Source organism: Methylobacterium sp. W2, assembly GCF_020662345.1.
Taxonomy (GTDB): Bacteria; Pseudomonadota; Alphaproteobacteria; order Rhizobiales; family Beijerinckiaceae; genus Methylobacterium.
Genome location: NZ_VMOA01000045.1, coordinates 1 through 43,971 on the forward strand (window position 1 = coordinate 1; position 43,971 = coordinate 43,971).

General features: G+C 68.1%; 41 protein-coding genes. 18 read left to right on the forward strand and 23 right to left on the reverse strand.

Annotated features, from left to right (window positions below):
• From ftsZ to FPV16_RS20785, 16 genes are all read right to left on the reverse strand, one after another.
• Window positions 1-1,231: cell division protein FtsZ (gene ftsZ / locus FPV16_RS20710; RefSeq protein WP_227440249.1), on the reverse strand; the 1,231-nt coding region annotated here is incomplete at its 3' end.
• 102 nt (window positions 1,232-1,333) lie between these two features.
• On the reverse strand, window positions 1,334-2,656 hold the full coding sequence (ftsA, locus tag FPV16_RS20715; protein WP_227440250.1) for a cell division protein FtsA: 1,323 nt from the start codon (window positions 2,654-2,656) through the stop codon (window positions 1,334-1,336).
• A 72-nt stretch (window positions 2,657-2,728) separates the two neighbouring features.
• Entirely contained in the window at window positions 2,729-3,703 is a 975-nt protein-coding gene (locus tag FPV16_RS20720; RefSeq protein ID WP_227440251.1) for a cell division protein FtsQ/DivIB, read from the reverse strand.
• Entirely contained in the window at window positions 3,670-4,593 is a 924-nt protein-coding gene (locus FPV16_RS20725) for a D-alanine--D-alanine ligase (RefSeq protein WP_227440252.1), read from the reverse strand. The genes FPV16_RS20720 and FPV16_RS20725 overlap by 34 nt, the downstream gene beginning before the upstream one ends.
• A gap of 153 nt (window positions 4,594-4,746) precedes the next feature.
• Entirely contained in the window at window positions 4,747-5,103 is a 357-nt protein-coding gene (locus tag FPV16_RS20730) for a type II toxin-antitoxin system PemK/MazF family toxin (RefSeq protein WP_227440253.1), read from the reverse strand.
• A complete protein-coding gene (locus FPV16_RS20735) occupies window positions 5,090-5,323 on the reverse strand; it encodes an AbrB/MazE/SpoVT family DNA-binding domain-containing protein (protein ID WP_227440254.1) in 234 nt (77 codons plus the stop codon). The genes FPV16_RS20730 and FPV16_RS20735 overlap by 14 nt, the downstream gene beginning before the upstream one ends.
• Before the next feature lie 60 nt (window positions 5,324-5,383).
• Window positions 5,384-6,316, reverse strand: coding sequence for a UDP-N-acetylmuramate dehydrogenase (gene murB / locus FPV16_RS20740; RefSeq protein ID WP_227440255.1), 933 nt, complete (start codon window positions 6,314-6,316; stop codon window positions 5,384-5,386).
• Window positions 6,313-6,897: an endonuclease domain-containing protein gene (locus tag FPV16_RS26465; protein ID WP_413629329.1), complete on the reverse strand. Its 585-nt coding sequence runs from the start codon at window positions 6,895-6,897 to the stop codon at window positions 6,313-6,315. The genes murB and FPV16_RS26465 overlap by 4 nt, the downstream gene beginning before the upstream one ends.
• On the reverse strand, window positions 6,860-8,266 hold the full coding sequence (murC, locus tag FPV16_RS20750) for a UDP-N-acetylmuramate--L-alanine ligase (protein WP_227440257.1): 1,407 nt from the start codon (window positions 8,264-8,266) through the stop codon (window positions 6,860-6,862). The genes FPV16_RS26465 and murC overlap by 38 nt, the downstream gene beginning before the upstream one ends.
• 55 nt (window positions 8,267-8,321) lie before the next feature.
• Window positions 8,322-9,431 carry an undecaprenyldiphospho-muramoylpentapeptide beta-N-acetylglucosaminyltransferase gene (gene murG / locus FPV16_RS20755; RefSeq protein WP_227440258.1) on the reverse strand — a complete coding sequence of 370 codons (1,110 nt, stop codon included), beginning with the start codon at window positions 9,429-9,431 and terminating at the stop codon, window positions 8,322-8,324.
• Complete coding sequence (locus tag FPV16_RS20760) at window positions 9,428-10,594, reverse strand: FtsW/RodA/SpoVE family cell cycle protein (protein ID WP_227440259.1); 1,167 nt, start codon at window positions 10,592-10,594, stop codon at window positions 9,428-9,430. Before FPV16_RS20760 ends, murG begins: the two co-directional genes overlap by 4 nt.
• A gap of 184 nt (window positions 10,595-10,778) precedes the next feature.
• Window positions 10,779-11,000 carry a hypothetical protein gene (locus tag FPV16_RS20765; RefSeq protein ID WP_027170937.1) on the reverse strand — a complete coding sequence of 74 codons (222 nt, stop codon included), beginning with the start codon at window positions 10,998-11,000 and terminating at the stop codon, window positions 10,779-10,781.
• A gap of 123 nt (window positions 11,001-11,123) precedes the next feature.
• The gene (locus tag FPV16_RS20770; RefSeq protein WP_227440260.1) at window positions 11,124-11,354 is read right to left on the reverse strand and encodes a hypothetical protein; all 231 of its coding nucleotides are present in this window, start codon (window positions 11,352-11,354) and stop codon (window positions 11,124-11,126) included.
• A gap of 34 nt (window positions 11,355-11,388) precedes the next feature.
• A complete protein-coding gene (locus FPV16_RS20775) occupies window positions 11,389-11,625 on the reverse strand; it encodes a hypothetical protein (protein ID WP_227440261.1) in 237 nt (78 codons plus the stop codon).
• Between the two features lie 75 nt (window positions 11,626-11,700).
• The gene (locus FPV16_RS20780) at window positions 11,701-12,687 is read right to left on the reverse strand and encodes a CobW family GTP-binding protein (RefSeq protein WP_227440262.1); all 987 of its coding nucleotides are present in this window, start codon (window positions 12,685-12,687) and stop codon (window positions 11,701-11,703) included.
• A 92-nt stretch (window positions 12,688-12,779) separates the two neighbouring features.
• Window positions 12,780-13,355 carry a TetR/AcrR family transcriptional regulator gene (locus FPV16_RS20785; RefSeq protein WP_227440263.1) on the reverse strand — a complete coding sequence of 192 codons (576 nt, stop codon included), beginning with the start codon at window positions 13,353-13,355 and terminating at the stop codon, window positions 12,780-12,782.
• A gap of 190 nt (window positions 13,356-13,545) precedes the next feature.
• Here FPV16_RS20785 and FPV16_RS20790 point away from each other — a divergent pair, with 190 nt between their 5' ends.
• From FPV16_RS20790 to panB, 6 genes are all read left to right on the forward strand, one after another.
• Entirely contained in the window at window positions 13,546-14,493 is a 948-nt protein-coding gene (locus FPV16_RS20790; protein ID WP_227440264.1) for a quinoprotein relay system zinc metallohydrolase 2, read from the forward strand.
• Between the two features lie 35 nt (window positions 14,494-14,528).
• A complete protein-coding gene (locus FPV16_RS20795) occupies window positions 14,529-15,374 on the forward strand; it encodes a quinoprotein dehydrogenase-associated SoxYZ-like carrier (RefSeq protein WP_227440265.1) in 846 nt (281 codons plus the stop codon).
• 8 nt (window positions 15,375-15,382) lie between these two features.
• Window positions 15,383-15,994, forward strand: coding sequence for a rhodanese-like domain-containing protein (locus FPV16_RS20800; protein ID WP_413629330.1), 612 nt, complete (start codon window positions 15,383-15,385; stop codon window positions 15,992-15,994).
• A gap of 77 nt (window positions 15,995-16,071) precedes the next feature.
• The gene (locus FPV16_RS20805) at window positions 16,072-16,452 is read left to right on the forward strand and encodes a thioredoxin family protein (protein WP_227440267.1); all 381 of its coding nucleotides are present in this window, start codon (window positions 16,072-16,074) and stop codon (window positions 16,450-16,452) included.
• A 50-nt stretch (window positions 16,453-16,502) separates the two neighbouring features.
• Window positions 16,503-17,222 carry a cytochrome c biogenesis CcdA family protein gene (locus FPV16_RS20810; RefSeq protein ID WP_227440268.1) on the forward strand — a complete coding sequence of 240 codons (720 nt, stop codon included), beginning with the start codon at window positions 16,503-16,505 and terminating at the stop codon, window positions 17,220-17,222.
• A gap of 357 nt (window positions 17,223-17,579) precedes the next feature.
• Entirely contained in the window at window positions 17,580-18,404 is an 825-nt protein-coding gene (gene panB, locus FPV16_RS20815; protein WP_227440269.1) for a 3-methyl-2-oxobutanoate hydroxymethyltransferase, read from the forward strand.
• Between the two features lie 246 nt (window positions 18,405-18,650).
• Here the strand turns inward: panB and FPV16_RS20820 are convergent, their stop codons facing one another.
• Window positions 18,651-18,836 (reverse strand): hypothetical protein, encoded by a 186-nt coding sequence (locus FPV16_RS20820; RefSeq protein WP_227440270.1) that lies wholly within the window; start codon window positions 18,834-18,836, stop codon window positions 18,651-18,653.
• Window positions 18,837-18,929: 93 nt separating this feature from the next.
• Window positions 18,930-20,249, reverse strand: coding sequence for an oxalate/formate MFS antiporter (gene oxlT / locus FPV16_RS20825; RefSeq protein WP_227440271.1), 1,320 nt, complete (start codon window positions 20,247-20,249; stop codon window positions 18,930-18,932).
• Between the two features lie 549 nt (window positions 20,250-20,798).
• Between oxlT and FPV16_RS20830 the strand changes: the two genes are divergently transcribed.
• The 9 genes from FPV16_RS20830 to FPV16_RS20870 all read left to right on the forward strand — a co-directional run bounded on the left by FPV16_RS20830 (window position 20,799) and on the right by FPV16_RS20870 (window position 31,387).
• On the forward strand, window positions 20,799-23,057 hold the full coding sequence (locus FPV16_RS20830; RefSeq protein WP_227440272.1) for a TonB-dependent siderophore receptor: 2,259 nt from the start codon (window positions 20,799-20,801) through the stop codon (window positions 23,055-23,057).
• Window positions 23,058-23,215: 158 nt separating this feature from the next.
• Entirely contained in the window at window positions 23,216-24,775 is a 1,560-nt protein-coding gene (locus FPV16_RS20835) for a PepSY-associated TM helix domain-containing protein (RefSeq protein ID WP_227440273.1), read from the forward strand.
• A 158-nt stretch (window positions 24,776-24,933) separates the two neighbouring features.
• On the forward strand, window positions 24,934-25,992 hold the full coding sequence (ada, locus tag FPV16_RS20840) for a bifunctional DNA-binding transcriptional regulator/O6-methylguanine-DNA methyltransferase Ada (protein ID WP_227440288.1): 1,059 nt from the start codon (window positions 24,934-24,936) through the stop codon (window positions 25,990-25,992).
• Between the two features lie 102 nt (window positions 25,993-26,094).
• Window positions 26,095-26,370 carry a hypothetical protein gene (locus tag FPV16_RS20845; RefSeq protein WP_227440274.1) on the forward strand — a complete coding sequence of 92 codons (276 nt, stop codon included), beginning with the start codon at window positions 26,095-26,097 and terminating at the stop codon, window positions 26,368-26,370.
• A 238-nt stretch (window positions 26,371-26,608) separates the two neighbouring features.
• Window positions 26,609-27,751 (forward strand): acyl-CoA dehydrogenase family protein, encoded by a 1,143-nt coding sequence (locus tag FPV16_RS20850; protein ID WP_227440275.1) that lies wholly within the window; start codon window positions 26,609-26,611, stop codon window positions 27,749-27,751.
• Between the two features lie 37 nt (window positions 27,752-27,788).
• Window positions 27,789-28,892, forward strand: coding sequence for an LLM class flavin-dependent oxidoreductase (locus FPV16_RS20855; RefSeq protein WP_227440276.1), 1,104 nt, complete (start codon window positions 27,789-27,791; stop codon window positions 28,890-28,892).
• On the forward strand, window positions 28,892-29,833 hold the full coding sequence (locus FPV16_RS20860) for an ABC transporter substrate-binding protein (protein ID WP_227440277.1): 942 nt from the start codon (window positions 28,892-28,894) through the stop codon (window positions 29,831-29,833). Before FPV16_RS20855 ends, FPV16_RS20860 begins: the two co-directional genes overlap by 1 nt.
• Before the next feature lie 26 nt (window positions 29,834-29,859).
• A complete protein-coding gene (locus FPV16_RS20865) occupies window positions 29,860-30,399 on the forward strand; it encodes a cupin domain-containing protein (RefSeq protein WP_227440278.1) in 540 nt (179 codons plus the stop codon).
• Window positions 30,400-30,424: 25 nt separating this feature from the next.
• Window positions 30,425-31,387 carry an aliphatic sulfonate ABC transporter substrate-binding protein gene (locus FPV16_RS20870; RefSeq protein ID WP_227440279.1) on the forward strand — a complete coding sequence of 321 codons (963 nt, stop codon included), beginning with the start codon at window positions 30,425-30,427 and terminating at the stop codon, window positions 31,385-31,387.
• A gap of 93 nt (window positions 31,388-31,480) precedes the next feature.
• On the opposite strand, the gene FPV16_RS20875 is transcribed toward FPV16_RS20870, so the two are convergent.
• The 4 genes from FPV16_RS20875 to FPV16_RS20890 form a co-directional block, all read right to left on the reverse strand.
• On the reverse strand, window positions 31,481-33,682 hold the full coding sequence (locus FPV16_RS20875) for a TonB-dependent siderophore receptor (RefSeq protein ID WP_227440280.1): 2,202 nt from the start codon (window positions 33,680-33,682) through the stop codon (window positions 31,481-31,483).
• A 450-nt stretch (window positions 33,683-34,132) separates the two neighbouring features.
• Window positions 34,133-34,966 carry an S-formylglutathione hydrolase gene (gene fghA, locus FPV16_RS20880; protein ID WP_227440281.1) on the reverse strand — a complete coding sequence of 278 codons (834 nt, stop codon included), beginning with the start codon at window positions 34,964-34,966 and terminating at the stop codon, window positions 34,133-34,135.
• 273 nt (window positions 34,967-35,239) lie between these two features.
• On the reverse strand, window positions 35,240-36,376 hold the full coding sequence (locus FPV16_RS20885; RefSeq protein WP_227440282.1) for an S-(hydroxymethyl)glutathione dehydrogenase/class III alcohol dehydrogenase: 1,137 nt from the start codon (window positions 36,374-36,376) through the stop codon (window positions 35,240-35,242).
• A gap of 203 nt (window positions 36,377-36,579) precedes the next feature.
• Window positions 36,580-38,445: an ABC transporter ATP-binding protein gene (locus tag FPV16_RS20890; protein ID WP_227440283.1), complete on the reverse strand. Its 1,866-nt coding sequence runs from the start codon at window positions 38,443-38,445 to the stop codon at window positions 36,580-36,582.
• Window positions 38,446-38,664: 219 nt separating this feature from the next.
• Between FPV16_RS20890 and FPV16_RS20895 the strand changes: the two genes are divergently transcribed.
• Both FPV16_RS20895 and FPV16_RS20900 read left to right on the forward strand, forming a co-directional pair.
• Window positions 38,665-39,279, forward strand: a complete 615-nt coding sequence (locus FPV16_RS20895; RefSeq protein WP_227440284.1) for a ComEA family DNA-binding protein — start codon at window positions 38,665-38,667, stop codon at window positions 39,277-39,279.
• Between the two features lie 268 nt (window positions 39,280-39,547).
• The gene (locus FPV16_RS20900) at window positions 39,548-39,763 is read left to right on the forward strand and encodes a hypothetical protein (RefSeq protein WP_227440285.1); all 216 of its coding nucleotides are present in this window, start codon (window positions 39,548-39,550) and stop codon (window positions 39,761-39,763) included.
• 182 nt (window positions 39,764-39,945) lie between these two features.
• On the opposite strand, the gene FPV16_RS20905 is transcribed toward FPV16_RS20900, so the two are convergent.
• Entirely contained in the window at window positions 39,946-42,084 is a 2,139-nt protein-coding gene (locus FPV16_RS20905) for a TonB-dependent siderophore receptor (RefSeq protein WP_227440286.1), read from the reverse strand.
• 674 nt (window positions 42,085-42,758) lie between these two features.
• Here FPV16_RS20905 and FPV16_RS20915 point away from each other — a divergent pair.
• The coding region (locus FPV16_RS20915; RefSeq protein WP_227440287.1) for a caspase family protein at window positions 42,759-43,971 on the forward strand (1,213 nt) is incomplete at its 3' end.

Genomic DNA, 43,971 nt, shown 5'->3' on the forward strand with positions numbered 1-43,971 from the left:
AGGCTTCACCGTTCATGGCGTAGGCCAGCAGGGGCTCGGGGGCCATGGCCACCGGCTCGGATGCCGCCGGGCGCGGGGCCTGCGGCTGGATCTGCGCCTGGGGCGCGGCGGCAGGAGCGGTTAGCGGCTGCTCGGAGGCACGAAAGGTGGGGGCGGGCTGTGCCGCCCTGGCCCTCGCTTCCGCACGCAGGCGCTCGGCCACTTCAGCGATCCGCTGCTCGGTCTGGACGATCTCGGGGTTGTTCTGCGAATGCGCGGTGATCAGCGCCGGCTCGATGCCGGTGGCCACCACGGAGACGCGGATGATGCCGTCGAGGCTCTCGTCGAAGGTGGCGCCAAGGATGATGTTGGCGTCCGAATCCACTTCCTCGCGGATGCGGGTGGCGGCCTCGTCGAGCTCGTACAGGGTGAGGTCGTTGCCGCCGGTGATCGAGATCAAGAGGCCGCGCGCGCCCTTCATCGACACGTCGTCGAGGAGCGGGTTGGCGATGGCGGCTTCGGCGGCGCGGTTGGCGCGCTTCTCGCCGGAGGCCTCGCCGGTGCCCATCATCGCCTTGCCCATGCCGCGCATGATCGCGCGGACGTCGGCGAAGTCGAGGTTGATGAGGCCTTCCTTGACCATCAGGTCGGTGATGCAGGCGACGCCCGAATAGAGCACCTGATCGGCCATGGCGAAGGCGTCGGCGAAGGTGGTCTTCTCGTTGGCGACCCGGAACAGGTTCTGGTTCGGGATCACGATGAGGGTGTCGACGGCGGCCTGGAGCTCCTGGATGCCGGCCTCGGCGGTGCGCATGCGGCGCACGCCCTCGAACTGGAAGGGCTTCGTCACGACGCCGACGGTGAGGATGCCCATGTCGCGGGCGGCGCGGGCGATGACGGGAGCCGCACCGGTGCCGGTGCCGCCGCCCATGCCGGCGGTGATGAAGCACATGTGAGCGCCCGAGAGCTGGTCACGGATCTCGTCGATGACCTCGTCGGCGGCGGCCGAGCCGACCTCGGGGTGCGAGCCGGCGCCGAGCCCCTGCGTCACGCCGAGACCCATCTGGATCACGCGCTCGGCCTTGGAGGAGGTGAGCGCCTGGGCGTCCGTGTTCGCGACGACGAACTCGCAGCCCAGCAGGCCGGATTCGATCATGTTGTTGACGGCGTTGCCGCCGGCGCCGCCGACACCGAAGACGGTGATGCGGGGCTTGAGTTCGCGGATGTCAGGCGCCTGGAGAGAGATGGCCATGGTGTCGAGCCCTTCGTGCCGTTTTCGCGTTGCCGATGAGCGCCTCCGCAGAGGCGCCGATTGTGTCGTCGCCGCACCCCCTTTCGGGGGCGGGCCTCGTCCCTAGAAACTCTCCCGCAACCAGCGGTACACGCGGGGGATGTAGCCGTCGGTTCCGGTGCCCGCGAAGGCGCCCTGCCCCCGCGGCTCGAAATGCTCCGCATGCGCCACCTGCGGGTAGACCAGCAGGCCCACCGCGGCGGAGAAGGCGGGTCCCTTGGCGGCCTCCGGCAGGCCGCGGATGCCCAGCGGCCGGCCGATCCGCACCTGGCCCTGCATCACCCGGCGGGCGACTTCGGGCAGACCGACGAGCTGGCTCGCGCCTCCCGTCAGCACCACCCGGCGGCCGGCCTGGGCGGCAAAGCCCGCGTTGCGGAGACGATCGCGAACGAGTTCGACGATCTCCTCCACCCGCGGCTTGATGATCCGCACGAGCTGCGAACGCGGCACGTGGGTGGGGGCGTCGCCCTCGTCCTCGCCGACCCCGTGGACCGCGATCATGTCGCGCTCGTCGGAGGCGGTGGAGATCGCCGAGCCGTACAGGGTCTTGAGACGCTCGGCCGCCACCACCCGGGTGGAGAGGCCGCGGGCGATGTCCATGGTGACGTGGTGGCCGCCCACTGCCAGGGCGTCCACGTGGACGAGGTGGCCGCCCTCGAACACGCCGAAGCTGGTGGTGCCGCCGCCCATATCGACGACGCAGACGCCCATCTCGGCCTCGTCGTCGACGAGGGCGGAGAGCCCGGCGGCGTACGGGGTGGCGATCACCGCCTCGACGCCAAGATGGCAATGTTCCACCGCCAGCATCAGGTTGCGGGCTGCCGCCGCCTCGGCCGTGACCACGTGGAGATCGACGCCGAGGGATTCGCCGATCATCCCGGTCGGGTCGATGACCGCGCCCTGGCCGTCGATGGCGTAGCCGGTGGGAAGGGCGTGGAGCACGGTGCGTCCGGGGCTGACGCCATGGGCGCTCGCCGTCTCCAGGGCGCGCTCCACGTCGGCGCCCATGACGGTGCCGCTGCGGACGCCGACATGCGCCTCGAAATGCTGCGAGCCGAGGCGGCCGCCGGAAATGTTGACGATGACCGACTGGACCTCGACCTTGGCCATCCGCTCGGCGGCGTGGACCGCCTGGCGGATCGCACCCTCGGCGGCTTCGAGATCGACGATGGCACCGCCCTTGAGGCCGTGCGAGCGCTGATGCCCGATGCCGATGATGCGGGCGAAATGGGTCCGTCCGCGCAGGGTGGTGAGGGCCTCGGCCGGCTGGAGCTCGGCGATGAGGCAGACCACCTTGCTCGTGCCGATATCGAGCACCGAGAGGATGGTGCTCCGGCGCGCGGAGAGCGGTTTCATACGCGGCGTGAGGCCGTGTTGCGCGTGCATCGGATTACCGGGCGAAGGAGGCGGGAAGGGCGGGCTGGCGGGACGCGAGAGGCGCCGGACGGATCGTACGGCTCATGTCTCGGTCCCCTTGCCCTTCGGCTTCTTCTTCTGGGATTCGGCGCGCGTGGCGGCCGCCTCCTCCGTGAGCCGCACCACCACCCGGTCGGGCAGCCGCAGGTCCACGGCGATGATGTCCTTCTCGAGGATGCGGCTGTCGCGCTCGAGTTTGACGAGGCGGGCCAGGGCCTCGGCGGCCCCGGTCTCAGGAAGGCGGATGTCGACGCCGTCGAGCTTCAGGGTCCAGCGCCGGCCGGACACGTAGGTGCCGGCCTTGACCCGCTCGCCGAGTTCGCCCGCCGCCTCGATGAGGGCGAGGTAGTCCTTGAGGCGCTCGTTGGCCTCTTCGCCCACCACGAGGGGGAGCGCGGCGTAGCGATCGTCGCGCATCTCGTCGATGACGGTGCCGTCGGCGGCGATGACCGAGATCTCGCCGTTGCGCTGCCACAGGGCGGCGGGCTCGCGCTCGACCTGGTTGATGACGATCTCGTTCGGATAGACCTTGCGCACCGAGACGCTGGAAATCAGCGGCACGTCGAGGAGGCGCTGGCGCGCTTCGGCGACGTCGAGGAAGACCACGGAGGAATGGCCGTCGATGCCGGCCGCCTGCAGCACTTCCCGCTCGTAGAGACGGGAGATGCCCGAAATGGTGACGCGCTCGACGCCGAAACCGGCCAGACGGGCCAGGACGTCCGAGACGTGGCCGTTCTCCAGCACGAAGCGGTCGTAGCGGCCGCTGGCGACGAAGCCGGTCACCGACAGGGCGGCGAAGGTGACCGCGAGGGTCAGCGTGCCCGCATGCCGGGGGATGCGCCGCTCGATCGGCTGCCCGAGCCGCGAACGGCGCGAGCGCAGCATGGGTCGCACCAGTCGCGGCAGGCGCGCCGCCAGACCGGCGACGAGCGAGCCCGATCCGGGCGCGGGGGTTCCGTCGACGCCAGCCTGACCGGCGGCGTTCAACGACCCAGAGTAGCGTCCTCCACCATCCATCGGACGAGCTCACCGAAACTCAAGCCAGCGTAGGCTGCGATCTCCGGCACAAGGCTCGTCTTGGTCATCCCGGGCTGCGTGTTGACCTCCAGGACGACGAGGGCACCGGTTCCACCCGGTGTGTCGTCGTATCGAAGGTCCGCACGGCTGATGCCCCGGCATCCAAGTGCTTGATGCGCCGTTAACGACAACTCTTGGACACGCTGGTAAATTTTTGGTTTAATTTCTGCCGGGAGGACGTGGATCGACCCCCCCTCGGCGTACTTCGCATCGAAGTCGTACCACTCCCCCGAGGCGGGCTTGATCTCGATCACCCCGAGGGCCTTGTCCCCCATCACCGCGCAGGTGAGCTCGCGGCCCGCAACGTAAGTCTCTGCAAGGACTTGCTCCCCGTAGACCCACTCGTCCGAGGCGAGAATCTGGGGCGGATGGGAGCGCCCGTCCCGGACGATGATGACGCCCATGGAGGAGCCTTCGGCGATCGGTTTGATCACGTAGGGCGGAGTTAACGGGTGTGCCTTCGCGGCATCATGACGGTTAACGACACACCCCTCCGGAACGCTCACCCCGGCGGCCTTCATGATCGTTTTGGCACGTTCCTTATGCATCGCCAGGGCCGAGGCCAGGACGCCCGAATGGGTGTAGGGGATGCGCAGGATCTCCAGCAGCCCCTGGATCGTACCGTCCTCGCCGGCCGGGCCGTGCAGGGCGTTGAGGGCCACGTCGGGCCGCAGCTCCGTGAGCACGGTGGCGATGTCCGGCCCGACATCGACCTGTGTCACGCGAAAGCCCTCCCCTTCGAGGGCTTCCGCGCAGGCGCGGCCCGAATTCAGGGAGACCTGACGCTCGGAGGACCATCCGCCCATGAGGACGGCAACGTGCTGGGACATGGGCGGATCTCCGAAGGCGGACGAGGGTGAGAAAGAGGGCCGGACCATCGGACCGAACAGTGGACGCCACTCTTCGGGCGAGGCCGATGTCGAAGACGGGGCCGGCGAACCGCCCCGGAGCCGATGTCCGGGACGGTTCGCCGGTGAGTGAACTCAGTTCGGGCCGATCATCGCGCGGATGCTCGTGAAGGTCGCGTCGGCCGCATCGGCGTTGAGAACGCCGATCTGACGCAGGATGCGGGAGGGTTCGATACAGGCGATCTTGATCGGACGAATCACCGAAGCGGCCACCAGACCGGCCTGAGGCAGGTCGGCGATGGGGAGGTCGCCCGGCATGGCGGCATTACGGGCGCTGGTGATCATCGCGATCCAGACGAAGCCCGATTCGGCGACGGGGCCACCCGACACCACAACGGCCGGACGACGCTTCTCGGCGAGGCGATCGGAATAGGGAAAGGGCACCACCACGACGGCGCCGGGGGTAAAGGCGGAGCGGTCAGAGATCGGCATAATCCTCGTCATCCGCCCGGCCGGCCCATTCGGTGAAGGTCACGAACGGATCGTCTCCCTCCGACGGCGCCTTCTCGATGCGAACCCCGTCCTCCGTGAGGACATAGCGCAGCCTGTCGCCCGGCCCCACGGCCAGGCGCTCCCTCACTTCGACGGGAAGAACGGTCTGGCTCTTCACCGAGATCTTCGAGTAGGCGGCGCGAACGATGCGGCCCGGCATACGGCTCCGTCCTCCCTGAACAACGCCTTACATCTTACCATCTTACCGACGGGTGACCAATCAGGTCCGCGCCGCCGCCACGCCGATTCGCTTGATCTCCCAATGCAGCTCCACGCCGGACGTCTCGCGCACCCGGCGGCGGACCTCCTCGCCGAGCCCCTCGATATCGGCGGCGGTGGCACCGTCGCGGTTGATCAGGAAGTTGCAGTGCATCTCCGAGACCTGGGCGCCGCCCCTCGTCAGCCCACGGCAGCCGGCGGCGTCGACGAGCTGCCATGCCTTGCCGCCGGGCGGGTTCTTGAAGGTCGAGCCGCCGGTGCGGTCGCGAATCGGCTGGGCCGCCTCGCGGGCGGCGGTGACGCGGTCCATCTCGGCCTCGATGGCGTGGCGGTCGCCGGGACGACCCCGGAACAGCGCGCTCGTGAAGATCACGTCCTCGGGCGCCTCGCTGTGGCGGTAGGTGAAGCCCATCTCGGCATGGCTGAAGCGCCGCAGCGCGCCCGTGCGGTCGATCCCGCGCGCTTCCACCAGCACGTCGGTGGTCTCGCCGCCATGGGCGCCGGCATTCATGCGCAGAGCGCCGCCGATGGAGCCGGGAATGCCCCGGAAGAACGCCAATCCATCGAGGGAGGCTTCGGCCGCCGCCTTGGCGAGGCGCATGTCCGGCACCGCGGTCCCGGCCCGCAGGGTCTCGCCGTCGATCTCAACGGACCCGAAGGCCTTGCCGCCGAGCCGGATGGTGATTCCGGTAATGCCGCCGTCGCGGACGATCAGGTTCGAGCCGAGGCCGATCACCGTCACCGGAAGCTCGGGGTCGAGGGCGCCAAGGAGATGCGCCAGATCCTCCTCGTCGGCCGGCGTGAACAGCACCTGTGCCGGACCGCCGACGCGGAACCAGGTCAGGTCGGACAGCAGCGGATTGGCGATGAGCCGACCGCGCAAGGCGGGAGCGGCGGCGCGGATCTCAGGAGTGATGTCGGGAAAGGCGGTCATGGGGATTCTCCTCCTCTCCCCGCCTGCGGGGAGAGGGCTGTGCCGACCTCGTCGTCGGCACAGCGAGGCGGCAGCCGAGGGTGAGGGGGCGTCACCGGAGGAGACTCACCGGAAATCGCCCCCTCACCCTCGCCCTGTGGGCTCGTCGTGCCGACGACGAGGTCGTCGCGACCCTCTCCCCGCAAGCGGGGAGAGGGGGGCAATGCGGCCCGGATCGTGTCCATCACGCCAACGATGTTGTTCATGATCTCAGCATTCCAAAAGCGCAGGACGCGATAGCCCCTCGCAGACAACCACGCATCCCTCACGCGATCCGGCAGACTATCTGCATGCTGGCCGCCATCGGCCTCGACGATGAGCCTCGCTTCGCGACAGGCGAGATCGGCGACGTAAGGGCCGATGCTCTCCTGGCGCGTGAACTTGAAGCCTGCGAGGCGTCGATCGCGAAGGTGATGCCAGAGACGGCGTTCCGCACCGGTCTGCTCCCGTCTCAGATGCCGGCGAAATCCCGTTCGTCTCGGATCGCCGGCACGCATCCCACCCTCACCCCTGCAACGCCGCCAACTCGCCCGGCAGGGCATAGGCCCATTGCGTGATGTTGCCGGCGCCCAGGCACACGACGTAGTCGCCGGGTTTCGCCCGTGTCGCCACGAGGCCGGCGAGGTCCTCGGTGCGCTCGAGGGCGATGGCGTCGCGGTGGCCGCGGGATTTGAGGCCCGAGACGAGACCGTCGCGGTCCATGCCCTCGATCGGCGCCTCGCCCGCCGCGTAGACGGGGGCGACGATGACCGTGTCGGCATCGTTGAAGCAGGTGCAGAAATCGTCGAACAGCGAGGCGAGCCGGGTGTAGCGGTGCGGCTGGACGATGGCGACGACGTTGCCCTCGGTGGAGGCGCGGGCGGCTTTGAGCACCGCCTTGATCTCCACCGGATGGTGTCCGTAATCGTCGAAGATCAGAGCGCCGTTCCACTCGCCGGTCTTGGTGAAGCGGCGCTTGACGCCGCCGAAGCCGGCGAGCGCCTTGCGGATCGCCTCGGGCTCGACGCCGAGCTCGTGGGCGACGGCCAGGGCCGCCGTGGCGTTGAGCGCATTGTGCTTGCCGGGCATCGGCAGGACGAGGTCTTCCATCTCGAGGCGGAAGCCGGGGCGGCGGTCGCGGATCATGACGCGGAAGCGGCTCTGGCCGCCGCGCAGGTCCACGTCGATGAGGCGGACATCGGCCTGCGGGTTCTCGCCGTAGGTGATGATGCGGCGATCCTCGATATGGCCGACGAGGTCCTGCACCACCGGATGGTCGATGCACATCACGGCAAAGCCATAGAATGGGATGTTGTCGATGAAGCGCCGGAACGCGTCCTTCACCGCCTCGAACGAGCCGAAATGGTCGAGATGTTCGGGGTCGATGTTGGTGACGATGGCGACATCGGCGGGCAGCTTCAGGAAGGTGCCGTCGGATTCGTCCGCCTCCACCACCATCCACTCGCCCTCGCCCATGCGGGCATTGGTGCCGTAGGCGTTGATGATGCCGCCGTTGATGACGGTGGGATCGAGGTTGCCGGCGTCGAGCAGGGTCGCGACCAGGGACGTCGTGGTGGTCTTGCCATGCGTGCCCGCGATGGCGACGCAGGATTTGAAGCGCATCAGCTCGGCCAGCATCTCGGCCCGGCGCACCACCGGCAGGCGGCGCTCGCGGGCGGCGATGAGTTCGGGATTGTCGCGGCGGATCGCGGTGGAAACCACCACGAGGGCGGCCTCCTCGACGTTCTGCGCGGCATGGCCGATGAAGGTCTTCATGCCCTTCTCGGCCAGCCGCCGGACGTTGGCGTTGTCGTTGGCGTCCGACCCCTGGACGGTATAGCCGAGGTTCGACATCACTTCGGCGATGCCGGACATGCCGATGCCGCCGATGCCGATGAAATGGATGGGGCCGAGCTTGTCGGGCAGCTTCATGGTGTGAACCAGTCTCGTCGTGTCGCGGAGCGCGTGAGGGCGCCCCGGCTCGGAATCAGGTGCGGGCTGCCGTCTCGAGGACGACATCGGCCAACCGCTCGGCGGCATCGTGGATGCCCGCGCTTTTGGCGGCTGCGGCCGCCGCGGTCAATTTTGCCGGATGGGTGAACAGGTCGAGGAGCTCGGCCGTGAGGCGGTCGGGAGTGAAGGCGCTCTGCTGGATGGCGAGCGCCGCGCCGATGCCGGCGAGGGTCGCGGCGTTGGCGGCCTGGTCCTGATCGAGGGCGCCGGGCAACGGCACCAGGATCGAGGGCCGGCCCATGGCGGCGAGCTCCGACACGGTGGAGGCGCCCGAGCGCCCGATCACGAGGTGGCTGCGGGCCATGCGGGCGGGCAGGTCCTTGAAGAACGGTGCCGTCTCGAGCCCGGCGAGGCCCAGCGACAGGTAGAGGTTCTGGACCTCGGTGAGGTCTTCCGCCCGCACCTGCTGCACCAGCGTCAGCCGGGCGCGGAGGTCGGCGGGCAGCTGCGCGATGGCTTTGGGCACAACCTGCCCCATCACCGCCGCGCCCTGGCTGCCGCCGAAGACGAGGAGATGCAGGCCGTCGGCCTCGCCCAAGGAGGGATAGGGACTCTCGGCCGCCGCGAGCACGGCGGGCCGCAGGGGGTTGCCGGTATGGGTGCGCGGGGCGGTGGCCTTCACGGGGATGCCGCGCACTTGCCTGAAGCCGGTGGCGATGGCGCGCGCACCCCGCGACAGGAAGGCGTTGGCGCGCCCCATCACCGCGTTCTGCTCGTGCAGGATCGTCGGCACGCGCAGGATCTGCCCGGCGAGAACCGGGGGAACGGTTGGGTACCCGCCAAAACCCACGATGGCCGCCGGGTCGATGCGCTTGATCTCGCGCGCCGCGACGCCGAAGCCGCGGCCGAGGGTGAGGAGCGCGCCCGCCCGCTTGACGATGGAACGGCCCGACGGCGTCGCCGAGGCGATGGTGACGATCTCCGAGGCCGGGAACTCGCCGGCGATGGAATCGACGCGGGCGTCGGTGGCGAGCACCACGCGGACGCCCCGCGCCCGCAGGGCATGGGCGAGGCTCTCGGCCGGGAAGAGGTGGCCGCCCGTGCCGCCGGCACAGAGCAGGATGGTGGCTGTCCGCACGGTCACCGCATCACTCCGGCGACGGTGGCCGGCGCGGTGCCCGGAGGCTTCTGGCTCAGGGTCGACATGCGCGGGCGCTTGCGGGTGAGCGCCACGAGGAAGCCCATGCCGAGCGCCAGCGAGATCAGCGAGGAGCCGCCATAGGAGACGAAGGGCAGGGTCATGCCCTTGGCGGGCATCAGCCGCACGTTCACCGCCATGTTGATGCAGGCCTGGAGGCCGAACAGGGTGGTGAGGCCGGTGATGGCCAGACGGGTGAAGGTGTCATCGGTGCGCCGCGCCAGTTTCAGTCCGCGCATGACGATATAGGCGAAGAGGCAGACGAGGCCGAGGCAGACGAGGACGCCGAATTCCTCGCCGGTCACCGAGAAGATGAAATCGGTATGGGCGTCGGGCAGGTGGCGCTTGGCGACGCCCTCCCCCGGGCCGGTGCCGAACCAGCCGCCGGAATTGAACGATTCGCGTGCCCAGTATTCCTGGAAGCTGTCGCCGGAATCCTTGTCGAGGAAGCGGGTGATGCGCTCGCGCACGTGGTGCAGGAACTGGTAGGCGACGCCGACGCCGACGAGACCGGCGACGCCGAGGCCCGCGACCCAGAACCAGTGCAGGCCGGCCACGAAGAACAGCGCACACCAGACGATGGTGATCAGCATGGTCTGGCCGAAATCCGGCTGCAGGATCAGCGGCACGATGGTGACGGGCAGGAGCAGGATCGCCAGCAGGCCGCCGGGCATGTCGCGGCGCTGCGCGCCTTCCGAGAAGGCCCAGGCGGCCACGACCACGAAGGCGGGCTTGACGAACTCCGAGGGCTGCAGGCCGAAGGGGCCGAACTGGATCCAGCGATGCGCGCCCTTGATCTCCGGCCCGAACTTGCCGGCGAGGATGCAGAGGGTGACGCCGACGATCCAGGTGGCCAAAGCCACGCGCCGGATGTGGCGCAGGGACAGGAACGAGACCGCGACGATGATCAGGATCGTCGGGGCGAGGTACATCGCCTGGCGGTTGAGGAAGTGGAAGGTCGGCAGGCCGATCTTCTCCGCCACGGGCGGTCCGCCGCCCATCAGGAAGACGAGGCCGGCCACCATCAGGGCGGTGAGCCCGGCCAGCAGGCCGCGATCGACGGTCCACCACCAATCGGTCAGGGGCGTGCGTTCCGCGCGGGACATCATGGGATCGGCGCTCTCCGTGAGCCTTTCGGCGCCCGGAACGAGCAGCCGACAGCCGCCGGCAGCATCGGGCCGGCTCAGATTCGATCCTGTGCCGGAATGGTAAACCAAGTCTTTCACGCAAGCCCGCGTCGGCCGTCTCGATCCGCGAGCGACCGTCGATCGGTGGGGCGCGGGACGCCTTGGCTCAGTGCCTCATCGACTTGAGGCCGCAGGTGGAGCCGTTGTCACGATAGCCGGCCGGGCAGCGCCGGACGCAGGCGCCGGCCGCGAATTTCAGCGGCGGGCGGCAGGCGTTGCGCACGCTCCGCGGCCGGAATTCGTAATCCTGCGCCGGGCCGGCCATCGCGGCATGGGGCAGGGACACCGCGAACAGGAGAGCGGTGGAGCAGGCAAGGCGCAGGATCATCGCTGGTTCCGATCGAGACGAATTCGTCGACTCGCCGCTACCTTGGCGATTCGGTCAAGACGATTGGCAAGACGATCCGGATGAGATGGCCGGAGGTGATCGGGCGTGAAGAATCGCTTTCGTTCAGTCGCTCATGCGCTGGAAGCTGCAATAGCCGAGGCCGCTGTCGCGATAGCCGGCCGGGCATTCCCGGACGCAGGCGCCGGCCGCGAGCTTGAGGGGCGGCTCGCACAGGCTGCGGAACCGCTCTTCCTGGCTCGCGGACTGCGCCGTTCCCCTGGGAGCGGACAGCGCAGGGGCGCCGAGTGGCAGGAGGAGCGCCAGGAATGCCCATCGGGCGAAGGACACCGTCATCGGCGGTTCCCTCCGGGAGACGGGCGGACGGGTCTCAGCGGTTCATATTCCTGAACCGGCAATAGCCTTTCCCGGTATCGCGGTAGCCGGCGGGGCAGCGCTTGACGCAGGCTCCGGCCGCGAATTTCAGAGGCGGCTTGCACATGCGGCCGAAGCGCTTCTCGCGATCCATCGCGTATTTCGCCTCCCCCGGCGTGGAGAGCGCGACACTGCCCAAGGGAACCGCCACCGTCAGCGCGAGAAGGGAGGCGAAGGCGAATCGCAGGTTCATCGGGACATCCGGACGAAAGGGGGATGGACGGACAATGCGCTCGCCCCCGATCGGTTCGATTCCGGACGAAGCCCGTCAGGCCACTTTGCAGTCGTAGAATCCTTCGCGGATCGCTTCCGGATCGAGCTTGCGGCCGATGAAGACCACGCGGGAAACGCGGGCCTCGCCGTCCTTCCACGGCCCCTGGAGGTCGCCGTCGAGGATCTGGTGGACGCCCTGGAAGACGAAGCGCTGGGGCTCGTCGGGGAAGGCGACGATGCCCTTGCAGCGCAGGATGTCCGGCCCCTGGACCTGGGTCAGGGTCGAGATCCACGGCATGAACTTTTCGGGGTCGACGGGGCCGTCGATGCGGGCGGAGACCGACTGCATCTCGTCGTCGTGGTGGTGATGGTGGCCCTCCTCGAGGAAGTCCGGCTCGATATCGAGGATGCGCGAGAGGTCGAAGGCGTTGCGGTCGAGGACCTGATCGAGGGGAACGTCGCAGCGGCTGGTGCGGTGGACCTTGGCGTAGGGGTTGATCGCGCGGATTAGGCCCTCGACGCGGTCGAGATCGGCCGGTTCCACCAGATCGGCCTTGTTGAGCAGGATCACGTCCGCGAAGGCGATCTGGTTCTTGGCTTCGGGCGCGTCCTTGAGGCGGTCGGCGAGCCATTTCGCGTCGGCCACCGTCACCACCGCGTCGAGGCGGGCGGCCCCGCCCACATCCTCGTCGATGAAGAAGGTCTGGGCCACGGGGGCCGGGTCGGCGAGGCCGGTGGTCTCGACGATGATCGCGTCGAACTTGCCGCGCCGTTTCACGAGGCCGTCCATGATGCGGATGAGGTCGCCGCGCACGGTGCAGCAGACGCAGCCGTTGTTCATCTCGAACACTTCCTCGTCGGCGCCGATGACGAGGTCGTTGTCGATGCCGATCTCGCCGAACTCGTTGACGATGACGGCGTAGCGCTTGCCGTGGTTCTCGGTGAGGATGCGGTTGAGGAGCGTGGTCTTGCCGGCTCCGAGATAGCCGGTGAGCACGGTCACGGGGATCTTCGAGGAGGCGGGGGACGGGCTGTCGGACATGCGAGGCTCTTCGGGTTCGCGGGGTTTCGCCCGCGTCGGCTGTGTGGTGGCTGTTATATTGTATCACCCCTCCCCGATGAAAGGGCGTTCCGTCACGCGCTCCGAGGAGGTTTGAGGCTGTCGCAGAGGGAAGCGAGGGTGGAGCGGAAGCCGGCCGATCCGGCGAGCAGCCGTTCCAGCAGAAGCGCACCCTCCAGGGTCGCCACGACCATGCGAGCCGTGGCGGCGGGGTCGAGACCGGAGCGCAGGCCCCCGTCGGCGCAGCCCTCGGTCAGCACGCGCTCCAGCCAGGCGATGTGCTTGTCGAAGAACCGGGCGATGTCGGCGCGCAAGCTGTCCGGCAGGGTGTCCATCTCGATGGCGAGCACGGCGCAGAGGCAGCCGAGCCCGTCCTCGACCCCGGTGAGATAGAGCCGGCCATAGGCCTCGATCCGCGAGGCCGCATCCGCTTGCGTGGCGAGGATGGCGGCGAGCGCCGCGTCGTAGCGGGCGTCGTAGGCCTCCACCAGAGCGAGGGCGAGGTCGGTCTTCGTGCGGAAATGGTGGTGGATGCTCGCCTTGCGGATGCTCACCGCCTCCGCGAGGTCGCCGTAGCTGAAGCCGGAATAGCCCCGGCCGCGCACCAGGATCTCGGCCCGGGCCAGCAATTCCGCTCTCGTGTCTCTCATGGCCGGTCGATCATGGTCTCGAGCTTCGCGGAACGGGTGATGCGGCCACGAAGGCGTGATGCGCCCGCTCCGGTCTTCGGCACGTCTACCGTTGACGGCGCCAAAAATCTACCTACTAGGTGGTAGCCATAAAAATGGGAGAATAATTCATGCCGGGTCGCTTCGTCGGGCGATCATCGCAGGATATGCCATGATTCCGCATCATGAGCGGAGCATGGCCACGCGCCGCGCCGCCCTGTTCGGCGGGCTGTGCCTGTGCTGCCTGCCGAGCCTCGGCCGGGCGGCGGAGTCCTTCACCATGGACGAGGTCGGTCCGGGCATCTTCCTACGGCGCGGCCTCGACGCCGAGGCGACGCCCGAGAACGGCGACGCCATCGCCAATATCGGCTTCATCGTCGGCGAAAAATCGGTGCTCGTGACGGAATCCGGCGGCAGCCTTGCCGACGGGGAATGGCTCCGCGCCGAGATCGGGAAACGCACCTCGAAGCCCGTGAGCCACGTGGTGCTGACCCATGTCCATCCCGACCATTGCTTTGGCGCACAAGCCTTCGCGCGGGACGAGCCGGTCTTCATCGGCCACCACGCACTGCGCTCGGCCCTCGATTCGCGCGGCGACTTCTACAGGACGCGCCTCGTGGAGATCCTTGGCGCCGACAAGGCCGGGTCGGTGGTCTATCCGACGCTGGAGGTCGCCGACGCGGCCGAGATCGACCTCGGCGGACGAACCTTGCGCTTCACGGCGCACGGCGTCGCCCACACCAATTGCGACCTCTCCATGGTCGATACCCGGACGGGCATCCTGTTCCCGGCCGATCTCCTGTTCGTCACCCGGATCCCGTCCCTCGACGGCAGCCTGCTCGGCTGGCTCAAGGAGGTCGAGACGCTGACGGGGCTCGGAGCATCCAAGGCCGTGCCCGGCCACGGCCCGACCCTGGTCGACGCCGCCCCCGCCTTCGCCGACCTGACGCGCTACCTCGCCACGCTGCGCGACGAGACCCGCAAGGCCATCGCCGCCGACCAGCCCATCGACAAGGCCGTGGACAGTATCGGCCGATCGGAGCGCGAGAAATGGGTCCTCTTCGACACCTATAACGGCCGCAACGTCACTCAGGCCTACAAGGAGCTTGAGTGGGAATGAGCCAGCGCCACATCATCACCACGAGGAGAGACGCCATGATTACCCACGCGCCGACACGGACCGCCCAGACCCGGCGGTCGTTTACCGCCGCCCTGTGCCTGTCCGCCGCCCTGCTGACGGGCGGCTCCGCCCTCGCCGCCGGCGCCAGCGACACCGATGCGGAGCGGCTCGAGCGCTGGAAGGAGATCGCGACGTCGATCTTCGGCGACCGCGCGATCGAGGCCACCGACACGCTGATCAAGGTCGACGCCCCGCCGCGCGCCCTCGATGCCGCCCTGGTGCCGATCACCCTGATGATGCCGGAGAAGGACCGGATCGCCGCGATCCATCTCGTCATCGACGACAACCCGTCGCCCTATGCGGCGCACATCACCTTCGGCCCCGCCGCCGACCCCGGCGAGATCAAGCTCCGAGTGCGGATCAACAACTACACCAACGTCCATGCCGTGGCCGAGACCAAGGACGGCAAGCTCTACGAGGCCGTGAAGTTCGTCAAAGCTTCGGGCGGATGCTCGGCGCCCATGGGGATGAGCGACGAGGAGGCCCTGAAGGGGGCCGGCGACATGAGGATGAAGTTCGCCGAAGGAGGCCAGGCCAAGCCGACGGAGGCGACGCTGATGATCCGCCACCCGAATTTCAGCGGGATGCAGATGAACCAGATCACCCGCGATTACACGCCGGCCCGCTACATCAACAAACTCGACGTCACCGCCAACGGCACGCTCGTCTTCTCCATGAACGGCGACATCTCCATCGCTTCGAACCCGGTGATCAACTTCGCCCTCGCGCCCGACGCCAGGGGGCCGATCAAGGTGGTCGCCTCGGACAACCAGCAGGGCCGCTGGGAGCACAGCTTCAACCCGCCCGGCCCGAGCAACTGAGGATGACGATGCCGAGCATGATCCGCCTGATCGGAGCCGCCTCCATCGCCCTCGTCGCCCTGTCGGGCGCTCCCGCGCCGGTCCAGGCGGCGAGCCCCGCCGATTCGCCGGTGAACGTGCCGGAGCCCGAGGGGTTCTGGACCGGGCCGCCGAAGGGCTACACGCCAAAAACCCTGACGGGCGCCACCGTGGTCGATATCGGCGCCCTCGACCGGCTCGTGGCCGCCGAGAAACCGGTGATGATCGACGTGGCCCTGGCCGACCGGAAGCCGGCGGGCTTTCCGGAGGATAAGCCCTGGCTGCCGGCCCACCGCTCGATTCCCGGCAGCGTCTGGATGCCCGGCGCGGGCGCGGCGCCCATGGACCCGGCGCGGGAGGCGCAGTTCCTCGCCCGCGTCGCCGACCTCACCGGCGGCGACAAGACGAAGCCGGTGGTGACCTTCTGCCACCCCGAATGCTGGGGCAGCTGGAATGCCGGCAAACGCCTGATCCAGAACGGCTATTCCCGCGTCTACTGGTTCGCCGACGGGGTCGAGGGCTGGCAGGATAGTCACGAGACGACGATCCTCAAGGTCGACGCCGCCTGGGCTGCCAAGCCCAGTGGCGAGGCACAGCGATAAAGACGGACGACAGGGACCGGCGCGCGGGATCGCCGCCGGTTCCGCCCCGCACACGATCCCCGATCGAGACAGCCCCGATGATCAGCCGTCGCGCCCTCCTCCTCACGACGGCCCTCCTCGCCATCTCAGGCGAGGGTCTCGCGGCCGAGCCGTTCGACGAGGCGGCCTTCGCCGCCGCTCAAGGTGCCGGCCGACCGATCATCGTGGAGGTGACGGCCCCCTGGTGCCCGATCTGCAAGACCCAGCGGCCGATCCTGAAGGCCCTGTCCGAACAGCCGCGCTTCAAGGATCTCGCGATCTACGAGATCGACTTCGATACGCAGAAGGCCCTGATGCGCCGGTTCGATGCGCGGATGCAGAGCACGCTCATCGCCTTCAAGGGACGCGACGAGGTCGGCCGTTCCGTGGGCGAGACGCAAGGCGAATGGATCGAGGCGCTGGTGGAGAAGGCGCTGTAGAGCGGCGCTGGGAATCCAGCGGGCATCCCTGTCATGAATACGTCCCTTCCATGAATGCCTCCCTCGGCCTCGCCTTCCTCGCCGGCCTGCTCACCATCCTGTCTCCCTGCGTGCTGCCGCTGCTTCCCATCGTCCTCGGTACGGCGGCCTCCGAGCACCGTTTCGGACCGGCGGCCCTGGCGTGCGGCCTCGCTGTGTCCTTCGTGGCGCTCGGCCTGTTCGTGGCGACGGTGGGTTTCAGCCTCGGCCTCGACGGCGACGTTTTTCGCCCGGTCGCCGCGCTCCTGCTCGTCCTCGTCGGTATTGTCCTCGTCGTGCCGGCTCTTCAGACCCGCCTCGCCGCCGCCGCCGGGCCGTTGAGCGACCGGGTGGAGCGGCGCTTCGGCGGGGTCGCGACCACCGGCCTTCCGGGCCAATTCGCCGTGGGCCTCCTGCTCGGCGCGGTGTGGAGTCCCTGCGTGGGGCCGACCCTCGGCGCCGCCTCGCTCCTCGCCGCGCAGGGCAAGGATCTCGTCGCGGTCGCGCTCACCATGCTGGTCTTCGGCCTCGGCGCCGCCCTGCCCCTGCTCGGCCTCGGCCTGCTGTCGCGACGGGTGCTGCTGGCGTGGCGGGCGCGGATGATGCAGGCGGGCAAGGGCCTCAAGGCCGCGCTGGGACTCGTCCTCGTCCTCACCGGATTGGCGATCCTGACGGGGGTCGACAAGCGTCTCGAAACGGTCCTCGTGGCGGCTTCGCCGGACTGGCTGACCGCCCTGACCACCCGTTTCTGAGGTATACCAAGCGGCCCCGTGTGGAAGAGCGCGACGTGCTGACGAATTCAGCACCATCAGGGGCTTATGAACCATAGTAGCCCGTTGACATGGCTCCGGTTGTGGCAGAATAAAGGCGCCGGAGACGGCCCGACGTCTAGGGAGGAAACGCCCGACAAGGGTTGCGACGACAGGCGACGCCATCGCCAAATCGTCAACATAAGATCCGTCAGCCTCTCCGATTTCTTGCATACAGTCGACCTGCATACAGGTGACCTCGACCGTCATCACGGCGCGTGATTTCGGGACCTCGAGCGTATAGACATCCCCGACGCGCCTCCGGCCCTTCGAGCCGTCGGCCGAACCGGGGTGAGATCGATGTCGCAAGTCGTGCAGTCACGCCGCATCCGTGCCGTGGACCTCGCCAAGCGCAAGGCCGAAGGGCGCAAGATCATCGCGCTGACGGCCTACCATGCCCATACCGCCAGCATCCTCGATCCCCATTGCGATTTCATCCTCGTGGGCGATTCCCTCGGCATGGTCATGCACGGGATGGAAACGACCCTGCCGGTGACCCTGGAGATGATGATCGTCCAGGCCCAGGCCGTGATCCGTGGCACCTCGAAGGCCCTCATCGTCGTCGACATGCCGTTCGGCTCCTACGAGGCGAGCCCGCAGCAGGCCTTCATGAGCGCCGCCCGCGTGCTGAAGGAGACCGGCGCCGGCGCGATCAAGATGGAGGGCGGCGCGCGGTTCGCCGAGACGGTCAGCTTCCTGGTGGAGCGGGGCATCCCGGTGATGGGCCATATCGGCCTCACCCCCCAATCCGTGAACACGATGGGCGGGTTCCGCGTGCAGGGACGCGGCGAGGACGGCGAGCGCAAGCTGATGCAGGACGCCCAGGCGATCAGCGATGCGGGGGCCTTCGCCATCGTCATGGAGGGCATCGTCGAGCCGGTGGCCCGCGCCATCGCCACGAACCCCTCGATCACCACGGTGACCATCGGCATCGGCGCCTCCACCGCCTGCGACGGCCAGATCCTCGTTCTCGAGGACATGCTGGGCCTGAGCGACCGGGTGCCGAAATTCGTCAAGCGCTTCGGATCCCTACGCGGGCAGATCGAGGGTGCCGTGGAGGCCTATGCGGAAGAGGTCCGCGCCGGCCGCTTCCCGGCGGACGAACACACCTACGATCCCCTCTGAGCGCTCGTTTGATCGGATGTCTCGGCGGATGCTCAGGCTTAGGGGGATCATCCACCAGAGCAAATCATCCGATCAGGCCGCCTCATCCTGAGGTGCCCGCGTCAGCGGGCCTCGAAGGAGGCCTCCAGTGGTCGCGCGATCCCTGGAGCCCTCCTCCGAGGCCGCTCCGCGGCACCTCAGGATGAGGTAAAGCCTTGGACAGACGCCTGAAACAGGCGCCGAGTGCCGCCGGCGGTCCTCTCAGCATCAGCGAACGCCGCCCCCGAAGGCCGAGGCGATGTCGAACGTGCCGCCGAGCAGAGTGTCCAGGGTCACGATGAGCCCGAGGGCCGCGATGTAGAGGACCATGAACAGGTCCCTGTCCTCGCCCCCGGCCAGCACCAGGCCGGCGAAGGGAACGGATTGAAGCGCCAGGATGGCGGCAGCGTGCATGGGGCGGACCTCGTCGGGTCGGGGACATCCCCCACCCCTCGGTCGAGGAGGCGGGGTCTTCGAGAACCGGGCCGATGACGCGACCCGGACAGATCAGCCGGGCGACCGTGCCAGCGCGGACTCTGGCGCGGTTACCGGAGCAGGAGCCGGGCCTTGCGCGAGGTAGCGCGCCCGCATCGGCCGAAGCACGAACAGCGCCAGCGCCGCCGCCGCCACGTTCAGCCCGATGATGATCGAGAACACCGCCGACCAGCCGTAGGTTGCGGAGATCACGCTCGCCACCGGCACGAGGAACGAGGCCGTCCCCTTGGCGGTGTAGAGCAGGCCGGCATTGGTGGTGGCGAAGGTGGAGCCGAACGTGTCGCCGCAGGTGGCGGGAAACAGCGAGTAGATCTCGCCGAAGACGCCGAAATAGATCGCCGTCGAGAATACGAAGACCAGCGGGTTGGTGCCGTAGCTCAGGAGCAGGACGATCGCGGCCGCGGCCGTCGCGAAGGCGATGACCATCGTGTTCTCGCGCCCGATCGTGTCGGAGACGAACCCGAAGAACGGGCGCCCGAACCCGTCGAAGATCCGGTCGAGGGAGATGGCGAAGGTCAGCGCCGCCATCTGCAGGCCGAACAGGCTGACGGGCACATCGGCGACCCGGAAGTCATGGGCGATGGGCGCGATCTGCGCGGCCGCCATAAGGCCGCCCGAGGCCACCATCACGAAGATCGCGTACATCACCCAGAAGACCGGGGTGCGCACCACCTCGCGCGGCGTGCGGTCGACCTTGGTCTGCGGCAGGCGCAGGCTCTTGCGCTGCATCGGCACGGCGACGGAGGGCTTGCGCAGCAGGAACGACAGCAGGACCACGATGGCGCCCTGGCCGAGGCCGAAATACAGGAAGGCGTCCTGGTAGCCGCTGCTGGCGATCATCTTGGCGATCGGCACCACCGTCACCGCGGCGCCCGCACCGAACCCGGCCGCCGTGGCGCCGGCGGCGAGGCCGCGCCGATGCGGGAACCATTTCAGGGCGTTGCCAACGCAGGTGCCGTAGACCGAGCCGGCGCCGATGCCGCCGACCACGGCCGCGCCGTAGAGCATCCACAGGGACGAGGCCTGGGAATTGATGAGCCAGGCCAGCGCGATCATCACGCCGCCGAAACAGACCACGATGCGCGGGCCGTAGCGATCGACGAACCAGGCCTCCACCGGTACCAGCCAGGTCTCGGTGGCGACGAAGATCGTGAAGGCGAACTGGATCGCCGCCCGGCCCCAGTGGAACTTGGCGTCGATGGGATCGACGAAGAGGGTCCAGCCGTATTGCAGGTTGGCGATCATCGCCATGCACAGCACGCCGAAGGCGAGCTGCCACCATTTGGCGGAGGGCGGGTCCTGGCGTTCCGCCCCGGTATCCGTTGTTGCCATCCCTGAATCCATTCTTGCTTGATGATGCGTGGCGTCCCCGGACCGCATCATGCATCAAAATTCAAGGCATACAATATACCACGGATTAAAATTCAGGATCGTTCGTGGCGATGCAAACGCGGCCCGGTCTGCGATGCGGGAATGTTGCGCGACGATCACGCTCCACACCAAAACGGCGATCCCGTTTCAACGCGATTTCGGGGACAATCTCCCCCGACAAGCAACCCTCGGTTGCCCCCGCTCTCGGGACGAGGCCCAGCGGGAGCCTCGATCGGGGTTGGAAACCGCCTCAACGAGGCCAACAACGGAGTGCCACTGAAAGTATAAAACCGTACTTTAGATCTATAACAGTTCCAGAAGATAGAACTTGCATGCACATTATCTTATTTGCCAGATGAATGCAGAACACGAGTTCGAGAGCAGTCGTTCTTTACAACGTTTCTGATCTCATCAAATTCTGGCAAATCGGGTCCCGCTGTGCATCAGCTCTCGCTCAATCATCGTGGCCAAGCCGCGCTATCGTCCGTTCGCGGGCATGTCATCCTTGCTATGCTGTCGAGCGTCGCCGTCCTGGCCGTTCTGTCGAAACCAGTCTTGGCGCAGAACGCGGACCACGCGGTCACCCTCGATACCTTGTCGGTCGACGGAGTAGGCGGCCGGCCGAGCGCATCGGGAGCGGATGCCGGCGGTCCCGTCGGCCCGGTCCGAGGCTATACCGCCACGCGCAGCATCGTCGGCACCAAGACGGACACGCCTATTCTCGAAACCGCCCAGTCGATTTCCGTCGTCTCCCGCAAGCAGATCGAAGATCAGAACGCGCTGACCATCAACCAGGCCCTGCGCTACACGCCGAGCGTCACCACCGAGCAGCGCGGCGGCTCCGGCTCGACCCGGCTCGAGCAGTTCCTCATCCGCGGATTCACGGCCCCCCTCTTCCTCGACGGCATGCGCCTGCCGAGCAACCGCGACGCCGGCCCGTCCGTCGATCCGTTTCGCCTGGAACGCGTAGACATCATCAAGGGGCCGGCCTCGGTCCTCTACGGGCAGTCGGGTCCGGGCGGGATCGTCAACCTCGTGAGCAAGGTTCCGTCCTTCGTCCGCCACGGCGAAATCTTCATCCAGGGCGGCGATTACAACACCGTGCGCGGCGGCGTCGATGTCGGCGGCCCGGTCGAGGGCCACAGCGTCCTTGCGGACCAGTTCGCCTACCGCATCATCGCCGCGGGCTGGAACGCCGACGGCCCGGCCAAGACCACCTCCATCGAGCGCAGCTTCATCAATCCCAGCGTCACGTGGCGGCCCTCCGCGGACACCTCGCTGACGGTCATCGGCCTGTACCAACGCGACCCCTATTCCGGCTATTACGGCGCCCTGCCCGCCAAGGGCACGCTGCTCCCCTCGAATTTCGGCGTCGCCAACGGGCCGCTCGGCCGCCTGCCGCGCAACTTCTACGACGGCGACCCGAATATCGAGCGCTCCGACCGCACCCAGGCCTCGGCGACGTACATCTTCGATCACCGTTTCGACGAGGGGATCCGCGTCCACTCGTCGGGGCGCTTCCTGCGCACCCTCGGCGATTACCGCAGCCTCTACGACGCCATCTCGAACAACCTCGCCTGGAACGGTCGCTTTCTCGGGCGGGCCATGGGCGGCACGAACGTGGCCATCGATGCCTTCACCAACGACAATAACCTCGTAGCTAAGTTCGACACCGGCCCGATCGCCCATACCGTCCTCGTAGGGCTCGATCATCAGACGCTCTATACGAAGACCTACGGCACGCCGTTCGTGAACGCGCCCTCGCTCGACCTTCTCAATCCGGTCTACGGTGTGGAGGCTTCCTTCCCGGCTTTCTCGGGCCACACCGACATCACGTCGCAGCAGACCGGGATCTATTTCCAGGATCAGCTCAAGATCGACCGGCTGACGCTCACCCTCGGCGGACGTTACGACTGGGCGAGCCAGACCGGTCCCACCCGAGACCCGGCAGGCAAGGTCGTCAGCGCGCAGGATGCTCCGAGCGAAGCCTTCACGGGTCGGGCGAGCCTGCTCTACCTCTTCGACAGCGGCATCGCCCCCTATGTGAGCTATTCGGAGGCTTTCGAGCCGCTGGTCTCGGGGCAGATCTATAACGGTAATCCGACCTTTGGCCGCCTGCCCGACCCGATCACGAGCCGACAGTTCGAGGCCGGCGTGAAGTACCAGCCCCCCGGCACCGACATCCTGCTCACGGCCGCCGCCTTCGACATCAAGCGCCAGAACTCGCTTTCTCCAGACCCCAACAGACTGAACTTCTCGGTCCAGACCGGCGAGGTGAGCGTTCAGGGCGTCGAGTTCGAGGCACGGGCCAACATCACGGAGAACCTCACCGTCATCGGCGGCTTCTCCCTGATCGATGCCGTCAACTCGGCGGGAACCAGCAAGACGACGAACGAAACCACCGGGCAGAGCGTGAATCTCCTCGGCCTGCGCCCGATCCAGGTGCCGGACACCACGATCTCGCTCTTCGGCAACTACCAGGTCCGCACGGGCATGTTCGCCGGGCTCGGCTTCGGTGGCGGGTTCCGCTATCTCGGGGGCTCGCAGGGCGATGCCGCCAACAGCTTCAAGGTGCCGGCCAACCTCGTCGTCGATGCCGTCGCATCTTATGACTTCAGCTACCTGTCGCCGAGCCTGAAGGGCGTGCAGTTGCAGGTCAACGCCCAGAACCTCCTCGACGAGACCTACGTGCAATCCTGTGCCTACCAAGCCTGGTGCTGGTACGGTGCGCCGCGCACCGTGCTCGCGACGCTCCGGTATCGCTGGTAGACCATGGCCGCGCGGCGGGCCGCATCCGGAGGGCGGAACGTGCCTGCGGCACGCCCTTCGGTCTTGCGCGCCGCCGCGCCTCGACCGAGACCGCTTGAGAGCGACATGCCTGGGGAAGACATGCCCGGGGAATGCGACATGCCTGGAGGATGTGCGGCATGAAGAACGGCCTTCGCCAATCCATGGCCTGGCTGCACGCCTGGTCCGGCCTCGTGGTCGGCTGGGTGCTGTTCGCCGTCTTCGTCACCGGGACGGCGAGCTACTACCGCACCGACATCACGGCCTGGATGCAGCCGGAACTGCGCCGGGAATCGGCGGAGACCGCCCTCGACCTGCCCCGCGCGGCCGAGATCGGGATCGCCCATCTCCAGGCGCATGCCGTGGGCGCGCGGACCTGGTCCATCGGCCTGCCGCAGCCGGACCGGCCGATCATCGACCTGTTCTGGCGGACGAAGCCGGGGGTGCCCCCGAGCATCGTTCAACTCGACGGGCGCACGGGCGAGCCGGCCTCCTTCAGAAAGACCAGGGGCGGCGACTTCCTCTACCGCTTCCATTTCGAGCTGCACATGGCACCGCTCTGGGGACGCTGGATCGTCGGCATCTGCGCGATGGTCATGCTGGTGGCGCTCATCAGCGGCATCATCACCCATCGCCGGATCTTCGCCGATTTCTTCACCCTGCGCCGGGACAAGTCGGCCCAGCGCGGCTGGCTCGACGCGCATAACGTCACCGGCGTTCTGGCGCTGCCCTACCACCTGATGATCACCTATACGGGCATCGTCACCCTGGCGATGATGTACATGCCCTGGGGCGTCACCGCCGCCTATAAGGGCGATGCGACGCGCTTCTACGCCGAGACGTCCCAGATCACGACGCAGCGCCCGCCCGTCGGCCAGCCCGGAACCCTCGCCCCGATCGGGCCGGTGGTTGCCCGTGCCGTGGCGACGATCCACGAACCGCTGGAGCGCCTGTCCATCGTCAATCCGGGCGATGCCGGGGCCACCGTGGTCGCGATCTTCGAGGAGCCGCACGGGCTCGCCCATCAGCATCCGCAGATCGCCTTCGACGGCACCACCGGCGAGATCGTCGAGATCCTGCAGGGCGGGCTGAAGCCGGCGGCCAAGACCTTCACCACCATGGTCGGCCTGCACGAGGCCCATTTCGCCGGGCCAGCCCTACGCATCCTGTTCTTCCTCTGCGGCCTGATGGGATGCGTCATGGTGGCGAGCGGCCTGATCCTGTGGTCGGTCGCCCGGCTGCCGAAACCCGGCGAGACCGCGTTCCTCGGCCTTCGCGTGGTGCAGGCCCTCAACATCGGCACCGTCATCGGCCTGCCGGCGGCGATCGCCGTGTACTTCCTCGCCAACCGGATCCTCCCTCCAGACCTCGCCGGTCGCCTCGACTGGGAGGTACGGGCCTTCTTCGCCGCCTGGATCGCGATGAGCGTGGTTCCGCTGTTCCGGCCCCACCGGGCCGCATGGCGGGAGATGGCCCTCGTCACCGCGGCCCTGTTCCTCGCCGTGGCCCTGGTGGACCTCGCCGCCGCCGCCGCGCCCTCGCCGAGCGCCCTGCTGCGGCACGACCCGCGCTTCCTCTGGTTCGATGCGGCCATGGTGGCCCTCGCGGGGCTGTTCGCCCTGGTTGCCCGCAAGGTGGCGCGGTTCCAGACCCGCACCCGCGCAAAATCCGCCCCCGTCGGCGCGCCGAGGACGGCCTGAATCCAGATTGAGCGAAAGCCGGAGCAAGAACCGGGATGCGATCCCAGGTCCTCGGGGGCAGGATGACGGGAGGAGACGGCGCCCGATCCGCGCCGGCTTCGCCCGCTCAGGAGATCGCCCCCGTGCCCGTCCGCGAATCCACGTCCGTCCCGGAGGTCATGCCCGTTTCCGAGACCGGCGATGCGGCGAGATGGGCCGCCCTCGCGTCCCGCGACGGGGCCGCAGACGGTCGCTTCGTCTATGCGGTGCGCACGACGGGAATCTATTGCCGGCCGAGTTGCGCGGCGCGCCCGGCACGGCGCGAGAATGTCAGCTTCCATGCCACCTGCGCCGAAGCGGAGGCGGCCGGCTTTCGCGCCTGCAAGCGCTGCCGGCCCAATGAGCCGAGCCTCGCCGCCCGCCGGGCGGAGGCCGTCGCCCGCGCCTGCCGCCTCATCGACACATCCGAGACGGTCCCAGGCCTCGGTGCCCTGGCGGAGGCGGCCGGGCTCAGCGCGTTCCATTTCCACCGGGTGTTCAAGACGGTCACCGGCGTGACGCCGAAGGCCTATGCGGCGGCGCGACGCGCGGATTCCCTCACGTCGGGATTAAGCCAGGCCGCCTCGGTGACACAGGCGATCTACGAGGCCGGATACGCCTCGCCGAGCCGTTTCTATGCCGACGCGACGGACCGCCTCGGCATGGCCCCGAACATCTACCGCCGGGGCGGCGAGGGCGTCGCGATCCGGTTCGGCATCGGCCAATGCGCCCTCGGCGCCATCCTGGTGGCGGCGACAGCCAAGGGACTCTGCGCCGTCCTGCTCGGGGACGATCCCGACATCCTCGTCCGCGACCTCCAGGACCGTTTCCCGAAAGCCGAACTCTCCGGCGGCGATTCGGCCTTCGAGACGTGGATGGCGCAGGTGGTGGGGTTCGTCGCCTGCCCCTCGCGCGGTCTCGACCTGCCGCTCGACATCGGCGGCACCGCCTTCCAGCAGCGGGTCTGGGACGCCCTGCGCAGGATCCCCATCGGCACCACCGCGACCTATGCGGAGATCGCCCGCGCCATCGGCGCGCCGGCGGCCACCCGTGCCGTGGCGCGGGCCTGTGGCGCGAACCCCATCGCCGTGGCAATTCCCTGCCACCGGGTGGTCCGTTCGGACGGGTCGCTCTCCGGCTACCGCTGGGGCGTCGCGCGCAAGCGCGACCTCCTCACCCGCGAGGGCGCCGCCCCCTGACCGCGACATTCGCGCACTGATATCGATGACCGCGCTACCCCATCCGGAGGATGTGGCGCGCACCGTCCCGTGGCATGACCGTCCCCGGAGAGGGAGAATGCCGTGACGAGCGCCGCGACGCCGGATTTCTACTGGCTGGGTTTCGAAGCCTACGGGCGTGGCGAGACCATCGACCGCGCCCCGGGCGGCGAGGAATCCGCCGAGCGGCTGGATTGGATCGACGGCTGGGAGTTCGGCAAATTCGCCTCCGCCGCCAGCTCCGACCCCGACGATCTCGACGACGCCGAGCCGCCGCCGCTTGCCGAAGCGCATCCGTCCGCGCCGCAGGATCGTTTGTTTTGTCGAACGATCCCAAGCGAACGCGCGCGGACCAGATGACGGCCGGCGACGGTCGATACAGGCATTTTCTCCTCGTCCAACGGCTTCGGGGAAACGACTTCCGGCTCGTCGAGCGGTAGCAGCAAGAGCCTTCTCCGATCTGTCGTTCTTAAAAAAGAACGTTCTCGTTGACAGGACGGGGTTTCGGCAGGACCATCCCGGCACTCGGTCAGGGCCATCGAGCGGGTCTGTCCCGTGCGCCCGGCCCTCCGATCCGTCCGAAGAATCCCGCCTCCCCATGATCCTTGCCCCGCCTCTGCGCGACACCGCCGAAGGGCTCGCCCGGCTTTTCGCCGAACGGGCCGAAGGGCACGACCGCGCCGGCCGATTCGCGCATGACAACATCGCCGACCTCAGGAATGCCGGCCTGCCGGGATTGATCGTGCCGCGCCGGCTCGGCGGTGGCGGCGCGGGGCTCGGGGCAGCCGCGATGGTGGTCGGCACCCTGGCGCGGGGCGAGCCCTCCACCGCCCTGGTGGTCACCATGCACTTCCTCCAGCACGGGCTGATCCATGCGCGGGAACACTGGCCCCGGGCGATCGCCGACCGGCTCGGCCGCGCGGCGGTGGAGGACGGCGCACTCATCAACGCCCTGCGGGTGGAACCCGAGCTCGGCACCCCCGCCAGGGGCGGCCTGCCGGAGACGGTGGCGCGGGCGACGGCCACGGGCTGGCGCGTCAGCGGCCGGAAGATCTACTCCACCGGCAGCCCGGGCCTCACCCACGGCCTCGTCTTCGTCCGCACCGACGAGGCGGAGCCGCGCATCGGCAACATCCTCGTGCCCATGGCCTCGCCGGGCATCCGCATCGAGGAGACCTGGGACCATCTCGGCCTGCGCGCCAGCGGCAGCCACGACGTGATCTTCGAGGATGTGGAGGTGCCGGCCGACCATGCGGTGGACCTTCGCCCGCCCGAAGGCTGGCGCAAGGCCGATACCGACCAGCAGGCCTGGAGCACGACGATGCTGTCGGCGCTCTATGACGGCGTCGCCCGCTCGGCGCAGGCCTGGTTCATCGCCTTCGCCAGGGACCGCAAACCCGGAAGCCTCGGCCAGAGCCTCGCCACCCTGCCGCGTTTCCAGGATGCCATCGGCGAGAACGAGCGGCTACTCAGCGTCAATGCCCGCCTGATCCGCAGCGTCGCCGCGGAGGTGGACGGGGGCACCTGCCCCTCCGTCGCCGAATCCGGCTTCCTCAAGGCCACCGTCACCGAGAACGCGATCCAGGTGGTCCAGCGGGCCGTGGAGCTCGCCGGCAATCCCGGCCTGTCGCGGGCGAACCCGCTGGAGCGCCACCTGCGCGACGTCCTGTGCGGGCGCATCCACTGGCCGCAGGCCGATGCGGTCCGCGTGTCCGCCGGCCGCGCCGCCCTCGGGCTTTGACATCACCGCCCCTTCCGACACGGACAAGGAGATCGCAATGAACTTCCTTCCAGCCGACGCCGTCGAGTTCATCGGCTTCGCCGCCCCGCGCTACACCTCCGAGACCCATGCGGCTTCGGGGCCGGCCATCGACCGCGACTACCTGCGCCTCCTCGCCCAGGCGCATGAATGGGGCGGGTTCGACCGTATCCTGGTCGCTTTCTACGCGACCCAGCCCGACGCGCTGCTGCTCTCCGCCCAGATCGCGGCGGTGACCGACCGGATCGGCCTGATGATCGCCCACCGCACCGGCTTCACCGCGCCGACGGTGGCTGCGCGCCAATTCGCGACCCTCGACCAGCTGACCGGCGGGCGGGTCGCCATCCACGCCATCAGCGGCGGCGACGACCGGGAGCTGGCGCAGGACGGCGACCACCTCACCAAGGACGAGCGCTACGCCCGCACCGACGAGTTCCTAACCATCGCCCGGCAGGTATGGACCGCCGAGGCGCCGTTCGATTTCGCCGGCGCGCATTACCGGATCGACCGCGGCTTCTCCGAGGTGAAGCCGGTGGACCCGCGCGGCATCCCGGTCTTCTTCGGTGGCGCCTCGCCCGCCGCCATCGCTGTCGCCGGGCGGCACGCCGACACCTACGCCCTGTGGGGCGAGAGCCTCGATCAGGTGCGGGAGGCGATCTCCAGGGTCCGGGCGGCGGCTGCCCCCCATGGCCGCGACCCGCGCTTCAGCCTGTCGTTCCGGCCGATCCTGGCCGCGACGGAGGAGGAGGCCTGGGCGAGGGCCGAGGACATCCTGGCGCAGACGCGCGCCACACGCGCCGCCAGGGGGCTCGGCCCGGCACCAGCGCCCGAGAACGAAGGCTCGCGCCGCCTGCTCGCGGCGGCCTCTCAAGGATCCAGGCTCGACAAGCGCCTCTACACCGCCATCGCGAGGGAGACGGGGGCCTCGGGCAATTCCACCGCCCTCGTCGGCACGCCGGAGCAGGTCGCCGACGCCCTCCTCGACTATCACGACCTCGGAGTGCAGACCTTCCTGATCCGCGGCTTCGACCCGCTGGAAGACGCCATCGCCTATGGCCGCGACCTGATCCCCGCCTTCAAGCGGCTCCTCGCCCAGCGTGGCGCGCGGGCGGAGGCAGCCTGATGCGCGCCCTCATCGCCATCCTCGCCGTGCTGGCGTTCACCGGCATCGCCTGCGCCGACGAGACGGTCCTTCGCGTCGGCGACCAGCGCGGCAACGCCCGCGCGCTGATGGAATCGGCCGGCGTCCTCGCCGACCTTCCCTACAAACTGGAATGGAGCGAGTTCCCCGCCGCCGCCCCTCTCCTCGAAGCCCTGAACGCCGGGGCGATCGATGCCGGCGGGGTCGGCGACGCACCCTTCACCTTCGCGGCCGCCGCCGGGGTTCCGGTGAAGGCCTTCGTCGCCTTCCGCAACAAGCAGGACGGTCTGGCGATCCTCGTCGCCAAGGATTCACCGATCAAGACGGTGGCCGACCTGAAGGGCAAGAGCATCGCCACCAATCGCGGCTCCATCGGCCATCAGGTGGTGCTGGCAGCACTGGAGGAGGCGGGCCTGCCGGCCAATGCCGTGACCCTGCGCTTCCTGCCGCCGGCGGATGCCAAGATCGCGCTGGCCAGCGGCAGCGTCGATGCGTGGTCGACCTGGGAGCCCTATACCTCCACCGCCGAACTCGCCGGCCTCGCCCGCGTGGTCCGCGACGGCAACGGCATCACGCCGGGCCTGAGCTTCGCGGTGGCGAGTGATTCCGCCTTGAAGACCAAGCGGGCGCAGCTCGCCGATTTCGGGCAGCGCCTGGTGAAGGCACGGGAATGGGCGCTCAAGGACCCGGCCCCCTATGCGGCGGTGTGGTCGAAGCTCATCGGCCTGCCGGAGACCGTGCCCCTGCGCTGGTTCTCGCGGGCGGAGTATCGGGCGGTGCCCATCGACGACGCGGTGATCGCCGACGAGCAGCGCAACATCGACCTCTATGTCCGCTCCGGGCTGATCCCCGCCGCGCGGGCGCCGCGCGCCGCGCTTATCCTCGACCGGAGCTTCGAACCGCCAGCGATCGCGGTACGTTGAAACGATTGCCGCCGAGGACCGGACCCATGCACGACCCTTCCGACCACAGCCACGACCACGCCCATTCCGACCACGACCACGCGCATGAGCACGAGGCGGCGCCCGCCCCCGAGCGCTGGAAGCATGACGGCGTGCGGGTGATCCCCGGCGACAAGCTCGATTCCAACACCGCCCAGACGCCGGGCATGTTCCGGCAGGCGGCGATCAACCATGCCCGCGTCGGCGCCCAGAAGATCTGGGCGGGCACGGTGGCGATCGCCCCCGACGCCAAGACCGGCGTGCACCATCACGGCGCCCTGGAAAGCGTGATCTACGTGGTCTCCGGCCGCGCCCGCATGCGCTGGGGCGACAAGCTGGAATTCGTGGCCGAGGCCGGCCCCGGCGACTTTATCTTCGTGCCGCCCTACGTGCCACACCAGGAGATCAACGCCGATCCGGACCAGCCCCTGAACTGCGTCCTGGTGCGCTCCGACAACGAGGCGGTGGTGGTCAACATCACCGATGTCGAACCCGTGGAACGGCCCGAGACGGTCCACTGGGTCGACCCCATCCACAAGCATCCCTGACCCGTCGCCTGCGAGACCTCCTTTCATGATCCATCGTCGTCACGCGCTGCAGGCCGCCGCCGCGCTGAGCCTCCTCGCCCTCGCTCCGGGGGGCGCACGCGCCGCCGAGGCGAGGACGCTGCGCATCGGCTACCAGAAATCCTCGACGCTGATCGCCCTGCTCAAGCAGGACGGCAGCCTGGAAAAGGCGCTGGAGCCCCTCAAGGTCGGTCTCACCTGGCACGAATTCACCAGCGGCCTGCCAGTGATGGAGGCGCTTAACGCAGGCCAGATCGACCTCTCGGCGGACGTGGCCGACACGGTGCCGATCTTCGCCCAAGCCGCCAATGCGCGGATCACCTACGTGGCGCAGGAGGCCGCCTCCCCCGCCGCACAGGCCATCGTGGTGGGGGCCGACTCGCCCATCAAGACGGTGGCGAACCTCAAGGGCCGCAAGGTCGCGGTGACGAAGGGCGCCGGCAGCCATTACCTGCTCCTCGCCGCCCTGAAGGCGGAGGGGATTCCGTTCAAGGCGATCACGCCCGCCTACCTCACCCCGGCAGACGGACGCACGGCGCTGGCCAGCGGCGGGGTCGAGGCCTGGGTCGCCTGGGACCCGTTCCTGTCGGCGGCCGAACTGCAATCGGGCGCCCGCATCCTGAAGGACGGCACCGGCCTGTCGCTCTACAAGCGCTACTACCTCGCCTCCGACGCCTACGCGGCCAAGCACGGCGACATCCTCGACATCGTCTTCGCCCGGCTGCGCGACACCGGAACCTGGGTGAAGGCCAACCCGGACGAGGCCGCCAACCGCCTCGGCGCCCTGTGGAAGCTCGACCCGGGCATCGTCGCCAAGGCCAATGCCCGCCGCACCTACGTCGTCGAGCCGGTGACCCGCGACGGGCTCTCCGAGCAGCAGACCATCGCCGATGCGTTCCGCGCCGAGGGCCTGCTGCCGCGCCCCGTCGATGCCTCGGCGCTAGGGATCTGGGCGCCGACCAAGTCCTGACGGTGCCGATCAAGTCCTGACGCCGCCCACAAAAAATCCCGATGAGCCCGGCTCATCGGGATCGGGGCGCTCCTCACCGCATGAGGGACGGGCTCACCACTTGTACGAGACGCTCGCCACGACTTTGCGCTGGGTGCCGTAGAAGCAGGCCGTGGCGGTCGAGCAGGACGACACGAAGCGCTTGTCGCCGATATTGATCACGTTCACGGCGGCGCGCCAGCCGGCGTAGTCGTAATGCACCGCCGCGTCGAAGGTCACGTATTCGGGCACGATGAGGCTGTTTGCCACGTCCGCATAGGACTGGCCGACATAGTTTACGCCGCCGCCGAAGCCGAAGCCTTTGAAGTCGCCGACCGGGATCGTGTAATCGGCCCAGAGCGAGGCGAGCGTCTGCGGGATGCCCACCGGGACCTTGCCGAGGTCGAGGACACTCCCCTCAATGGTGCGCAGACCGTAGAGCGTATAGGCGGCCGTGAGGTTCAGGCCCTCGGCAAGGGTCGCAGTGGCCGAGAGTTCGAAGCCGCGCGAGCGCACCGATCCGATCTGGATGTTGGTGAAGATACTATCCGGGTTCGGCGTCAGCGTGTTGTTGCGGACAAGGTCGAAGGCCGCGAAGGTGAAGAGCGTGTTCCAGCCGATAGGCTGGAACTTGGTGCCGATCTCGACCTGCTCGCCGGTCTCCGACTTGAACGGCCGGTTGGCCACGTCGGCCCCCGGCGTCGGATTGAAGGACGTCCCGTAGGTGATGTAGGGCGCCAGCCCATTGTCGAGATTGTAGATCAGGCCGAGCCGGCCGGTGAAAGCACTTTCGCTGAGCTTGGTTGAGTTCAGCGGGTTCAGCTTGTCGTCGATGCTGTTGTCGACGAAGTCCTGACGACCGCCGATGAGGAAGGTGAGGCGTTCGGTGAGCGCGATCTGATCCTGTGCGTAGAGACCGACCTGCTGGAGCTGCTGGTTCAGCACGCGGTAGGGGACGGGCGCGACCGCCGTCTGGAAGTAGCGCGGGAACAGGATGTTGAGATTCGGCGCCTGGGCGGGGAATGGGGTGGAAGCCTGGTTGTCCGAGAAGCTGTAACGCTTGTAATCGACGCCCATCAGCACGGTGTGCCCGAAGACGCCGTCGTTGAAGCGGGCCTCGGCCTGATTGTCGACGGTGAAGATGCTGGCGCGCGGCGTCGTCAGGAAGCCGTAGCGGGCGAGGTCGGTCTGGGCGGAATTGGCGTAGCCGTTGGCGACGTAGCGGGAATCCGAGACTTCCGTGAACGAGTAGCGGAAGTTCTGCCGCACGGTCCAGACATCGTCGACATGATGCTCGAACTCGTAGCCGAGATTGGCCTGGTTGCGGGTGTAGCGGTCCACCAGCGGATCGCTGGCGTTGAGCTTGCGGTCGATCCTGAGACCGGAGACATTGGTGCGCACGGTGCCGAAATACGGAAGGAACTGGCCGGCGCCACCGGTCTCGTCGCGCTGGAAGCTCGTGAGCACCGTGAAGGTGGTGGCGCCGTCGGGCTTATAGGTGAAGCTCGGCGCGATGTAGTAGCGGTCCTCCGGCGCGAAGTTCACCTGGGTGTCGCCGTTCTGGAAACGGCCGGTCAGGCGGTAGAACCAATGGCCGGAATCATCGGCCGGGCCGCCGAGATCGAAGGCGGCGTAGCGCTGGCTGAACGAGCCGCCGCCGAGCTCGAGATAGCGCAGGGGCGTGAAGGTCGGCCGCTTCGAGACGATATTGATGAGGCCGCCCACGGGGCTGCCGCCGAACAGGGTGGCGGCGGGACCGCGCAGCAGCTCGATGCGCTCGGCGCCGAACGGGTCGACGCGGAAATTGGCGAAGCCGGTCTGGAACAGCTGGAGCCCATCCCGGAATAGGCCGGATTCCGTGGCCGAGAAGCCGCGGATCAGGAACCAGTCGAGGCGCGTGTCGGGACCGAACTGGTTGGCGTAGATGCCCGGCGTGTAGCGCACGGCCTCGGACAGGGTCTGGGAGCCCTGTGCCTTGATCTGCTCGGCACCGACGACGCTGATCGATTGCGGCGTGCGGATGATCGGCGTGTCGGTCTTGGTCGCCGTGGCGCTGCGGGTGGCGACGTAGCCGTCCACCGGGCCGCGGGCGGTCTCGGGCGCGCGCCGCCCTTGACCCGCCGCTCCCGCTCCGTTCCCCGCACCCGAGCCTTCGACGCTCAAGGTGTCGAGCGTCACCGCCCGTTCCTGCGCCGAGGCGGCGCCGGTCAAGGCGAGCACGATGAGCGACACGCCGGCCGCGAGGGCTGCGGGACAGGCGAAGGAGGGCGACGACATGGGAGTGCGGCTCCGGATGACGGACAGCAGAACGCGCTCGCAGAAACGGCGAGCCTTGCCCTGCAGCGTTGTTTAGAATTATGCCAAACTACTGTAATACAACAGAAATTCGTGTCTCAGCCGTAGCTCTCGCCCCGGAGGCTTGCAAGATACCGCACACCATTCGCCGGTCCCCGTTGCTGGAGAGACACAGATCACGCAAGTTGTCGTTGACCAGAACACTCAGCCTGCGGACGCTCTCCAATCCCTGGACGAGGCGAGGACGCGGGGGCGGGCTTTTGGATTTAAGAACCCCTGTCGGGTGCGGGCCGTGGCGCCTTCTCGACGCGCCGCGGCGCGGAGTCCTGCAGGAGCCCGGCGGGGCGGAGCCCCGGACTGTGAGAGCGATGAGGGCCGAGGGTCCACATCCCCGGCGCAATCCGCCGGGGATGGGGTGATGTGCGGGTAGCCTTACTTCAGGCGCTCGGCGGCCCAGGCGATGTGGTCGTCCATGAAGGTCGAGATGAAGAAGTAGGAGTGATCGTAGCCCTCGCGCATGTTCAGAGTCAGGGGAATCCCGGCCTTCTCGCAGGCCTCTTCCAGGAGCCAGGGACGCAAGCCGTCCTGCAGGAAGCTGTCGGCGGTGCCCTGATCCACGAGGAACTCCGAAAAGCGCTTGCCGTCCTCGATCAGCGCGGTGGCATCATGCGCGCGCCAGGCCGCCTCGTTGGTCCCAAGATACTTCTCGAAGGCGGGCTTCGACCATCCGGCCGTGGAGGGCTGGGCGATGGGCGCGAAGGCCGAGCAGGACTTGAAACGGTCGGGATAGGTGAGCGCGATGGTCAGCGCGCCGTGGCCGCCCATGGAGTGGCCGAAGATGCCCTGGCGCGACATGTCGGCGGGGAAGTTCTCGGCGATGAGGGCGGGAAGCTCCTCGGTGACGTAGCTCCACATCCGGTAATTGGCGGCGTAGGGCGCCTCCGTCGCATCGACATAGAAGCCGGCGCCCGAGCCGAACTGCCAGTTGCCGGCCTCGTCCGGAATGTCGGCGCCGCGCGGGCTGGTATCAGGCGCCACGATGATGACGCCATGCTCGGCGGCGGCGCGGCGGTACTCGCCCTTGTCCATGACGTTGGCATGGGTGCAGGTGAGGCCGGACAGGTACCAGAGCACCGGAACCGGGCCGTTCTCGGCCTGCGGCGGCACGAACACCGCGAAGGTCATGGGACAGCCGGTGGTCTTGGCATCGTGCTTGTAGACGCCCTGCGTGCCGCCATGGGCGCGGGCCTTCGAGATGGTTTCCATGCGGTGATCTCCTGATGGGGGTGAGTGGATCGTCTTAAGCGAATCTCATCGGAAGGTGCGCATGCCCCTTCTCCCCGCACGCGGGGAGAGGGTCGCGGACACCTTGCCGTGTCCGCGACGAGCAGAGGCGAAGCCGAAGCGAAGGTGAGGGGGCGGTTTCGGAGGAGTCTCATGCGGAGGCGCCCCCTCACCGTCGGCTGCCGCCTCGACGCGCCGACGACAGGGTCGTCGCGTCCCTCTCCCCGCAAACGGGGAGAGGGGATGCTCACACGCTCAGTAAACCACCACCGAGCGGATCGACTTGCCTTCATGCATCAGGTCGAAACCGTGGTTGATGTCTTCGAGCGGCATGGTGTGGGTGATGAGATCGTCGATGTTGATCTTGCCCTCCATGTACCAGTCGACGATCTTCGGCACGTCGGTGCGACCGCGGGCGCCGCCGAAGGCCGAGCCCTTCCAGACGCGGCCGGTGACGAGCTGGAACGGACGGGTCGAGATCTCCTTGCCGGCCTCGGCCACGCCGATGACGATCGATTCGCCCCAGCCGCGATGGCAGCATTCGAGGGCTTGGCGCATGACGTGGACGTTGCCGGTGCAGTCGAACGAGAAGTCCGCGCCGCCGCCGGTCGCATCGAGGATTGCCGCGACCACGTGATCGTTGCCGACCTCCTTCGGGTTGATGAAGTGGGTCATGCCGAACTTGCGGGCCATCTCCTGCTTGTCCGGGTTGATGTCGACACCGATGATCTTGTCGGCACCGACCATCCGGGCGGCCTGGAGCACGTTGAGGCCGATACCGCCCAGACCGAACACCACGACGTTGGCGCCGGGCCAGACCTTGGCGGTGTAGATCACCGCGCCGATGCCGGTGGTCACGCCGCAGCCGATGTAGCAGATCTTGTCGAAGGGAGCGTCTTCGCGGATCTTCGCCAGCGCGATGGCCGGCAGGACCGTGAAGTTCGAGAAGGTCGAGCAGCCCATGTAGTGGAACAGGGTGTTCGAGCCGCCCGGGCTGCCGCCGGTGGAGGTGCAGGAGAAGCGCGAGGTGCCGTCCGGCATCACACCCTGGCCCTGCGTGGAGCGGATCGCGGTGCAGAGGTTCGTGCGCTGCGACAGGCAGGACTTACAGCTGCGGCATTCGGGGGTGTAGAGCGGGATGACGTGGTCGCCGACCTTCAGGTCCGTGACCCCTGCGCCGAGCTCGCGGACGATGCCCGCGCCTTCGTGCCCGAGGATCGCCGGGAACTTGCCCTCGGAATCGAGGCCCGACAGGGTGTAGGCATCGGTGTGGCAGATGCCGGTGGCCATCAACTCGATGAGAACTTCGCCGGCCTTGGGGCCTTCGATGTCGATGGTCTCGATGGTGAGGGGCTTCTTGGCCTCCCACGCGACCGCAGCGCGCGTCTTCATGTCATTATTCTCATGTCTGGACGATCACGGACGGTGTCGAACTGCCGACTCTTCGGCTTCGCCTCATCCAGGAGAGGGCAAGCCGAACGGCCCGAAAATCTGTTTCGTGCAATGATGGTTCTGGAGACGAGATGCAACGCCCTCGGGCCGCGCGGGAGGTCGCGTCGCCCCTGTGTTGTCGCGGAAGCATACCCGCCGGCGCCTTAGCGATAGCCGGCGGCCTGCAATTCGAACAGCTCCGCGTAGCGCCCGCCCCTCGCCTGGAGTGCCTCGTGGGTTCCGGCCTCGATGACCTTGCCGCCGTCGAGGACGAGGATGCGGTCGGCCATGCGCACGGTGGAGAAGCGGTGCGAGATCAGCACGCAGCTGCGTCCCCGGCTGAGATCGCGAAAGCGCTGGAACACTTCGAACTCGGCGCGGGCGTCGAGGGCGGCGGTGGGCTCGTCGAGGATCAGGATCTCGGCCTCGCGCATATACGCCCGGCTGAGCGCGATCTTCTGCCATTCGCCGCCGGAGAGATCGACGCCCTCGGCGAAGCGCTTGCCCAGGGGCTGGTCGTAGCCGAGCGGCAGGCGTCCGATCACGCCGTCGGCGAGGCTGCGCCCGGCGGCGCGGGCGATGCGGGCGGCATCGTCCCGCTCGTCGATGCGCCCCACGGCGACGTTCTCGGCGGCGGTGAAATCGAAGCGCACGAAATCCTGGAAGATCACGCCGATTCGGGCTCGCAGGTCGTCGAGGTCGTAGTCCGCGAGTGGGCGGCCATCGAGCAGCACGCGGCCCTCGGTGGGGTCGTAGAGCCGGGTCAGGAGCTTGACGATGGTGGTCTTGCCGGCCCCGTTCTCGCCCACCAGGGCCAGCACTTCCCCGGCGGCGAGGTGGAAGCTCAAGGACCGGACCGCCCAGGTCTCGGTGCCGGGATAGCGGAACCCGACCTCCTCGAAGACGATGCCGTGGGTGATCGGCTGCGGGAACGGCACCGCTCGCTCCGGCGAGCGGATGGAGGGCTCGACCTCGAAGAACGAGAACAGGTCTTCGAGATACTGGGCCTGCGAGGAGATCTGCGAGAAGCCGAGCAGCAGGCCCTCGATCAGGCCGCGCAGGCGCTGGAACGACCCTGCCAGGAAGGCGAGATCGCCGATGGAGAAAGCGCCCGCCACCGTGCGCCAGACGATGGTGGCGTAGGCCACATAATAGGCGAGCGTGCCCAAGGCTGCGAAGAGGCCGCCCCAGCCGGCCCGGCGGATGGCCAGCGCGCGGTTGTCGGCCAGGAGCTTGGCGGCCACGGTCCGGTAGCGTTCGGCGATATAGGCGTTGAGGCCGAAGAGCTTGACCTCTTTGGCCGATTCCACGCTGGCGCCGAGATAGCGCAGATAATCGATCTGCCGCCGCTCGGGGGTGCGGGTCCAGGCGAGGCGATAGCCCTGCCGGTTGAAGTAGAGCTCGTTCAGGAAGGCCGGGACGAGGGAGCCGGCCAGCAGCAGGATCAGCCAGGGTGCGTAGGCGGCGAGACCGATGCCGAAGGCGACGAGCGTGATCAGATCCTGCCCCTGCCCGAAGAGCTGGAACAGCAGGTTGGAGCGCCCGGTCACCTGGCGGCGGGCGCGTTCCAGCCGGTCCTGCTGGGCACTGTCCTCGAACTGTTCGAGGTCGAGGGCGGCGGCATGGCGCATCAGCCGGAGGGTGGCGGCATTGGCGTAGAGATCGGCGACCAACCCGTCGGTGAGGGTGCTCAGCCGACCCAGCAGATCGGACAGGATGGCGAGGCCGAGCTCGATGGCGACGAGGCCCGCGAGACGGCTGAGGGCGGGGTCCGCCATCCAGCCGGCGAGACCGGTTCCGGTCGGATGGGGCCGGGCATGCTCCGCGACGATGGCGTCGAGGATGAGCTTGCCGAGATAGAGCATCAGCACCGGCAGGCTCGCGCGGACAAGGCGCAGGGCGAGGCTCGCCATCAGCAGGCGCGGGCTCGCGGCATGAACGAGGCGGAACAGAGCCGGCAAGTAGCGCAGCGCGCCCACGCGCTCGACGACGAACCGGTTCAGCGAAGGGGCGAAGGAGGCGGCGGACATGGCCGCGGACCATGACGGGGCCAGCCCCGTCCGTCGATGCGTCGTAGGGTGCCGCGTGGGCTTCCCCGACGGCGTTGCCACGGCAGCCTCATGCGACGGACGGTTTCAACCAGCACGTTTCCTTGCGCAGATGCCTGAGGACATCGGGCGTGACAGCAAGACTTTGCTTTCTGTCCCATGTTAGAATCTCGCTTAAATTGTGCGCGTGAGGCGGGTTGGATGCTCAGCGGTTCGACTCTTCTACGGGTGGTGGTGCTCTTCGTCGTGGCGGCGGCGCTGGCGGGCCTGGTCCAGGCTTTCTGGCCGCAGGGCAGCGACGATCCGGCGCCGCCGGTGCAGCGCACCGAGCCGACCAAGGCCAGTCCGCAACAACCCGCGCCCCCGCCGCCCGAGCGTCGCGCGGAGCCGGCGCCCTCGGCGCCGCAGCCCGCCGCTCCCGTTCCTGCGGCCCCGCAAGCCGTCCTGCCGCCGTCTCCGATCCGGCCGCTGCCGCGACAAACGCCGCCCGGCCCGCCGGAGGGAGCGAATTCCGCGCTCAACCCGGCCCCCCTCCCCTATGGCGGCCCCGTGGCGCCCCTGGCCGAGAGCCCTCCCCTGAACGCGCCCCCCTCCGAGACGCAGCAGGCCAGCGACAATGCGGGACCGGCGGCGGTCTCCGTGGTGGATCTCAACACCGCCTCGGTGGCGGAACTCAACGGCCTCAAGGGCGGCGGCATGATCGGCCGCGCCATCGCGCAGCGCCGGCCCTATGCCTCGGTGGATCAGCTCCTCTCGAAACGCGTCCTCAGCCGGTCGACCTATGAGCGGATCAAGAACCAGGTGACCGTGCGTTGAGCGAGGGAGGCCGGCTTCGTGCTGGCATCGGACGCCGCCGCTTCGTAAGATCGGCGAGAGGGTCGTGGGCGCCAGCCATGCGATCGACGGAAGAGACAACGAGGCGTCGGGGCCTGATGGGTGAGATGCGTGCCACCACGGCTCGGCGAGGAACGGCCCGGTTCGCCGGCATCGCGCGGACCGTTTTCGCAAAGCCCGCTCTGCCAGCCACGCGACAAGGCCGCATCCCACGCGCCCGATGCACCGGAAACGCTTGAAAGGACCCGCTATGTTGACACAGCCCAGCAGCATCACCCTGCGCGACGATCTCGGGGTGACGGAGACCTCCGAGACCGACAATGTGGTGCGGTGGGACGGCGAACGGCTCTATGTGGAGCACGACATCTATCACAACGGCCAGCTCGTCCATAAAAAGTACCGCAAGAACGTCACCGAACCCGTGGCGAAGGCACTCCAGGCGCTGATCAATCGCGCCAAGCAATAGGCGTGGCGGCGTCCGTCAGGCCCCACTGTCACTGGAGACCGCCGCGCCACAGGCGGGATCGGCCCTGCCGGGTCCGGTAATGGGGCCGCCGAACCAGTCGACGGTGTCGGTCGCCGGAGCGCGTCACATGCGGTAACCGGCCGGGCGCGAGGTGGGACTGGCGGCAGGCCGCGAGCCTTGCCTCAGTAGCGGGCCGTCAGGCTGGCGAGGACGGTGAGCGGTGCGCCGGGGAGATTGTTGAACTGGTTGAAGGGCTGCTCGATGTAGCGGCGATCCGTGAGGTTGCGGCCGTTCACGGCGAAACGCCATGTCGGGTCGATCTCGTAGAACAATGTCGCGTCGAGGCGCGCATAGGCGCCGACCTTGTAGCTGTTGTTGATGTCGCCGAAGCGCTCGCCCACATAGGTGACGCCGCCGCCGAAGCCCCAGCCCCGCATCGGGCCGCTCTGGAACTGGTAGGTCGACCACAGGCTGGTGCTGAAGGTCGGGGCCGCCGGGAGGCGGTTGCCGATGGCGATCGTCGTATCCTGCGTCACCCTTGCATCGAGATAGCCGATACCGCCGATGATCCTCCATCCGGGCAGGATCTCGCCCGCAATGTCGGCCTCGACGCCCTGCGAACGCTGCTCGCCGGTGATGATGGAAAAGCCGTTGTTGGAGGGGTCGGTCGCGGCGACGTTCGCCCGAACGATCCGGAAGGCGGCGGCGCTCAGGGTGAGGCGATCGGGGATCAGGTCGATGCGCGTACCGATCTCGACCTGCTCGCCGGTCTCCGGCGCCGGCGTAAGGCCACTGATCACGTTGGCGGTCTGAGGCGTGAAGGAGGTCGTGAAGCTCCCGTAGACGGTGAGCGGCTCGATCGGCCGCCAGACCAAGCCGACGCGCGGCGAGGTTCCGGTGACGTCCCGATCGGGCGGGACGGTGTTGTTGGTGGCGGTGCGCTGGAAATAGAACTGGTTGGCCGTATCCAGGCGGACGCCGAGGACGAGTTGCAGTCCCTGGGCCAGTTCGATCTGGTCCTGCATGTAGGTGCCGACCATGAACAGCTTCTGCCGCAGGTCACTCTGCAGGGCGAGCGTTCCGATCTGCGGTGTCGATCCCCGGATCGGGTTGAGGAAGGAGACCGGGCTGGCCGTGCCCTGCTGCGAATAGGGATGCCGGTACCCATCGACGATTTCGACGCCGAACAGGGCCGTGTGGCGGAAGCCGAACAGATCGAAGCGGGCGACGGCTTCCGTCTGGCTGTCGATCGAGTTGTAGATGGACTCGATCTCGGACAGACGCCGCGTCAGCGACGCCCCGTTCGCGCTCACTCCGGTGGCGCGGGTGGCGAACACATCGAACCGGCCCCATTGACCGTTGATCACCTGCCGCAGGGTCAGGCTCTCGTTGACGTCATGCTCGGCCCGCAAAGTGATGGAGTTCGACTCGCCGTAATACCGGGACCAGGACTCGCCGTAGTAACGGCGGATGTTGTCCAGGGGCACCCGCCCCCGGAAAGCCGTGAGACCTTCGTCATACTGGCTGTGCTGGCGCGAGAACTCGGCATTCAGGGAGATCCGCGTCGATGAATCGGGCGTCCACAACAAGGACGGCGCGAAGAAATGGCGCGAATTGGCAGGGCCGCCGAAATCCCGGAAGGTGGGGTCGTCCTGCGTGGCGAAGCTGAAGCGGGCGGCGAGCCCGTCCGTCCCCGGGACCGCTCCCGTCACCGAGCCTTGAAGCCGCCGGAAGGCGTAAGACCCGCCCTGCAGGGTGAGGTCCGCGGAGGGCGTCAGCATGGGCTGGCGCGTCACGATGTTGATCAGGCCACCGGGATCGCCCCGGCCATAGAGCACGGAGGTGGGGCCCTTGAGCACTTCCACGCGCTCGACATTGGCGAGGTCGCGCTGCGTCGGCTGGAAGGAGTTGGCCGGGTTCAGCAGCACGCCGTCGATCGCGTAGGTCTGCGTGTTGAAGCCACGCAGCACATAGGTGTCGGACCGGCCCTGGATGGTGCCGGCGGGCTGGACATTGCTCACATTGGTGAGCGCATCGGTCAGGCGGACGTCCTGCTGATCGACGAGCACGTCACGAGGAACCACCTGGACCGATTGCGGAGAATCGCGCAGGGCCGTGTCCGTCCGGGTCGAGGTCGCGGAACGGCTCGCCCGGTAGCCGGTGACGGGACCGTTCGCCCGTTCGCCAGTGCCGATCACCGACAGCTCCGACAGGACCACCGCGCTCTCGGCCGGAAGCGTCTGGGCCTTCGCGGCGGAGAACGGCCCGACACCGACCGCCAGGATGGCGGCTATGTTCAGGACAACGAGCGGGCGCAGCATTGTGCTGCAACATAGTTCAATTGCTAATTTGCTCATTGTGTCGTCGTCTCAAGTCTTGGTACGTCATTGTCGATATCGAGATCTGTTGAAGGACAAATCTCTCGGCAACAAGCACGCTTCACTCAACTCGGCGGGCAAAACTCAGTTCATATACCCCTGTTGTAATTCGACGACGTTCTGGAAAAGCTCTAAACTACTTTCGATCAAGATATAAAAGATGAAATCTATAGTATTGCAGTTCGCATGTTGCCGAACACCCTCACCCTGCGCGACGATCTCGGGGTGAGGGAGACCTCCTAGACCGACAATGTGGTGCGGTGGGACGGCGAGCGGCTCTATGTGACACAGGACATCTATCACAACGGCCAGCTCGCTCCTGAGAAGGACCGCGGGAACGTGACCGAGACCGCGGCGAAAGCGCTCCGCGCGCGGATCAATCGCGCCAAGCAATGGCGAACACGAAACGCAGCTCCTCAATCACCGGCCCGGCGGAGAGGCGCATGCCTGCGCCGGGATCGGGGCTGCTCCGAGCGAGGATTTGGTAAGCCCAATTCCGGGCATCCCTGGACGACCGTAAGATTCTGCACGATGGTGCGACCGCTCGCGCTCAGGTCGTCCGCGATGCTCCGTATGGTGTCGGTCGTCGCTGCAGGCGGCGACGGAGGTTCCCGGCGATGGTCCTGTCCCGCTATGTCGCCGTCTTCGCGGCCCTGTTCGCCGCCCTTCTGATCTGCGTGCCGGCCAACGCGCAGCAGACCGAGAAGCGCATCGCCCTGGTGGTCGGCAACGGCGCCTATGAGGGGGCGCCCATCGCCACCGCCGCCAACGATGCCGGCCTCATCGCACAGACGCTGCAGGCGGCGGGCTTCGACGTGGTGGGCGCCCGCGACCTCGACGAGGATGCCCTGCGCAAGGCTTTGCGCGACTTCCTCGACAAGGCGGCGGCCTCGGGGCCGGACACGGTGGCCTTCGTCTATCTCGCCGGATACGGGTTGCAGCTCGAGGGCGAGACCTTCTTCGCCCCGGTGGATGCCCGCATGGCCACCGCCGTCGACGTTCCGGTCGCGGCCCTGCGGGTGTCGGACTACATCAAGCGCCTCTCCACCGTTCCCTTGAAGGCCCGGTTCGTGGTGCTCGACGCAGCCCGCGCCAACCCGTTCGTGAAGACGGGGGAGCCACTGGCCGGCGGTCTCGCCCTGGTGGAGGCCGAACCCGGCAGCCTCATCGCCTACAACGCGGCGCCCGGCACGGTGGCGCCGCCCGAGACGGGGGCCTATGGCGCCTATGCGCAGGCCCTGGTGGAGATGATCCGCGAGGGCGGTCTCCAGCCGGCGGCGCTGTTCGACCGGGTGCGCCTGCGGGTGAACGAGACCACCAGGGGCGCGGCCATGCCCTGGGACGACGCCCGGATCGAGGTGCCGTTCGTGTTCTTCGAGCGCAATGCCGACGCGCCCGCCCCGGCGCAGGCCGAGCAGATCGCGTCCCTCCGCGACCGCCCGTTGCGCGACATCGGTGCGCGGGACGCCTATTCGGTCGCCGTCGAGCGCGACACGCTGCAGGGCTACCAGGATTTCCTAGGCGCCTATCCCGACGACCCGATGGCCAAGCGCGTGCGGGCCATCGTCGCCGCGCGGCGCGAAGCGACGACCTGGCGCCGCGCCCTGTCGGCGGGCACACAGGACGCCTACTGGTCCTACCTCACGCGCTATCCGCGCGGACCGCACGCGGCGGATGCGCGCCGGCGCCTGGCCCGCCTTTCCGCGCCGCCGCGACCGCCCGAGGCCTTCACCGTACTGTCCTTCGACCTGCCCCCGCCGCCCCCGGACGAGGAGAGCTATTTCGACCGGCAGGTCGTCGCCTTCGACGACCTGCCGGTCGAAATAGCTC

Excerpts from the sequence above, each read along its gene's own strand:
- FPV16_RS20900 (WP_227440285.1), top strand. The coding sequence starts at position 39,548 with ATGTTGACACAGCCCAGCAGCATCACCCTGCGCGACGATCTCGGGGTG.
- FPV16_RS20875 (WP_227440280.1), bottom strand. The coding sequence starts at position 33,682 with ATGTCGTCGCCCTCCTTCGCCTGTCCCGCAGCCCTCGCGGCCGGCGTG.
- FPV16_RS26465 (WP_413629329.1), bottom strand. The coding sequence starts at position 6,897 with ATGCCCTGCCGGGCGAGTTGGCGGCGTTGCAGGGGTGAGGGTGGGATG.
- oxlT (WP_227440271.1), bottom strand. The coding sequence starts at position 20,249 with ATGGCAACAACGGATACCGGGGCGGAACGCCAGGACCCGCCCTCCGCC.
- FPV16_RS20730 (WP_227440253.1), bottom strand. The coding sequence starts at position 5,103 with ATGCCGATCTCTGACCGCTCCGCCTTTACCCCCGGCGCCGTCGTGGTG.
- FPV16_RS20890 (WP_227440283.1), bottom strand. The coding sequence starts at position 38,445 with ATGTCCGCCGCCTCCTTCGCCCCTTCGCTGAACCGGTTCGTCGTCGAG.
- murC (WP_227440257.1), bottom strand. The coding sequence starts at position 8,266 with ATGAAGCTGCCCGACAAGCTCGGCCCCATCCATTTCATCGGCATCGGC.
- FPV16_RS20895 (WP_227440284.1), top strand. The coding sequence starts at position 38,665 with ATGCTCAGCGGTTCGACTCTTCTACGGGTGGTGGTGCTCTTCGTCGTG.
- FPV16_RS20770 (WP_227440260.1), bottom strand. The coding sequence starts at position 11,354 with ATGACGGTGTCCTTCGCCCGATGGGCATTCCTGGCGCTCCTCCTGCCA.
- panB (WP_227440269.1), top strand. The coding sequence starts at position 17,580 with ATGTCGCAAGTCGTGCAGTCACGCCGCATCCGTGCCGTGGACCTCGCC.
- FPV16_RS20805 (WP_227440267.1), top strand. The coding sequence starts at position 16,072 with ATGATCAGCCGTCGCGCCCTCCTCCTCACGACGGCCCTCCTCGCCATC.
- FPV16_RS20865 (WP_227440278.1), top strand. The coding sequence starts at position 29,860 with ATGCACGACCCTTCCGACCACAGCCACGACCACGCCCATTCCGACCAC.
- FPV16_RS20765 (WP_027170937.1), bottom strand. The coding sequence starts at position 11,000 with ATGATCCTGCGCCTTGCCTGCTCCACCGCTCTCCTGTTCGCGGTGTCC.
- ada (WP_227440288.1), top strand. The coding sequence starts at position 24,934 with ATGCCCGTTTCCGAGACCGGCGATGCGGCGAGATGGGCCGCCCTCGCG.
- FPV16_RS20800 (WP_413629330.1), top strand. The coding sequence starts at position 15,383 with ATGCCGAGCATGATCCGCCTGATCGGAGCCGCCTCCATCGCCCTCGTC.
- FPV16_RS20835 (WP_227440273.1), top strand. The coding sequence starts at position 23,216 with ATGAAGAACGGCCTTCGCCAATCCATGGCCTGGCTGCACGCCTGGTCC.
- FPV16_RS20735 (WP_227440254.1), bottom strand. The coding sequence starts at position 5,323 with ATGCCGGGCCGCATCGTTCGCGCCGCCTACTCGAAGATCTCGGTGAAG.
- FPV16_RS20820 (WP_227440270.1), bottom strand. The coding sequence starts at position 18,836 with ATGCACGCTGCCGCCATCCTGGCGCTTCAATCCGTTCCCTTCGCCGGC.
- FPV16_RS20870 (WP_227440279.1), top strand. The coding sequence starts at position 30,425 with ATGATCCATCGTCGTCACGCGCTGCAGGCCGCCGCCGCGCTGAGCCTC.
- FPV16_RS20785 (WP_227440263.1), bottom strand. The coding sequence starts at position 13,355 with ATGAGAGACACGAGAGCGGAATTGCTGGCCCGGGCCGAGATCCTGGTG.
- FPV16_RS20760 (WP_227440259.1), bottom strand. The coding sequence starts at position 10,594 with ATGATGTCCCGCGCGGAACGCACGCCCCTGACCGATTGGTGGTGGACC.
- FPV16_RS20810 (WP_227440268.1), top strand. The coding sequence starts at position 16,503 with ATGAATGCCTCCCTCGGCCTCGCCTTCCTCGCCGGCCTGCTCACCATC.
- murB (WP_227440255.1), bottom strand. The coding sequence starts at position 6,316 with ATGACCGCCTTTCCCGACATCACTCCTGAGATCCGCGCCGCCGCTCCC.
- FPV16_RS20725 (WP_227440252.1), bottom strand. The coding sequence starts at position 4,593 with ATGTCCCAGCACGTTGCCGTCCTCATGGGCGGATGGTCCTCCGAGCGT.
- FPV16_RS20850 (WP_227440275.1), top strand. The coding sequence starts at position 26,609 with ATGATCCTTGCCCCGCCTCTGCGCGACACCGCCGAAGGGCTCGCCCGG.
- FPV16_RS20775 (WP_227440261.1), bottom strand. The coding sequence starts at position 11,625 with ATGAACCTGCGATTCGCCTTCGCCTCCCTTCTCGCGCTGACGGTGGCG.
- fghA (WP_227440281.1), bottom strand. The coding sequence starts at position 34,966 with ATGGAAACCATCTCGAAGGCCCGCGCCCATGGCGGCACGCAGGGCGTC.
- FPV16_RS20720 (WP_227440251.1), bottom strand. The coding sequence starts at position 3,703 with ATGGATGGTGGAGGACGCTACTCTGGGTCGTTGAACGCCGCCGGTCAG.
- ftsA (WP_227440250.1), bottom strand. The coding sequence starts at position 2,656 with ATGCACGCGCAACACGGCCTCACGCCGCGTATGAAACCGCTCTCCGCG.
- FPV16_RS20790 (WP_227440264.1), top strand. The coding sequence starts at position 13,546 with ATGATTCCGCATCATGAGCGGAGCATGGCCACGCGCCGCGCCGCCCTG.
- FPV16_RS20855 (WP_227440276.1), top strand. The coding sequence starts at position 27,789 with ATGAACTTCCTTCCAGCCGACGCCGTCGAGTTCATCGGCTTCGCCGCC.
- FPV16_RS20780 (WP_227440262.1), bottom strand. The coding sequence starts at position 12,687 with ATGTCCGACAGCCCGTCCCCCGCCTCCTCGAAGATCCCCGTGACCGTG.
- FPV16_RS20795 (WP_227440265.1), top strand. The coding sequence starts at position 14,529 with ATGATTACCCACGCGCCGACACGGACCGCCCAGACCCGGCGGTCGTTT.
- FPV16_RS20830 (WP_227440272.1), top strand. The coding sequence starts at position 20,799 with ATGCTGTCGAGCGTCGCCGTCCTGGCCGTTCTGTCGAAACCAGTCTTG.
- FPV16_RS20860 (WP_227440277.1), top strand. The coding sequence starts at position 28,892 with ATGCGCGCCCTCATCGCCATCCTCGCCGTGCTGGCGTTCACCGGCATC.
- FPV16_RS20905 (WP_227440286.1), bottom strand. The coding sequence starts at position 42,084 with ATGCTGCGCCCGCTCGTTGTCCTGAACATAGCCGCCATCCTGGCGGTC.
- FPV16_RS20885 (WP_227440282.1), bottom strand. The coding sequence starts at position 36,376 with ATGAAGACGCGCGCTGCGGTCGCGTGGGAGGCCAAGAAGCCCCTCACC.